Below are 49,962 nucleotides of genomic sequence, written 5' to 3'. Positions count from 1 at the left end.
TAGAAGCTAAATTAGATGGTCAAACCAACTGCTAAATTCTCATTTATGGAAGAATATAAAACATATAAATTAAGTGATTTGGTGGATTTTCAAAATGGTTTTGCATTTAAATCTACAGATTTCCTTTGCAATGGAAAATATAAAATCATAAGGATAAAAGAACTAAAGAATGGTTTAGTCAAGTTTTTTGAAGATACAGCTTCTGTTCTTAGTGACCCTGATGAAATAATGTCAAAATTCCTAGTGAACAAAGGGGATGTGATATTTGCGTTAACTGGTGACCCAGTAAATAAGTCAAATCCTAACAGTTGGGTCGGTCGTGTCTCATTATATACACATAATGAAACCGCTTATCTCAATCAACGAACTTGCAAATTAACAAACTACAGGGGTGTTGTTCCTAAATATCTATATTATTTTTTTAGGCATTATGAAAATTTCTATTCTTTAGCATCAAAAGCCACTGGTAGTGCAAATCAAGCGAATATTTCAACAAAAACACTTGGAGAAACCAATGTAGAACTTCCATCACTGAAAGTTCAAAATAAAGTAGTTGATATTATATATTCACTCGACTCCAAAATCGAGCTGAACCGCCGGATAAATGATAATTTAAAATTAATCGCCTAATATTCACTATGCTTTGGATTCGAAAATTTATTAACCAAACACCAAGTTTCAACAACTTTGAAACTCATATTTCAACCATCGAAAAAACAGTTGAAACGAATCCTGCATTATGTATAGAAACCTGTAAAAGCTTAGTTGAAAGTATTTGCAAAACAATACTTACTAATCAAAATATCGAACACGACAACTATGGGCAATTTCAAGCTTTGGTAAAGCAAACAATAAATTGTCTGATAGATACAAATGAATGCTATAAAGATGATTTATGTGAACTCGTCAGGAGAATAGCGTCAGTCTCCCAAAAACTAGCGGAAATAAGAAATATTTCCGGATTTGCGTCTCACGGTCAAGACATTAACCATGTCTCAATGAGTACAACAATGTCCTTACTGGCATACAAAATAACAGATGTGTTAGGTGGGTTTATTATACATTATTATATAAATCATGCAAGTAAAAGAGACTCACGCATACATTATGAAGACTGCCAAGAATTTAACGAACTGTTTGACGAAGAAAATCCTCTAGAATTAGGTGGAGTTATTTTATCTGCTTCCGAAGCATTATATAAACAAGACTATCAAGCATACAAAGAAATATATTTTTCATATTTAGATAACTTAGAAAAAGAACGAAAATATGTCATTTACAGAAGGTAGTTATGAAAAAGCATTGATAGCTCTCTTCGAGAACTTAGGCTATCAGCATCAATATGGCCCCAATATTGAACGGGACTATTATGTACCTTTTTATGAAGAACAATTAATTGAAAGCTTAACCACTATCAATTATGGAAAACCTCGCCTTGCAATTGACGAAGCCATATCTAAACTAAAAGATATCGAAATAGGTAGCCTGCCACAGAGGAATGAGCTTTTCATGGACTATCTTCAACATGGAATCGAGGTCTCTTTTTTCGACGGAAAAGAACAACGTAACGATATCATCTACCTGATAGATTACAATGACAAAAACATTAAGCGTAATGACTTTAAAGTTATTAATCAATGGACGTTCGTTGAAAATTCAGAAAAGCGTGCTGATATAATTCTATTTGTCAACGGTTTGCCTCTCGTTGTAATTGAGTTAAAATCTCCATCAAGAGAAGAAACAAATGTATCTGAAGCCTATCTTCAGTTACGTAATTACATGAAAGAAATTCCCTCACTTTTCGTATATAATGTCTTTTGTGTAATGAGTGACATGGCTTGCTCAAAAGCGGGAACGATCACCAGCAATGAAGACCGTTATATGGAATGGAAAACCAAAGACGGGAAATATGAAAGTTCCCAGTTTATTGATTATGATACCTTTTTTGAAGGAATATTCATAAAAGAACGTTTCATTGACATTATCAAGAATTTCATTTGTTTTTCTAAAGAAGAATCAGGTGCTGCAAAGATTTTAGCCGCCTATCACCAATATTTTGCTGTGAAGAAAGCAGTAGAACGAACTAAAAAGGCAACACAAGGTGACGGAAAAATCGGAGTATTCTGGCATACGCAAGGAAGCGGAAAATCACTATCAATGGTATTTTACGCTCATCTTCTTCAGGATGAATTAAGTCAACCAACTATAGTAGTTATTACCGACCGGAATGATTTGGACGATCAACTCTATACTCAATTCTCCAAATGCCAACAATTCTTGCGCCAAATCCCCATACAAGCAAAAAGCCGGGAAGATTTAAAATCACTATTAGCCGGACGAGAAGCCAACGGAATAATATTCACTACAATGCAGAAGTTTGAAGAATCTGACGAACCTCTTTCTCTAAGACGAAATATTGTAGTCATGACCGATGAAGCACATCGAGGACAATATGGATTTGAAGAAAAAGTAAACGAAGAAACTGGAAAAATATCAATCGGTACTGCAAGAATTATACATAATTCATTACCCAATGCGTCCTTTATAGGTTTCACAGGAACACCCATTTCTACTAAAGATCGAGATACAACAGAAGTGTTCGGCGACTATATCGACATCTACGATATGACACAAGCAGTATCCGATGGTGCAACTTGTCCTGTGTACTATGAATCTCGTGTCATCAACCTGAATCTTGACAAAGATACATTGAAAGCAATAGATGACGAATATGAAATACTTGCGTCGGAAGGTGCTACTGAAGAACAGATAGAAAAGAGTAAAAAACAAATGTCGCACCTTGAAGAGATACTTGGCGCACCTGCTACCATAGATTCACTGTGCAAAGATATTATAAATCATTACGAAGAAAACAGGCAATTTGAATTAACAGGAAAAGCAATGATCGTCGCTTATTCCCGCCCTATCGCAATGAGTATCTATCATAGAATCTTAGAACTTCGCCCCAACTGGACTGATAAAGTGAAGGTGGTAATGACAGGCAGCAATAAAGATCCGGAAGAGTGGCATGACATTATTGGCAACAAACAATACAAGAAAGAACTTGCCAAGAAATTCAAAGACAACAATGACCCTATGAAAATAGCCATAGTCGTAGATATGTGGCTTACAGGCTTTGACGTACCATCTCTAGCGACAATGTATGTCTATAAGCCAATGAGTGGGCACAATCTCATGCAAGCAATAGCTCGTGTGAACCGCGTCTTTAATGATAAAGCTGGTGGTCTTGTTGTCGACTATATCGGGATAGCCAAAGCATTGAAACAAGCAATGCACGATTATACAGTACGAGATCAAAAAAGATTCGGCAATCCCGATATCAAAAAAACTGCTCTTATTAAGTTTCAAGAGAAATTGGAAGTTTGCCGAGATATTTTCCACGGTTTTGATTATAGCAACTTCCAATCCGGCACAGATAACGATCGTGCACAAATTATCAAAGGTGGAGTCAACTTCCTCATGGACAGTAATAAGAATGATAAAATGCAACTATTCCAAAAGGAATCGTCCCTATTACATAGTTCAATCACATTATGCCGTAGCCTGCTTAATGAGCAACAACGCTATGAAGCAGCTTTTTTTGAGACAGTACGAATATTACTATCCAGAATGACAGGCAAAGGTAAAGTTTCCAAAAAAGAAATAAACGCCCGTATTGGCGAACTTATCAAACAAAGTGTAAAAAGTGAAGGTGTAATCAATTTATTCTCGGATGTAAAAGCCGAATTCTCCATTTTTGACGCAGCATTCTTGGAAGAAATATCCAAAATGAAAGAGAAAAATATAGCAATAGAGCTATTAAAGAAACTTTTGGCGGAAAGAGTTACCATATATCAAAAAACTAATTTAGTTCAAGCGGAAAAGTTTTCTGATTTATTAAACAGAGCATTATCTAACTATTTGAAAGGATTACTTACTAATGAAGAAGTCATTCAAGAGTTATTAAAGCTTGCTGCAGAAATCTCGGAATCAGAAAATCAAGGCAATGAATTAGGACTTACTGCAGAAGAAAAATCATTTTACGATGCTTTGACCAAACCGAGAGCAGTACAAGATATATATACGAACGAACAACTAATTGCGATGACAAAGGAGTTAACAGACGCCCTACGCAAAAATCGTACAATTGACTGGCAGAAGAAAGAATCCGCCAGAGCAGGGATGCGTCGTATGATAAAAAGACTTCTGAAAAAATACAAATATCCACCAGAAGAAGCTGAAAATGCACTGGAAACAGTTATTCATCAATGTGAACAATGGACTGATAATGATTCTGATAATTACAACTCATTACTCAACGAAACTAGAAAATATGATTTTCATAACGAAACATATCCTCCAATGGCGGCAGATGAAAGAATTGAATATTATACCCCAAAGAACAACAATAAAAATACCCTATTATGAATATAGACATAAATAAGTTAGAGAAGGAAATAAAAGATTATAAGGCAAATTTCTTCTCCTCTTGGAATGATGAAAAGTATAAATGGGAAGCAGTAAGCTGGTTTCAATCCCATTGGGATATCAAGTCCCCAGATTTCACACAAATGCTTAAAACTTCTCTTTCGAAAACTCAAAATCTTCTAGGAGCACAACATTATTTTCCTAGACGCATGATAAAGAATTTCGCAATGGTTGCCCCTGAAGATGTAAGGAAGATGTTTATTGATTTATATAATGAACATATTCCCCTTTCCGATCGAATTTATAAATTTATTAAAGAATCAGACTTTATACTTGAGAAATACAAAAGCACTTGGAGAAATCACTTTCAAGATTATAGAACAATAAGCACCTATTTATGGCTTAGATATCCAGAACGATATTACATATTTAAACCAAGGGAATTCTCGCGAGTATCTCAAATTTTAAATACTAGTTACACCTTCAAAAAAGGTGCTACTCCCAATACTGTATTGCAAGCATACGAATTATATAATGAAATCAAATGGATTTTACAACAAGATACAGAACTGAAAGCAATGCTTTCTGATGTCCTCACTCGCACTCCGAATTGTGATCCAGATCTCGAATTAACAACTACTACTGTAGATTTTCTATACTTTTTAGATAAGAATAATCAGAAAAGTCAAAAAACATTTCAGATAGCAGGAAAAAAACAAGAAAAAAACATTCCTCCTTTAACTTCCCCTACTTCCAAACTTCACTACTGGTGGCTAAATGCTAATCCTCAAATGTGGAGTTTGTCCAATTGGAGCATAGGAGAAATTCAGTCTTACACTTTATATAATGACAATGGAAACAAACGTCGTGTATTCCAGAATTTCTTAGATGCAGAAGCTGGTGATATAGCAATCTGTTATGAAGCAACTCCTACCAAACAAGTAGTTGCACTTGCTAAGATTTACAAAAAGAATGATGGAAAACATATCTATTTCCAAAAAACAGAATCGCTTACTTATCCTATTGATTATTCGATTTTAAAAAACTGCGAGGAACTCAATAATATGGAGTTCTTTGCTAATCCTAATGGCAGTTTATTCAAACTTACCCAAAATGAATATGATTTCATTATGGATATAATTCGAGATACAAATCCTATTAAACGAACAAATGAAAATATCAGCCGATACACAGATGAAGATTTTCTAAATGACGTATTTCTTGATGAACAAGAACTCAAAACTCTAAAAAGTATACTCAAATACAAAAAAAATATCATATTGCAGGGAGCCCCGGGAGTAGGTAAAACATACTCTGCCAAACGACTGGCCTATACAATAATGGGAGAAAAAGATGATTCAAGAATCTCAATAGTCCAATTCCATCAAAATTATTCATACGAAGATTTTGTTATGGGTTATAAACCTCAAGAAGAAAAATTCGAACTAAAGAAGGGAATATTTTACAAATCTTGTATTACTGCCGGAAATGATCCAGAACACGATTATTTTTTCATAATTGATGAAATCAATCGTGGTAATATGAGTAAAATATTCGGAGAATTATTAATGCTAATTGAAAAAGATTACCGTAATGTTAAAATAGCATTAGCACACAATGGAGAACTTTTCTCTGTGCCAAACAATCTCCACATCATAGGTATGATGAACACCGCAGATCGCAGCTTGGCTATGATTGATTATGCATTGAGAAGAAGATTCTGTTTCTACAACATGAAACCTGGATTTGATTCAATCGGCTTCCAAAAGTACCAAAATGAATTACATAATACCACTTTCGACAAATTAATTGAAACGATCAAGAGATTAAATGATGAAATATCCAGAGATGAATCACTCGGTGACGGATTCCAAATAGGACACAGTTATTTATGTGGATTAGAATCTTGTGATAAAGTAAAAGAAATTATATTCTATGACATTATTCCTATGTTACATGAATATTGGTTTGATGATAAACAAAAAGTTGATTTTTGGGAAAATGAACTAAAGAGCTTATTCTAATGACAAATGACAAAAATATATTAATCAAAAATATTTATTACATGCTAGCTTATGCCTTTCAGGTACTTAAGCGTAACAACTATGCAAATATAGCTTCTGAAAAATTCGAGCATATAGAAGACTTGTTTGCAGAAATCCTATCGCGAGGTATTTCGTATCAATTAAAACAAGGATTATATCGTGAATATGTACCAAAAACGGAATCACTACCTACAATGAGAGGGAAAATTGATATAACAAAAACTATTAAACATAGAATACAATGTCAGCAGCTCCTATCATGTGAATTTGATGAACTATCAGAAAATAATATATTTAACCAAATATTAAAAACTACAATCAGTATTCTTCTCCAAGAAAAGATAGTAGCCAAAGAACGAAAAAACAAATTAAAGAAAGTTCTACCATTCTTCGCCAACATTAATACCATTGAACCATCCATCGTAAAGTGGAACACACTCTATTTTCAACGTAATAATCAGACCTATAAGATGCTGATGAATATTTGTTATTTTGTTTTGGAAGGTTTACTACAGACAACTGAAGACGGTAAATATCACATGGCAACTTTCTCTGATGAATATATGCATCGGCTTTATGAGAAATTTGTATTAGAATATTACAAAACAGAACATCCTGAATTAAAGACCAGTACTTCCCGAATAAAATGGAATATTGACTATCAATCCGATAACAAAGCACTAGAATTACTTCCATGTATGCAATCAGATATCATGCTAGAATACAATGGAAGAACGCTTATTATTGACACCAAATATTATTCGCAAACAATGCAAAAACAATATAACAAACAAACCCTTCATTCTAACAACTTATACCAAATTTTCACCTATGTAAAAAACTATGATATACAAAATTCAAGCAATGTTGCAGGTATGCTTTTATATGCAAAAACTAATGAAGAAATTACTCCTGATTTAGAAACCAGTATATGTGGAAATAGAATCTATGTCAAAACTCTCGACTTATATACAGATTTCAAAAATATTGCTTCCCAATTAGATGAAATAATAAGCTATATAAAGATACATTAAACACATATAGACTCATTGTGTATTTTAAGCATCATTCGATGAATCCCATATTTATAAGATTATAAACAAATATTTATTTCGTTCCTCCCCAAATTACATAACCTTAAACATACTACTAACAGAAATCAGCAACAAATTCCATTAAGTAAATAACCAAAACTACAGAAACAAAAACATACACTAAAAAATAAAGCATACTTTCATTTGAATTAAACTGTTTCTTGTTATCTTTGCCTAGACGTATTCATTTAAAGAACAATAATATGGATGTTGAAATAAAAGAGAAAGAAAACCGGAGACATGTCGGACGCAATTTACAAAGGATTCGTGTATATTTAGGCATGAAACAGGAAGCACTGGCCGCCGATCTTGGTGTAAATCAGCAGGTCATTTCAAAGATTGAGAAACAAGAGGAAATAGAAGAAGGCTTTCTAAAAAGAATTGCTGAAGTGTTGGGAATATCCGAAGAAGTCATTAAAGACTTTGATGTTGAAAAGACGATTTTCAATATTAATCATCATAATTATAAGGATGCAAATATCTCTGAAGGTGCTACTACATACGCCATCGTTCAACAAATAAATCCACTTGAAAAAATAGTTGAGTTATATGAGCGTTTGTTGAAAAGTGAGCAAGATAAAATTGAGATCCTGAAAAAATATATGAAATAATCACTGCTAGATTCAGCAATCTAATATATAGAAGAATGGAAACAATAGAAAATATAAAAGCAAATCACTATCACCTTGGGAAAAAGATAGAACGTGTACGCAGACTTCGCGGTATGACTCAAACGGAGCTAGGCCAATTATTAGGAATAACCAAGCAAGCTGTTTCAAAAATGGAACAAACCGAGAAAATTGATGATGAACGATTAGAAAAAATCGCCTCTGCATTAGGAGTTACTACCGACGGATTGAAAGAGTATAACGAAGAAACTGTTTTATATAACACAAATAATTTTTACGAGAATTGCGGTGTAAAAAATGCAATTGGTAATAACCAAACATTCAATAATTTTCCCATAGAACAAACGATTGAACTCTTTGAGAAACTGTTAGAGAAACAGAAAGAACAATTTGAGAGCTTAAAAAAAGAGAAATAGATGACCTTTATAAAATACTCAACTTCGTTTATAACAATTATTTCCCTAAGGGAGTTGTAGATGAATTAATTTCCTCAAAGAACAAAGAAATTGATTGGCTAAAAATAGAGATAAAGAACCTTAAACAAGAAAGAGAAACCTTGCTGCAAATAATTAGGGATATGTATTGAATATCCCTAATTATCAAATGTTGATAAGAAATCCCCATTACATACAAATAAAACAATCCCAACGCTTCCCATTCCCAAAATAAAGTCCTACTTTTGTGAAGAATTCTGTTTGCTATATTTACAACAGTATTTCACAAATAAAATAAGCCCAACAAGATGAAAGAAGAACCTGACAGTTTGTCTGTCCCTTACAATTTTGCCCGTTGCCTCAACGCTCAATGTCCACAAGCCTCAAAATGCCTGCGCCACATAACTACACAACTTGATACAACCGACAACCTATATATCACTATCATTAATCCGGCACGTTATCCTGCGGATGGAAACCAATGCGAATGTTTCAAGACTGCTGTCAAAGTTCATGTGGCGTGGGGACTAAAACGGTTGCTCGACAGAATCCCTTATGAGGATGCAGTCAGTATCAGAATACAAATGGTCGGACACTATGGAAAAACGGGATATTATCGGTTCTATCGTGGAGAACGGGGGCTTATGCCTAAAGACCAAGCCTACATCAGACAACTATTCCGCAATAAAGGGATAAAAGAAGAACCAACTTACCAACGTTACACAGAAGAATATATTTGGTAAGTTGCTGTCATCTGTCACAGTTTAGGAGTTAATAGTTTAGTAATGAACCGATAAGACTGTGACAGCAAGAGGTGACGGCAGGGTGATGGCATTTTTGCCGTCACCTGGTTATTAGTCTTACAACATGATAGAGTGTACCGCTACGCGTATGTTTGGAAGGTATTTCTTGCTTTTTCAGTATTCTTCCGAAGGAATTAACCCTCTTGACAGACATCGGGATTGAACTGCCTTTTTGAATATCTTCCATAATCTCCGCTGGAGACAACCATTCCCCTTCTTCAGGCTGTGCGGCACGAAAATAACGGAAGAAAAGTTGCTCTTCCGGCGGGACTTGTTCAAATTCACGGTTGTTTTCCACCATGATCTTTTCTTCCTCCTGGTCGAACCAGTAACGTTCGCCATGCTCCAGTTCGTACATAGCTTGTGCGTAAAGCTGCTCATAGTCTATCGGACGGTTGGTGTCAATCACTCCGGTCACTTCAATACAAATAAAACGACGGCTGCCGGAAGGGTCGGTCAACAAGTCTTTCTGGTTACTTGTAGCTATGAATGAGGCGTACCGACGCATTTCAAGCACGGCACTGCCATGAGGTTTCTTCACATTCAGTACAGGCTTTTGCAGAATATGTTTCAGAAAGCCTTGTTGTGTCGAACTCACCTGGTCAAATTCATCGATATTGATAAGCGCAAAACGATTGAGGTAAAGTTCGGCATCTTTCTTTCGGGAGAAATCAATGCTGTCAGTATAGTAGGAACGCTCGGAAGGGGGCATTATGCTCCGGCAAAAGGTGGATTTACGTGTCCCTTGCGGTCCGACAAGTAAGGGCGAAACACTGTTTGCATACTTTTTATTGCTTCCTTTCCAATGAGAAACCATATTGAGGAACCAACGGTGGAACAAATCCATCCAATACGGATTCTTACAAGGGACGGTGGCTGCCAATGCACGAATACGGTCTTTACCGTCCCATGCGGGAAGCCGGTAGAGGAAATCTTCCAACGGGTTGAATACAGGGACGCGGTTGGAGTAAATATAACGACTAATATCCCTATCCCACAACGGGATACCTTCCATCTGTGCATCCAAAGCAATGCTGTTCAGCGCACGTTTATCGAGAGGATTGAAACGGAAACGAAAAGAAAGCCTTTCACGATATTCTACCTCACCAATTTGGGTATTATGACGGAATTCATAGCGGCGTTTCATAAATTCTTCAGTCTGCAAGGCGAGTTGCTGCTCTTTAGTCAGGCTGATATTCTTGCCGAAACCTTTGCACTCGGTATATATATTGCCAATCATTTGCCGGATAAGCTCTTCCTGTCTATACATATAGAAGTGGAAAACAGTACGTTTCACAACTTCTTCTTGTGGAAGTCCCGAAGCAAAACAGTTTTTAGCCAGTTGGACAACTAAAGGATGCCATGTGTCTTTGCTCAATTCGAGCCCCGCTTCCCGGAGATCGGCATAAGCTTTCCGAAAAGCGGCTTCGAAAAGCATCAGGAAGGCATTTTCCGCATCATATCCCGGTACGGCACGGGTTAATGGAGATTTCTCCGCCTGAACCGCTTCACGGAAAGTGGTTTCTTCGGGCATTGATGATGGTTGAGAGAGATAAAATTGGACTGAATTCGGACGATATATGATGTCCGGATCGTGGGATAATCGCGAATATTGTTCCAGAGTCGGTTCTTTGGGAAGTATATCGAACGGGATTTGGGGCTGATAACATTTCACAGCCAGTCGATAAGCATGGGCATGGAATAGTTCCGCTTCTTCCCGTGTTTTGGGAAGGGAGTTGTCCGGTCGGGTGAAGGTAGTCCATATTTTCACCGTTTTACCACTTGAACCCATAAAAACACAACGGGTTTGTGGTTGCTCACAGGCTTTTTGTTTCACTAAAGCGATTTCCGACTTATTGGATAAAGGACCGATGGTCAGTTCTACAATACCGTTGTAGTTTTTCATTTGTTTCTGACCGTTTACTTTTCGAAATTCGGCAGCAGGAATTATCTTGGGCAGTTTATCGGCAAACATACACCGTTCATCGGAAAGGGTATATCGCAGATGTTCTCTGAATGTAGAAACAGGACGGGATTTTATTTCTGTCTTTATCTTATTTACCAGTATATCAAGATCCATTACGCTAAGCGCTATCGTATCTTCGTTCTTACGAAATTGAGTAATTTTCATTAATTTGATAATAATTTGTTTTGTCAGCGTCTTTGCGATCGTTGAGACTGCTAAATTAGTCATAATATCCGAAACCGGCAAAGAAAACAAGTTTTTAATACAGAAAATTATTGATATATCAAGCATCTCTTTAACCGAAAGAAACGGGATTGCCACCACTCTATTACGGGGCAAATTAGTTTTCTCTGCTTGAAACTATAGTTCCAGCTAAGAGAAACTATAGTTTCATCGGTAAGAAACCAATGGTTTCAAGTAATTGGAACTAGAGTTTCAAGCCTATGAAACTAAAGTTTCAAACCGCAGAACCAACAGTTTCACGCCTTGAAACTGTTAGTTTAAAGGCAGGACACAACTCATAAGTACGAGGATAATAAATTGAACTACTAATCCATTGATGGCTGATACTATTTATTTTCGAGCAGCGTCTTTATTTTGTCTTTGTTTTCTAGGTGACAGCATTATTGCCATCACACTGCTGTCACACTGTGCTGTCACACTATTAAGTACTTATACTCTGTAAGTTAGATTATAATCTGTGACAGATGACAGATATATTTTGTTTTTTATTTCATAGAGATGCTGATATAACTAATCTAATACTTTATATATCCTTCTTGTTCATACGCTTTCCCATATTTATGAATCATTGCTACCAATGGTCTTAAACGTTCGTCAGAAACCAACATAGCCCTATAACGCAAATACTGATTATCATAAAGCTGCCGGTTTCCGTCCTTGAGGCGTTTCTTCACATCCGCAGGAATGAAAAATTCCGCACGGTTGCCCAATTTGACATAGAATTCATTTAAAAAGATAGAAATGCCAGCCAAATCTATATCTCCGAAATGAATATAGCGATTGGGAATTATCTTTAGCCAGTTACACAAATCCTTCGATTGCGGATAACGGGACACGAAAAGAACTTTCATTCCTTCAAACAAGTACTTTTGGGCACGGATATGCTGGAAATTCTCTCCATTCTCTATACCCACTACTACAACATCTTCAGGAATACGGAAATATTCGTAATCCTGCATGAAAATAGAAGTGCCTTGCAAGGGAGAAAGAACACATGGTTCGCCATGAAAAGTAGCTTCTATAGGCGTATAACAATTGAGGAGAAAACCTTTGAACGTACGGGTATATCTCAATTTAGAGTCCCCCGCCTTCGCCACTTGCTCCGAACGCGACACTTCATCCGGACAGTTCTTCATCTCAATCCAATCTTCCAGCTCCATGCCGGAAGTATAATTCTGGGAGATGTAGATACGGCATCCTTCCGGGTCAATCATACGAAAACTACGCTTACTCCCTCGGGGAACAATAGTGATGATTCCCTCATCCATTAATCTATTTGCTATCAGTCCATCAAACTTTGTGTAAGGTATGAGCTCGCCGCCCAGCATTTTCATAACCAGCCTCGCCATTGCCAATGTAAATAAACTGCCACTCATTTTTCTATCTTATTATAGGTTAACAATGGGACAACCTGAGTATTTGACCGCCCGTCTTTACTCAATAAATAGGTATAACGATAGTCTTCCACATTGTAAGTAGTGGGAGAACTGTTTACCAACAAAATATTCCGGCAATTGGCAAAGTCCAAAATACCTTTCACATTGTTGGGGTGTAACTTGCCTATTTCATCCATCATACAATGGATTTTAAAGTCACCAAACTTACGTGACGCCTTTTCTTTGAACACATTAATCAGCATGATATTGACCATGGCTTTTACCAGAATATCCGTACCGTCAGAACCTACATTGGCAATCTTCTCCACCCATCCCGTGTCATTATCATTCTCTTTCACGCGGAACTCCAGTTTGAATGTATCGGCAAGCGCCAACCGCCTGCGTCCCGGCTCGTCGAGCAGGAATTTCATAAACGACAACAAATGCCGGACAGCCACCGCATTGACATCTTCACGGGAATCCTGCGAGAACAAATCAACCTTTCCCATATTATATTGGTTCTCATCGCTAAACCTTTTAATCTCCAGCAATAACTGCATCAGTTTATCGCTGCTCTGAAGCGGGCGAAGAGCTATTTCCTTTATTACTCCGGCAAAATTCCGCTTGACAAAATCGTCGTTGATATCCTTTATTGTTCTGTGTATCTCGCTTTCATTACGGGTCAGTTCTCCCACTTCCTGCGAAATCCGGCGGATTATATCCGTATACCGTTCACTGATATGTTTCTGATAATCGGAAATCTTATCATTATCCACAAACTCGCACAGATTGGAAGCGAAATCATAGTAATCCTGTTCTCCAACCAGTTCCGTACGGAAATGAAACGTGTTTTTTGACGAGAAGTTTCCATTGAACTGCGTCACCGCTTTCTTGAATTCTTCTGTTTTTCTGATAGTGGATACGATGAGCGACTTCAACTCTTCCACAATAACATCGCAATTTTTCCGAGTAGGCTTCTCTCCTATTTCTGTCACAGAAGGCGGACAGAAAGTTTCATCTTTCCGGAACATATCCACTTTATTCAATCCATCCTCCAATAAGTGTAATTCCTTGTTAATCCGGTCGAGGTGCTCGTCCGCCCCTTTTTTCTGAACCTGCAACTTCTCCTTTTTCAGAGCGAAACGTTCGTCCAATGCAACTAGCTTCGCATCCTGTTCTTTCTTCCGGCTTCGCGTAGCAGGTTCTTTATCAAACAGTTCCTCCTTGTCTCTTTCATAATAAAGAACTTGCGGGCGGGATTTACCTATATAATCTAATTCTTTATTTATTTCGGCAAGCCTGTTATCATACTTGCGGATAGTGACCGTATCAGCACCCTTTCCATTCAATTCATTCTCCTGCGCCTGCTTCAATTCCTTTTTCCGCTCCGCAGTTTGCTGTTTCATCCGCTCTATCTCTTGCTGAATGCCGGCAACAAACTCCTCCAGTTCCTTGCGGAGTTCCGTCCTGCTGTCATTATACACTTTCCGGCAGGCTTTCAACAGTTTTTCCCGTTCCGCCAAATGCTTCTCCTTCTCTCCTTCCGCCACATAAAGACGATGTCCGATTTCATTCAGTTGCGCCTGCAATTCTTCGGTACATCCTCTTTTCCATTCCTCTTCCTTCGTCTTCCATGAGGCGTAATCAGCCTGCAGGTTCTTCAATTTTGCAGGAATCTGCATTCGCTCGGCTTCCATCAGATGTTGTTCTTCCAAAATACTATGTATTTGCTTCGAATACTTCTTCTCCAAAGAAGAAACAGCTTCCCCCTCTTCTTCCGTCAGTCGGGTGAGACGGTCGGTACAGAGTTGCCGGGCTGCTTGTTGCCTGTCGCGCTCCTGCTTCATTTCCTCGGGAGTGCGGACAGAACGCTCGATTGCTGTCAGATTGAGTGAAACGCCGAACAAAGTAGCTTCCTTATTCACTAATTGAGGTTGCAGTTCATTGTTGTACAACACCAGTTCCTCATCCGCCACCTTGCCTATCGTCTCCTGCCAATCCGGTTTGTTCTTCTCCAGCCATTCACACAAAGAACCTTTTCGTTTCTCAATCAAGGCGTCCAATGTTTGCAACTGTTCTTCAATCGCGCTCCGTTCTTTACGAACGGTCTCCATCTTTGTCTGAAATTCCCATTTCAATTCTTTCACTTTCCATTCACACTCCTGTCTCAACTGCTTTATTTCTCCTTGCTGCTGACGGATGCCAAGTTCCAGTTCCTTGTCCTTTTTGCGCAGTTCGTTAATCCCATCTTCACAATCGGACATTTCCTTTTGATGGGGATGTTCGTATTTCACCTTTTGAAGTTTCAGGTTACACTGTGCCTGTTCGTCGCGCAACTGCCGGATACGATTATCCACAGTCTGCACTTTCTCTTCTTGCGTTACCCTTACTTTTTCTTCTTCCACACGAAGCTGTTGCATCAATTCCTCCTGCTTGCCGGCAATCTCCGCATTCCGAGCATTTATCCGTGCTCGCTGGCTATTCTCAAAAGTACGGAAATCAGCTTCCAGTTTCTCAAACAGCAATCGGTACTTGCTCAAGACATCCTCATAAGCCCTTGTCAGTTCTGATTTCATATTCCGGACTTGTTCAAGTTCCTGAATCAGTAATTCTTCGCAAGATACCCGTTTGATGATTTCTTCAATCTGCATCTGCTCGTAATGCAGACGTTTCTCACGTATCTTTTTGAGCAAATCGTTTATTATACCTATATCCCTAATCAAGCCATCACGCTCATTGGTGTACTTTTGTTGCAGTTCACCCATAAGCCGCAGCAACCGTTCACGTTCCGTCTCGGCTTTAGCCTGTTCTTCCTTCACTAACGGAATCTCATGCAAAGCCTGTTTCTCCGCAAAGTTAAGCTCCGCACGCCCTTCACCAATCTGCTTTTGAGTATAAATCAAGTCACGATAGGCGTTCATTACTTTCTCCGCCATCTTCCGGACAGGCACTTCTCCATTCTTGTTCTTTGTAAACCAAAGCATCACGTCCCTGTATTCCTGCTCGAATTCCTTTATCTGGCTACGATAGAAGTCCAAATCGACAGAGATATCCTCATCACTCATCGAACGGATAATGGTATCTTTTATAAAGTCAGCATCCAGTTTGGAATTTAAAAAGACGTTCTGTATCGTACGGGGAATATTCTGATATTTTGCACTTTCCACAATGGCAAACTTGCGGTAGGGTATCATTTCATGCTTGCGGTTATTACCGAAAACAATGTCCCGATACATTTCATAGCTAGTCACTTGTGCAGTAATCTGAATCTTCGAACCGATATGTTCGCGGATGCGTCCCCACTCGGAATGTACCACATTGTGTTCGTCAATGAACCAGTCCTGTTGGAATGGCGCATCAATAAAACGGAAAAACACCCGTCCCTGGGATTTGGCAGCTACCACACAATACGCCCCATTCTCCCGCATCACCTCATAGATAATGTAAGAATTGGCGTATGGAAAGTAAAAAGCATCGAAGCTTTTCTTCTCCTTCGGAATGCCTAGTCTTAGTTTGTCAGCATTATAAAAGAATAGGATGGCACGGAGCAGCGTACTCTTACCGACACCTTGCGTACCTATAAAATGTACGTTCCCATCCAACTTCACTTCCGCATACGGAATATGGGCACTGTTCAGAAAAATAATCTTATTCAGGTATCTCATCTTGCACCTCCTCTGAAATTGTGATACAATCAACCAAGTCCTCCATATAATGGAAAGCCGACAATACTTTATATGTCCCGTCAAGTTCGTTTTCTTTCTCTATCAGTCCTATACTCTCCAGTTCTTTCAGCAGTTTGCCGACAACTTCATCATATTTCTTCTTATCCGAGAACAGTTTGGTTGCCTTTTCTTTCAGTTCGATATCGCATCCTATCTGAATCTCAATATCAGCAGCACGAAACAGAAAGCCCGGGCCGAATGCCGAATGATAGGTTTTCAGGAAACTCAAGTAATCAATCCACTTCTGAATTGCTTCCAGTTTACGTTCCAAATCGACTTTCGATTCCTTGCGGGTAAAGTAGTAATAACCATCACCACCTTCCAGATAAAAACCGATGCCTTTGTAGTAATCATAATAATCGGGCAAATCTTCCTCAATGGCATCATACAAGCGTTTCACTTGGGTAGAGACACTATTGGAAGAAATGAATCCCCCTTTGCTAAGTATATTAAATATCTCTTCAGTATATTTCATAGTCATCTGTTTTTAGCATTCAGCATACATCATTTGGCATATATTAAAGGGTATTCCACTTCATCGGAGATTTCATAAGTATCCGTAAAGCGAAGTTCGTCGGCATACTGTGACGCCAATTGGCAGAAAAAGATTAATTTCTCTCCACGTGTCACCTCTTTCCGGTAGCGATAGTTCATCACAAAAGAGAACAGGTGGGTGCTGGACGCCATAAATGAATTATGCACTTCCTGCAAGTTTACGGTATCTATCATTTGCGACTGCCCATCCAGGTATCCTTCCGGAATGGCATCTGCCAGTTGTTTCATTCCTTTCGGAGAATTTTTCTGCCGCGCGACAAGTTTCTTCAAAATCTGAAAAGCCTCATCGGAAGTCCGTAGATTATCAATGGAAAGCTTGATGCGATAACCGACCTGCGGCTCCATCCAGACAGGATTTTTTTGTGCGGCAACAGAACGGATACTTGTATGTTCTTCCAACAAGAACTGGTCTTTCAAGTACTTCAACTTCTTTACTTTCTCAAAGATACGGTTCTGATAATCTATCAGATTCAGATAATGGATGATTTGTTTCTGGATTTCAATTAGGTTATGGTACGAGTCATTTAGCTGAAGTTTCACGTCACTAACTACATTCCGCATTTGTACGTCCATCGCCACCCGGAAGAAAACAGGCTGTCCGTAGTCTATCAATTCCTCACTTTTACGGATCAGCAGAGCAATATTATTCCGTTTCTCATCGAGGCGGACAAGTTTGGTTTTCTTTATCTTATAATTCGGTTCGTTCTTATAAGTATTATCCATGTTCCTTTTCAAGTCCATCACATTGCGGACTGTAGTCAGAGCGATGTTTTTCAGGCAGCGTTTCACTTCACGCTGGTAGTTGTATTTACGTTGTTCGTTATTCTCTTTCAAGTAATAGTCAATGTTTTCATTCAGTCGTGTCAGGTAATCCTGCACGAAAGATACATTGATTTCTTCATTTACTTCGAGTACATCTTCAAAGAATTTCAGATAAATATCCTCCATTTCAAGGAAGTCGCCAGTGTCCCGGATAACTCCATAGTCTATCAGATAGCGGATACGCTCTTCTTTGTACTCTGTCATTTCAAGCGCATAATCATAACGGAACGAAAGAGATTTCCGTTTAGCAAACATTTCTTTCAAGAGTTCTTTCTCTCGGTCGAGACTCTTGACCAGTTCTTCTATGGAACGAAAAGTACTCATCTAATTCACTGTTCTTCCAAATTCATAATATGTCTCATTGCAGGATATTCTTCCACAATCGTCCTTTTCTTAATTATTTCTTCCACAACACTTTTTATACTTCTTCCCGCTTCCACAGGGACAAGGATCGTTCCTTCCGACCGTGTGTCCGGAAGGCATGCCACGAAACAGATTGTCTATCCTTGCCTGCATTTCCGGAGTAATGTCCATACCGGCAGCTTCCATATTGGGACCTGCAACAATGCGGGGAGGATTCTTTTTTAATTTGTCTTTTTCAAATAAAACGAATGCTTCATCCGAAGAATAACCTTTCAAGAACCAACGGGGACAATGATTCACATAATCCATAAATAGTTCAATGGCCTCTTGCAGTTCCTGCATGGAAGAAAGTTTGTGGCTAATCATTGAAGTAATAATAGACATTGAATTTTCTTCCGTTTGAGCAGTAAACCACAAATATGCCAAACTGCTATTCGCTTTTTCCTCCGTATATCCCAGTTTCTTCATCATATACTCCTTCAATTCATCCCAACACGGATTAGGAATGATACTCAATGGCATCATGCCCGCTGAAAAGGCTTCCTCTTTAGAAAACTTCTTCCTGTCCGGTATATCACGGCGCAGATACAATTGCTCCTCCAAAGATTCAAAATCATCCAAAAAAGGAGACTCTATGTAAAGGTTTGTATTATAACCATCTTCCACTTCAAAGGTTAGTCGCTGTATCAATGCCGAATTAGCCAAACTGTCAGCTATTTCTTCTTTTGTCACTGAATGCTGCAAATAGCCTACCAGTATATACAATAAGTCCGAATAAGAGAGAAAACCATATAAATTTACGATTCCACAGGCATACTGTTCTATCATAAAACGAACAGATTGCTTTTGGGAAGTCAACAGTTCATTCAGATAAGGAGCTACTGCCTCACGCAATTCATCGCAGATCATATAACGGACTTTACTCTCATCCATGTGACTACAGTCCGTTGCTATGAAAGAAAGAGTTTCCAAAGTAGTCACCAAAAAAGAATTTGTACATTCTACGTAACTACCAGATCCCGCTTTCACTAACTTATCAAGTAATGCCAGTTCATAATGCGTCAACCGGGAAAGCCACATTTCAGGACAGGTCAAAACAGCTTCTGCAAAATAAGTTACATACTCATCCTTGTGCAACTTGGTAGGAACAGGTAAAAGCAAAATTTTCGCCATCCTCTTTAATTCCTCTTTTGTATTCATCTTCAAGCCATCCACCAATTTCAATGACGGCTGAAACAATTCCGACTGACATTTTAACATAATATCTATTCACTTATTGATTAATTCACAAAAGTAGGAATTTCTTATCCGACATCACTATTTTTGAATGAGAATTTGCAAAGGCAATTACTATTTATACCTTTGTGACTTCAATAGAGAATGTGATTTCAATAGAGAATTAGTAACCCGTTAAAAGAGGAAATTGATTATGCGTTCATTCATAGTGCTTCTTTGTTTAGTACCCACCCTCCTGCTTGCCCAACAAAGCAAACTTGAAACACAGTTGAAACAGGCAATCAAAGATAAGAAAGCTGAAATAGGGATTGCCGTTATTATTAACGGAAAAGATACAGTAACTGTCAATAATGACATTCACTACCCGTTGATGAGCGTATTCAAGTTTCATCAGGCGTTGGCATTGGCCGATTATATGGGAAAGAAAAAACAATCACTGGACACCCGGTTGCCAATCAAAAAATCAGATTTAAAGCCAGATACTTACAGTCCGCTGCGAGATAAATATCCGCAAGGGGGAATTGAAATGAGCATTGCCGACCTGTTAAGATACACACTTCAGCAGAGCGATAACAATGCTTGCGATATTCTTTTCAACTATCAAGGTGGTCCGGAAGCTGTGAATAGGTATATCCATTCATTAGGAGTTCGGGAATGTGCCATCGTTGGAACAGAAACGGCGATGCACAAAGACTTGAATCTATGTTATCAAAACTGGACCACTCCGTTAGCTGCTGCCGAATTATTGGAGATATTCCACAAGAAACCTTTGTTTGCAAAAGTGTACAAAGACTTTATATATCAGACAATGGTGGAATGTCAAACCGGGCAAGACCGTTTGGTTGCTCCGTTGCTTGATAAAAAAGTAACCGTAGGTCACAAAACCGGAACGGGAGACCGGAATGCGAAAGGACAACAGATTGGTTGTAACGACATCGGTTTCGTTCTTTTACCCGATGGACGTATTTATAGCATAGCTGTCTTCGTGAAGGATTCTGAAGAAAACAGTCAGGCGAACAGTAAGATTATCGCCGATATTTCCCGCATCGTTTACGAATACGTAATACAGCATTAAGAGCGACACAAAACACGTTCGGTGCGAATCAGGATTGAAACAAAGTAAAAAGTAATAGGAATAAAAAAACATTTATATGAAACTGCATCATATTGCCATTTGGACCTTCCGGCTGGAAGAATTAAAAGAATTTTATGTCCGCTTCTTCGGAGGAAAAAGCAACGAGAAATACATTAATCCCAAAAAAGGATTTGAGTCATACTTTATTTCTTTCGGAGAGGGAACTGACTTGGAACTCATGAGTCGTACAGACGTACAAAACACACCCATTGAAGAAAACAGGGTCGGACTAACACACTTTGCTTTCACCTTTCCCAGCCAGAAAGAAGTATTACGTTTCACCGAACAGATGCGTTCGGAAGGATATACCATCGCCGGTGAACCGCGTACTTCGGGAGACGGATACTTTGAAAGTGTTGTGCTCGATCCTGATGGAAATCGGATTGAATGTGTATATCAGGAAATAACAGGAGGAGGAGAAGGAAAAGGGGAAGGAAAAACAGAAACAGCAATCGGAACTGAAACTGAAGTTGGACCGGAAGCTGAAGCTAGACCAAACACTGAAACAGAAAGTATTCATTCCGTAACGCTCGATACAGAACGCTTGCTTCTCCGCCCTTTTGAAGAAGAAGACGCAGAAGCATTTTTCGCCTGTTGCCAAAACCCGAATTTGGGGAACAATGCCGGATGGCCGCCCCACCGGACATTGGAAGAGTCCCGCCGTATACTCCATTCCACATTTATTAATCAGGAGGGTATATGGGCAATGATACTAAAAGAAACGCAACAACTGATCGGTTCCGTAGGAATCATCCCCGATCCCAAACGGGAAAACCCACAAGTGAGAATGTTGGGTTATTGGCTCGACGAGACTTATTGGGGCAAAGGATATATGACTGAAGCAGTGCAAGGCGTTCTCAAATACGGTTTTGAAAAGTTGAAACTAAGCCTCATCACTGCCACTTGTTATCCACATAATAAACGTTCGCAGAAAGTCCTGAAAAAGAACGGTTTCATCTATGAAGGAACCCTCCATCAGGCAGAACTGACTTACAACGGAAATATCTACGACCACCAGTGTTATTATCTCCCCGGCATCTCCCAACCTACTCCGGAAGATTATGAAGAAATCCTCCATGTATGGGAAACGTCCGTCCGTCACACGCATGATTTCCTGACGGAAGAAGATATCCAGTTTTACAAACCACTGATGCGGGAACATTATCTACCAGTCGTTGAACTTTTTGTTATCCGCAATGCCAACGGAAAGATTGTCGCTTTCATGGGACTAAGCGACGAACTGATCGAAATGTTGTTTGTACACCCTGACGAGCAGGGAAAAGGATACGGCAAACGATTAATAGAATACGCAAGAGACAAAAAACAGATGGATAAAGTAGATGTCAACGAACAGAATGAAAAGGCACTCCAATTCTATCTCCATCTGGGATTCCAGATCATTGGCAGAGATGAAACGGACAGCATGGGTAAACCTTTCCCCATTCTTCATTTACAACTGCCGGAAGCCAATCCCGGTAACAGAAATTAATCTCAAACAAACATCAGTTGAGTAAGTGCCCCCAAGCAATTGTTGAGCTAATTTAATGATAAAAGAAAAGAAACATGAACCTACGTGCCAGATTATCCGAACGTGTACACATTGAAGATATCAGAGAAGTACTTCATTTCATACAGGACGACGAGCGTCTTAGAGAAGAAATCTACCAACTGATATTCGACGAAGATCACATTGTTTCCTATCAGGCACTGTGGGTATGTACCCATTTCTCCAAAGCAGATGTAGAATGGTTGAGCCAACGACAGGACGAGTTGATTGATGCCGCCATGACCTGTCCACATTCGGGAAAGCGGAGAATGATCCTGAACCTGATATGCCAGCAACCTGCCGCCGACCCGCCACGAGTGGATTTCCTCGATTTCTGCATGGAACACATGATATCACGTGAAGAACCAGCCGGTGTGCAATCTCTCTGCATGAAACTGGCTTATCAACTGACGCGCTCCATCCCGGAACTGCAACAGGAATTACGTACCATGCTGGAAATCATGGAACCGGACTTACTAGTTCCTGCCATCCGCTCTGTACGAAGAAACACCCTAAAGGCTATGAGAGCAAAGAAAAATTGATTGTTTTATCACTTTCATTTCAATAAGTACAAATACGTATTTAGCTGTCAAATAAGAATATACCTATCAATCAGAGTATATTCAGATGGAATATTTGAGATATACCCGTCACTGAAATCTGAATACCGATACAGAAAGTAAAAAAGGCTACGAGCTTATTAATGATTTGATTTCCCACAGGTCCCAATTTCTGAATGAACCTCTGTCCTTGCGAAAGAAACACATAGAAGATAGCCGCCATACAGATAATGACAAGCGCAATGACCAAATAATTAATTCCGGTTTGCAATAGTTTGCCTTTGACACTGGCGGACGCCATCAAAGTAAAGATGACCGATATGCTACCCGGTCCGATACTGATAGGAAACGTGATGGGATAAAAAATCTTCTGTTCGATATTCTTCCATCTGAAACCATCTACATTCTGACTGGCTTCTCCTTTATCAGTAGAACCCGAATCGCCCAACAACTCCATTGCCGTCTTACAGATCAGTATTCCACCTCCCAACTGAATAACGGGAATAGCCAAACCGAAAATCAATAGAAACAGATGCCCTATCACCAACGTCCCTACACCAATCATTATAAAATTGAACGTCAGTTTCTGAATAGCCGCTTTCCGCTGTTGAGGATCGAGATCTGTAAAAAATCCATTGACAACAAAACCGTTTCCCAGAGGATTTATCACCGGAAAAAGCGCCATAAACGATGACGAAAATATAATGAGAAGATTACTTAATGACATAATACCTGTTTTTTTGATACTTTATTAATATCTGATACTTATCTAAAACATAAATGGAACGTTATTGTTTTGAGAATATGTTTTTGCGGAATGAATTCGCATCCGTTGGATTCCCTGTAAAAGCAGCTTATAATAAACCTTTAACTAGAAATTAAAATTATGTGTACAAGAGTCGTTTATTCGGGAAAGAATGGAATGGTGGCAACCGGCCGGTCTATGGATTGGAAAACAGAAATGCACAGTAATCTTTGGGTATTTCCCAAAGGTATGGAAAGAAATGGAGAAACGGGAAGCAACTCTTTGAAATGGACTTCCAAGTATGGCAGTGTGGTAACTTCGGCTTTCGAGATTGCCAGCACAGACGGGATGAATGAGAAAGGTTTGGTAGCCAATCTATTATGGTTGCCCGAAGCAGAATATCCGATCAGGGATCAAAGCAAACCGGGACTTGCCATTACTGCATGGGTGCAATATATGCTGGATAACTTCGCCACCGTAGACGAGGCCGTGGCCGCCATTGATGAAAATACTTTTCAAGTAGTATCGGATATGATGCCGGATGGCTCCCGCCTGGCAACCCTACACTTATCCATTTCTGATGCAACAGGTGATTGTGCGATATTCGAATATATCGGTGGAAAGCTGACTGTCTACCACAGCAAGGAATACAAAGTGATGACCAACTCCCCAACCTACAACAAGCAACTGGCACTGAACGAGTACTGGAAATCAATAGGCGGATTGAGTTTCCTGCCCGGAACCAACCGTCCATCCGACCGTTTTGCAAGAGCCAGTTTTTATATCAATGCCCTGCCCCAAACAGATGATGTGAGAATAGCCATAGCAAGCGTATTCAGCGTTATCCGAAACACTTCTGTTCCTTATGGCATCTCTACTCCCGAATTTCCGGAGATTTCCACCACACAATGGAGAACGGTATCGGATAGTAAAGATCTGCTCTATTTCTTCGAATCGAGCCTGACTCCCAATACGTTCTGGGTAAATCTTCGGGAAATCGACTTGTCAGAAGGGGCTCCGGTACTCAAATTATCTATCGCCAATGGTGAAACTTATCACGGAAATGCAACCAAAGACTTTAAACCGGCACAGCCGTTCAGATTCATGGGAGTAAAGGGGTAAACGGGAATGTACATAAACTTATCCTTACTGATAGCCCAAATAAAAATCGTTGTAGGTATTCACGAGAAGTCAACGTCAGCCCCCTGATTGACGTGGAGAAAATTAATACAGAAAAGACTGATATATAAGAGATTGATGCTGAAAAGAAATAGTGACGGTATCCGCTTGCGATAGTGACGGTATCGTTGTCATATACCGTCACTATCCTTATCGGATACCGTCACTATCACAAGTAGATAGAATCTGTGTCTTTTTCAGCTTATTATTAATTGAAATAATAAAGGAACACAGCAATTCCTTCCAGCGCCTTCTTTGGTTGGTCTTTTATTTCGATAGCAAACTTGATTTCCGCTTTTGCCACACCACGCAGATTAGTCAGCGAGTGCAAAGTAGTCACCAGACGGATGCTCTGTCCTGACAATACAGCCTGACCGAATTTCATTTTGTCCATACCGTAATTAATCATCATTTTTAGGTTATTCACCTGGATAATCTGATTCCACAAATAAGGAAGCATGGATAATGTCAGGTAGCCGTGAGCAATCGTGCTATGATAAGGGCTGTCTACTTTAGCACGTTCCGTATCTACATGAATCCATTGATGATCCAGCGTTGCATCAGCAAAAAGATTGATACGTTCCTGCGAGAGTTCCACATAATCGGAAACACCTATCTGTTGGCCTACTAGTTTTTCGAATTCTTCGTACGAATTGATAATTACTTTTTCCATAAGTCTTATCGTTTTTATGGGGGTTATTTACTATTAAATTGGGGACAAAAATAGGAAAAATAAACTGATATGCCACCAAATTTATAAATAAAAGCAAGGAATGAAGTATTTAGGTATGTTTTACAAACCGGAAACCTGTTTCAGTGCTTCTGTCAGAATACTGTACCCCTTACCATTCAAATGTAAATCGTCGAGAGTCAACTCCGGATTCAGCCTGCCATCCTGCAATAAACGATTGAATACGTCCAGATAGACAATATCCGTTCCCTGCAATTTTTCGTGTATCTTCCGGTTAAGGATCTGGATAAATTTATTCACAGCCGTACTGTAATCATCATAATCATTACGCGGAAAAATACAGAAAAGATATGTTTTCAGTGAAGGAACGGCAAGAACCGCTTTTACATAACGCTCTACATATTCATCTATATTTTCATCGTTCAACTGATAAATATCATTGGTTCCGAATTGAACAACGACCTGGCAATCGGAAGTGTCTACCGCAAAAGACTCCACATAGGCCAGCCCTTCACCGGGAGCACCATAGTTCAGACATTCCCATTGTGGGAAATAGATATCCAGTGCCCAAAAAGCCATGTGACTGTTGCCAAGAAAGGCAAATTTTGGTTTTTCTTCTATCCTATCCATACAAATTCATTCAAACGTCCACGTTATCTCACTCAAACTCTCAAACAAATATAGAATAAAATTCGCGGATTTACGTTACTTTTGCAAAGGTAATCACATTCATTCATATATATAAACCGATGATACATTTTTTCAAGAAACCCGTTTCTCACCTTGCGTTGCCGGAGAAATTCACTTATCCTTTCCATTATACCCCTCATCCATTGTGTGTGTTGGCTGCGGAAGAAGTGAAAGCATATATTGCAAGCCGGAAAGAATGGCAAGAGGAATTAGCTTCCGGAAAGATGTTTGGAGTGTTGATTGTGCAAACGGACAACGGAATAACAAACAACGAAGAAAATCAGATTGGTTATCTTGCAGCTTTCTCCGGCAATCTGGACGGAAAGAATCTGCATCCTTATTTCGTTCCTCCTGTTTATGACCTATTACAACCGGAGGGATTCTTCAAAATCGAAGAAGAACAGATTTCTGCCATTAATATCCGTATTCGTGAATTGGAAAACAGTAGTTCTTATCTCGATTCAAAAGAGAAATGGAAGATAGAAACGGAACAGGCTAAAGCTGTTTTGAATCAAGCAAAAGCGGAGCTTAAAATGGCAAAGGAGGCGAGAAAGATTCGCCGCCAGTCATCTCCCGAGCTTTCCGGAGAAGAACAAACCTCCCTGATTCGGGAAAGCCAATACCAAAAGGCGGAATACAAACGACTGGAAAAGGAATGGAAGAAACGATTGGAAGAGCTCGAAACGGAAGTCAGGCACTTCGATATTGAAATAGAGCGATTGAAAACCGAACGAAAAGAACGTTCGGCAGCTTTACAAAGAAAATTATTCGAGCAGTTCCGGATGCTAAACGCCCAAGGAGAGGTGAAAGACTTATATACTATTTTTGAGCAAACGGTTCAGAAAGTTCCTCCTGCCGGTGCGGGTGAATGTGCTTTGCCTAAGTTATTGCAATATGCGTATCTTCATCAATTAAAGCCATTAGCTATGGCTGAATTCTGGTGGGGCGACTCTCCTAAAAACGAAATCCGGCATCACGGATATTATTATCCTTCCTGCAAAGGAAAGTGCGAACCGATTCTGCAACACATGTTGCAAGGATTGGAGGTAGACGAAAATCCACTGCTGAATCCTGTTCATGAAGAGGAAGAACTAGAAATCGTGTTTGAAGATGAATGGTTGCTGGTAGTCAATAAACCGGCAGGGATGTTGTCCGTTCCAGGAAAAGCAGAGGACAGAGATTCAGTCTATCATCGTTTGAAGAAGAAATATCCCGAGGCTACCGGCCCCATGATTGTACATCGGCTCGATATGGCTACTTCAGGATTATTACTCGTTGCCAAAACAAAAGAGGTACATCAGGATTTACAGGCACAATTTGCAAATAGAAGTATCAAGAAACGCTATATGGCTGTGCTGGATGGGACGATAATAAAAACAGAGAAGGAGACAAAGCCAATAGCAGAGAAAGCTATATTACTAGCAAAGGAAACTGTATCAACGAAAAAAACAGCAAAAGCAGAAAGAACAGGAAATACAGGAAGAATCGAACTCCCTCTTTGTCTGAATCCTCTCGACCGTCCTCGGCAAATGGTCAGTAGAGAACACGGGAAAGAGGCGATTACAGAATATCAGATCATCAGTGAGTCTGAAAGAATTACCAGTGAATCTGAAAACACTTTCAACGAATCAAACAGGATTGAATCAGAAAGGAGTATCAATGAGTCAAGAAAATACACCCGGATTGTCTTCTATCCATTGACCGGACGAACACATCAGTTACGAGTACACGCAGCTCATCCGGAAGGCTTGGGATGCCCCATACTTGGAGACGAACTCTACGGAAAGAAAGCAGACAGACTATACCTCCATGCCGAATATATAGAGTTCCGCCATCCCATATACGGAGACATTCTCTGCATACAGAAAGAGGCCGATTTCCATAAAAAATATGATTAAGCCATGAACCAAATTCTTTTTGAAATGTATATAGGGGTAATTACTAATTTTCAAAAAGAACCTGACTATGGACATCAAATTCCGCATTACAAAGTATTTAGCCGTATCTGCTTTAGCAATGCTGCTACTGGGAGCCTGCTCCAAAAACAATATCTACATCAACTATCCTGACGAAGAAAACAACGGAGGTTCATCCGGCTCCGGCAATGATGATAACAACGGTAACCCGGCCAAAGAGAATGCGCTGATTACTTTCAGTGCTTCCGTAGAAGGACGAAACATCACACGAGCCATGTCCCCCATGGGAAAAGGACTTCAAAGCTGGTTGTGTGCCTATACAGCCAACACATCGAACAATATCACAGGCGCTCCCGTTGCTCAAGGCAACTATGTCACCTCCTCCCCCGGTGTGCTGACAGGAAATCTAGGATATAAAATGTATTTGAGCAATGCTATCTATAGCTTTTATGCCGTATCATGCAATTCCACCAGCCCGGCGCCTACTTTCACCAACGGACTATCCGAACCTTTATCCAACGGAGTAGATTATCTTTGGTGGCACGCGGTTCATCAGGACATCGCCAGTTCACAGGTAAACATCCCCATAACCTACCAACACGCAGCCACGCAAGTAGTTGTAGCGATCGCCGGAGGAGAAAATATCACTTTAAACAAGATACTTTCCGCTACCATCACCCCGCCGAAACCGGGCGCAATCATGGACTTGTCAACAGGTATCATCACTTCGGAAGTCAGCTATGACAAAGCAGCCGATATGGGAATCAACGACTTCACCGTACAATATATCATGCTACCCGTAAAGAGCTCCTCTCCCATGACCTTGACACTGGAGCTGATGGTAAACGGAGAAAGCTTTTCACGTACCTACACCACTCCGCTCACTCCACCCAACAACCTCCTGTCAGCCGGAAATTCATACCTTTTCCGGGCAGTTATCAATGAAAACTCCATCTCATTCGCCAATGTCAGTGTGAAAGAATGGACAGAGGTAGACGAAAGCGGAAACCCGCTATACCCTGTACAAGATTAAAATATCCGAAATAAAATCAAAGCAAACCAGGTTACGCAAGCCACAAACCGGGTTATGCAAACTGCAAACCGGGTTATGTAAACTGCAAGTCGGGTTACGCAAGCCACAAACCAGCAATCATGCCACCGTTTGCGTAACCTGACTATTCGTAAATACCTGCTTCTTCAACCTGCGATAAACGTAGATAAAGGCCGGCACGAGGAATAAGTCTGCCGCTATCCAAGCCATCGGATCACCGTAGCAGACAGCAATAAAACCGAATACCGGTACGGCATAGAGACTGACAAGAATACGAGCAATCATCTCCGCCACTCCAGAGAACATGGCAAGATTGGTAAAGCCTACTCCCTGAATGGTATAACGCAAGATGCACAACAAACCAAGCATTGGGAAGAACATACAGGAGACATGCAGGAACAACTCCGTATCCAGCAGAATTTCCGTTTCCGACGGGTCTACGAAGATCAACGCGAAATATTTAGCCCCTATCATCAGAAGAAGGAACGTGAAAGCCGCATAAATAATCATCATCAGAGCACTAGCCTTGATTCCCAACCAAATACGTTCCGGTTTACCCGCTCCGTAATTCTGTCCGCTATATGTAGCCATCGCAATGCCCAAACTCTCGAACGTACAGATAAAGAACATCTTGATGCGCATAGCAGACGTAAAGGCTGCCACACACGCCGTTCCCAAGGCATTATTCGCACTCTGAAGCATGATGCTGCCGATAGCCGTGATAGAAAACTGCAATCCCATAGGCACACCGATGTAGAGCAGCGTCTTAGCCAGTTTCGACTGGAACCGGCGCTCTTTCGGAGTACCCTGCAATATTTCAAACTTCCGGTACATATAAATGTAGCAGAGAACAGCCGACAATCCTTGCGAAAAGACAGTAGCAATAGCAGCTCCCGCCACTCCCCAGTCAAGTACCAGAATACAGAACAAGTCGAGAATGATATTCAGAACAGCCGCAAACAACAGAAACCAGAAAGGCGTCTTACTGTCTCCCAACGCACGGATAATGCTCGAAAGAAGATTATAGAAAAACGTACACGGCACACCGATGAAAGTGACAAGCAAGTAAGCATAAGCTCCTTCAAAAATATTCTCCGGCGTACGCATGATCCGAAGAATATCCTCACATAAAATACAGGTGAGAAGTGCAATTACCACCGACATTCCCGCAGCCAGTTTCAGACTGACAGCCACATAACTGCGCATCGTACTGTAATCCCGCGCCCCAAACTTCTGCGCAACGGGTATTCCGAACCCTCCGCAACATCCATTGCAGAACCCGAGAATGAGAAATACCACTGACGTGCTGGCTCCAACAGAAGCTAACGCGTTTATTCCCAAGAACTTTCCTACAATTGCAGCATCAACAAGCGAATACGTTTGTTGCAACAGATTGCCAAGTAAAAGCGGCAGTGTAAACTTTAAAATGAGAGGTAATGCCGGCCCTGCCGTCATTTCTTTAGAAGTTGCCATACGTCTATGTTCTAAAATTGGGCGCAAAGATACGGAATATTCAACGAATTAATCCTTGTTTCCCGTCCCTCTTTTAGTTGACATAAATCAAAAAATTGTGATTAAACACTAAACAGTTAATCATTTAACAAGTCGTTTAGGCGAACCATGCCACGAACAACCCAGACAGAAAACCTCTGTCAAGTCGAACCCTTCCATCGAATCTTCCGGATATTTGGGAACGACTTCACCATTTTCGAGCACATAAACCAACAGCCTTTCACCCTGTTCATTCTTCACATACATGGCTGCAATCTTGCATTGCGGACATAATAACTTTTTCATGCCGCAAAGATACAGATTGTTTCCGTCATCCACAAGCTCTTCAGAAGATGTTTCAAAAAGCCTGTTCATGATTTACCATCAGAAAAGAAAATACCCACCAGAAAGATACATTTTAACAAAATACGCCTGTGATTCTGCATAATCTTCGCTATCTTTGTCAATCCAAAGTGTAAAGAAGAAAGAGATGAAGGTATCACGCATCGCACACGAAAAGAAAACAGTAGAGTTAATGATCCGCCTCTATTGTCGGAAAAAAGAAAAAAACAAGATTCTTTGTACCGACTGTGAAGAGTTGCTTCGCTATGCACATGCCCGTCTCGACCGTTGTCCGTTTGGAGAGAAAAAGGGTGCATGCAAAGAGTGCACGGTACATTGTTACAAGCCTGTCCTGCGCGAACGAATGCGACAGGTAATGCGTTTTTCCGGACCGAGAATGTTGTTCTATGCACCCTGGCAAACCATACGACATTTATTGAACCTATAACTTACTAAAAAAAATCAGTAATGAAAAAAGCCATTATCATAGGGGCCACCTCCGGTATCGGACAAGAAGTTGCAAAATGCCTGTTACTGGAAGGCTGGAAAATAGGAGTAGCCGGCAGACGGCAATCTTCTCTCGAAAACCTGCAACGGGCAGCACCGGATCAAATTCAAATCCAAGCATTAGACGTAACCCAAGAGGATGCAAGCGAAAAGCTGAATCTGCTCATCGACAAACTAGGCGGCATGGATTTGTTTCTTCTTAGTTCCGGCATCGGTTTCCAGAATATGGACCTGAACATGGAAGTAGAATTGAACACAGCACACACCAATGTAGCAGGCTTTATCCGGATGGTAGATACCGCTTTCATGTACTTCAAGAAAAACGGAGGCGGACACCTCGCCGTTATCAGTTCCATTGCCGGAACGAAAGGGCTCGGAGTTGCTCCTGCCTATTCCGCCACCAAACGTTTTCAAAACACTTATATAGATGCGCTCGAACAACTGTCACACCTGCAAAAGCTACATATCCGTTTTACCGATATTCGTCCCGGATTTGTAGCCACCGATTTACTGAATGACGGAAAGCATTATCCACTGCTGATGGATGCCGCCGAAGTGGGCCGACATATCTCCTGGTCGCTGAAGCGCAAACAACGGGTAGCAGTAATCGACTGGCGTTACCGGATTCTGGTGTTTTTCTGGAAAATGATTCCCCGCTGGATGTGGAAACGCCTGCCGGTAAAAACAAATTAACCCCAAAAGTGAACAAGCCGGGAAATGAACAGGTAATTAGCAAGATCAGATAACTCCTATTCCAATAATTCTACCTATATTTGTCCTGTAACATAAACTTATAATCTAACAAAAAAAGATGGAACAAAAAATTTGTCAGAGTTGCGGTATGCCGATAGACGACTCAACTTTTGGAAAAGAAGCAGACGGTAGCAAGAATCAGGATTATTGCCACTATTGCTATGCGGACGGACATTTCACGAAAGAGTGTACGATGGACGAAATGATCGAACTCAACCTGAATTACCTCGATGAGTTTAATAAAGACTCGGAAGTGAAATACACGGTGGAAGAAGCACGTAAAACGATGAAAGAGTTCTTCCCCCAGTTGAAGAGATGGAAATAATCAATCATGAATATAGAAATGTGTCGAAAATAACCTAAAACCATATCTCGACACATTTTTACATTCTAAAGCTTTTTCACTGAAATCAATCACTATTGCCATTCAGTTCCGGATGGCGTTCCAACCACTTCACTGCGTAAGAACAGGTGGCTTTCGGTTTCATTCCGTTGGCTATTGCGTAGTCGTACGCAGCTTTCACCAATGCAGCGGCTATTCCGCGACCTTCTATCGGGCGGGGCACGATGGTATGAATGATGTCGAGAGAATCACCTAAGAGGCGATATTGCACAAAGGCGGTACGACCGTCTACTTCTGTCTTAAACAAATGCTGTTCGGGCTGATGAATAATTTCGTAATCCATAATCTATATTGTTTTAAAGTTCATTATTGTTTTAAGTACTCTTGCCTAATAATTATCTATTATCAGGCACGGATTTTACGTTTTTTTTCAAAATGACGCATAGATAAAGCAACAGTGTTCATCAGCGTAATTCGTGCCTAGATTTATTATATAAACTAATTATGAAAGCATATTTATAATCAAAATTGTTCTATCCATTGCAACCGGTTGGTATCGTAACCGCGGCGTTCGGCAGCGGTGACGAGTTTCTTTTTGATTTCCTCGGGCAGTTGCGGCGCGCGGCTTAGTATCCAAAGATATTTATCGGTGCTGCTGCCTACAAGGGCATAGTTGTAATTCTCTTCATCCAGCTCCAATATGTAATAATCAGAGTAGAAATTAAGGAAGAAAGAGACTTTCAGTTTACCCGGTTGCGCGGGATCGGGTATCTTGGCGTGTCCGTTGGCAGTCTTGCAGATATCATAAGGAGAATTGCGCTTGCACCCCCGGTTCTCCACACGAATCGTACCGTCGGGACGAAGCGTGTAAGTGGCCGTGACATCTACCAGCCCGTGTTCAAAACGGTTCTCGTAGCGGGCTATTTCGTACCAAAGTCCCATATATCGATTCAGGTCGAGAGAGGGGACCGTGGTGTGATCCGTACCTTTAAAAAGACGTTCGACAGTAGGGATGGAAAAACGGAACCCGGCTTCCGTCAGACGTGTCGGGCGGACTTTCTGACCGGCTGTAAGGAAAGAAGCCGCTTCACCGTAAAATATACGGAAAGCCCGCTGCGGAGCAACAATCGTTGTCCATGCCTGATAAGCTTTTCCCATCTCACGGGTAAAAGAATATTGCGAAATCTGTTGCGGAGCGACCAGATTATACACACCCCGCGTTTCTTCATGGGCAATAAAAAACTCCATGGCACGGCAAAGGTCGTGCATGGCTATCCACGGGAAAGACTGGGTGCCGGGACCGATGGCGGTAGCTACCTTCGTGGCTTGCAAAGGACGAAGCATCTGCTGCATCGCTCCCCCATCCGGAGAAAGCACTACGCCAAAGCGTGTAATGACGAGCCGGGTAGGTTGGGGACAGTGTTTGGCTTCTTTCTCCCATGCATAACAGAGATCGGAAAGAAAACCGTCGCCGCGGGTACGGGTATATTCGTCCGCTTCCACTTCCGGAGGATAATAGCCCACGGCAGAAGCTGAAATCATCAGTTTCGGTTTTGTCTTGACGGCATTTAACGCACGGATAATACGGTGCGTTACCACAATGCGGCTGTTGAACAATTCCTGTTTGTACTCCGGTGTCCAACGCTTATTGATGGGTGCGCCAGCCAGGTTGATGATTACGTCGCAATGCGTCAATGTCTGAATCAAATGTCCGGACATACCTTCGCGGAACATCGATCTTCCCAAGGGAATAATCCGGTGTCCGCCCTTTTCTGTGAGATAATTGGAAAGATGTTTACCTATATATCCGGTAGCTCCGGTCATTGCTATATTCATCTTGATTCATTATTTATTTTAACTCTACTAGAAAAACGTATAAAATGCAAGAAAAGTTCTTTGAAAAAAACAAAATGGGGCTATCTTTGCAAGGCAGACTTTAATACTGAAAGAAAAAAATCTCTGAACAGACTGACAAAGAGAGAGAAAATTTGTTCTATCAAATAAAGGAGACGATGAACGGCATCTACAAACAGGGCGGACGGAATACAGAAAGCGATCTGTTTGGAGAGAATGGCAAGTATGTGAACAGTCCGACAAAGTCTGAACAAGAAACTGAATGGTATTAACTGAAATAATGAAATAAATAAATGAAGAAACAAACTAAAATCAACTATATTCTTACGCTCATATTAGTATTTTGCATCGGCGCATCCATTCCTGTATTGACAGGCAGCAGCCAGGTGACCGAACAACATTCCGCCAAATCGGAAGTTCCTTATTGCGTCACCTCGCCCACCGTTCCCGCCCAGGTTACTTTTGACGGAGAAACCATTGACCTCCGCCGCTATGACCGCCGCGAACGGATGGATCGTGAGATGATGGCTTTCACCTATATGCATTCCACCACCATGCTACTGATAAAACGTGCCAACCGATACTTCCCCATCATAGAACCGATACTGAAAGCCAACGGCATCCCCGACGACTTCAAATACCTGATGGTAATCGAAAGTAACCTGAACAACATCGCCCGCTCTCCGGCAGGAGCAGCAGGACTGTGGCAGTTTATGCCCGCCACCGGACGGGAATTCGGACTGGAAGTGAACGACAACGTAGACGAACGCTACCACATTGAAAAAGCAACCGTAGCCGCCTGCAAATATTTCAAACAAGCGTATGCCAAATATGGAGACTGGATGGCTGTCTCCGCCGCCTACAATGCCGGGCAGGGACGTATCTCCTCCCAACTCGACAAACAACTGGCAAGTCATGCCATGGACTTATGGCTGGTAGAAGAAACTTCCCGCTATATGTTCCGCATATTGGCAGCCAAAGAGATATTCAACAACCCGCAACGTTACGGTTTTCTGTTGAAGCGGGAACATCTGTATCCGCCCATTCCCTACAAAAAGGTGACCGTCTCCACTAGCATCAATGATTTGAATGATTATGCCAAATCACAAGGTATCACATACGCACAACTCCGTGATGCCAACCCCTGGCTGCGCGACACCTCATTAAGGAACAAGACCGGAAAGACATACACCCTCTATATTCCCACACAAGAAGGTATGTATTACGATCCGAAAAAAACAGAGGCTTATAATAAACAATGGGTCATTGACTGAAAATCCTCTCCCCTAACCTCTTTCTACAAGAAGATGCCGGAGGAACGTCCAAATAGCATTTAGTATGAACTGTTAGTATGAAACTGAAAGAAAGAATCCATCGTTTTTTACATGACGAAAAACTGAAACGAAAGTTGTACGTCATCATCTTCGAATCGGACACTCCCGCCGGGAAACTGTTCGACGTGATTCTGATCGGCTGTATTCTAGTCAGCGTACTGCTTGTCATCATCGAAAGCCTGAAAGGACTTCCCAGCTTTCTGACGACTCCGTTCGTCATTATGGAGTACCTTTTCACCGCTTTCTTCACTTTCGAGTACCTGACGAGAATCTACTGCTCGCCCCGTCCCCGGAAATACATATTCAGCTTCTTCGGAATCGTAGACTTGCTAGCCACCCTTCCGCTCTACATCGGCCTGCTCTTCCCCGGTGCACGCTATCTGCTCATCATCCGTGCTTTCCGCCTGATACGGGTATTCCGTGTCTTCAAGCTCTTCAACTTTCTGAATGAAGGCGAACGACTACTCACCGCCTTACGCGAAAGCAGCAAGAAGATTGCGGTATTCTTCTTATTTGTCGTCATCCTGGTGACTTCCATCGGCACGCTGATGTATATGATTGAAGGAACACAACCCAACTCACAGTTCAACAACATCCCGAACAGCATTTACTGGGCTATCGTCACCATGACTACCGTAGGCTATGGAGACATCACCCCCGTCACCGGTCTCGGTAAGTTCCTTTCCGCCTGTGTCATGCTAATCGGTTACACAATTATTGCCGTACCGACAGGGATCGTATCTGCCTCCATGATGAAAGACTACAAACGCAGAAGAGACAAAGAATGTCCCAACTGCCATCGCTCCGGACACGAAGACAATGCCGAGTTTTGCAAATATTGCGGACATCATCTGAATCCGTCCGAAACAGACGTGGAAAAGAAATAAATTTTACAACTTATGCTGAAAGAAACGCTCGAATAAAACAATAAACACACAGCCTACCGCATAACAAGCTATGTCCGCCCAATCGAACGTAGAGCCCAGAATGATTCTGGCTGCACGGTTCGTAATCCCCAATGTTTCCACCAACCGGAAGTATTGCAGCACTTCCACAAAACAGGCAAAAAGAAAGACATAAAACGGCATCCGCGGAATTCCTGTCGGGAGAAATATCCTCGCAAAACTATACACCAGCACTACCACCAGCATATCTCCGACATAAGGACGTATGAAATTGTCACGCACATATAAAGCTATCAATACCTCGATGCAAAAGATCAGCAGAAAACTGATTATATAAAAAAATCTTTTCTTCATTATTCACTCAATCACAGGGTTAAACATTCATTTGAGTCTGCGAATATACGATAAAATAGATCGAATACGTTCAAATATTACTAAATGATTGATCCATAAAAGAGAAATAATTGTATATTTATAGTTCCAAGTATTTTTCCACAAACAATAAAAAAACAGAAAGGAGATTGAACACATGATGTTGAACATAGATTTCGTCATTCGTTTATTGGTCGCCGGCATACTGGGGGCGATCATCGGACTGGATCGTGAATACCGTGCCAAAGAAGCCGGATACCGTACTCATTTCCTCGTATCACTAGGCAGTGCCCTGATTATGATTGTTTCCCAATACGGATTTCAGGAGATTATAAAAGAAAGCAGTGTCACGCTCGACCCCAGTCGTGTGGCAGCTCAAGTCGTCAGTGGCATCGGATTTATCGGTGCGGGAACCATCATCTTTCAAAAGCAGATTGTACGCGGACTGACTACCGCCGCAGGAATCTGGGCAACTGCCGGTATCGGACTGGCAGTAGGCGCAGGAATGTACACCATCGGCATTGCTGCCATGGTATTGACCCTCATCGGACTGGAATTACTTAGTTACCTGTTTAAAAGCATCGGAATGAAAAGCTCGATGGTTTCTTTCTCTACTTCCAACAAAGACACTCTGAAACAGATAGCGGACAGATTCAACTCTAAAGACTACCTGATAGTCTCTTACGAGATGGAAACGTTGCATAAGGGCGAAGCAGAGTTTTATCAAGTGAGTATGGTCATCAAGTCGAAACGAAATAACGATGAAGGACATTTGCTTTCATTGATACAGGAGTTTCCGGAGGTAACAGTGCAGCGAATTGAATAAGTCCCTTTACAAAAAACAATAGAGACAAGAAAAGCAGAAGAAACAAGGAGGAGTATTTTAATTCTAAAATATAAAGAAATGAAACCCTATTTCTGCTTTTCCGTCAGATACTTCCAATAACGTACAGGCATATCCTGCCTGTGCTTTCTCGGATTCATACGTTCTTTGATACAAATGGCCTTGAAATAAGTTTTCCAGAGTTGTTGGAAAAGTTTCTCATCCTTGTCCATCAGACTTTCATCCAGCATCCCCGTAATCAGATGGGATTCACGGCTGTCATCATCAAACGAGACGGTTGTCACCTCCTGCAAGTCATAATAAAAACCATAACGGCGTTTCATGTCGTAGATAATCCACTTCTGATCGGCAAAACGGTCTTTGAAATGGTGAACGGTAAGAGGAAGCGCATTATACTGCGGTTCGAAAGCCGCAAAGAATGTACCATCCGCAGCTTTCTGAAAACGGACAAACTGCATCAGGTGCACACGTTCGCCATCCACTTTCTTCCATATTTGCGCCAATCGCAAAACATCCGGATCGCCAAAATTGGTTTCGATGGAACGGGGTGAGTCGATCGCTTTACGGATATAACGAAAAATGAGCATCCCTACCTCCGGAAGCTCCGACAGCCAACTTTGTGTGAGGCAGCCCAAAGCAGATACAGAGACTTTCTTCTGCAATCCCCGCCACACACGCCCTGCCTTTTCTTCATCAGTAACTACGGTATGCAACTCATCATAAAATAAGGGCAAAGCATCTCCTTCCGACAACAAATCATCGGGAAAGGTCTTGCGAAAATAGGCGTCGAACACAGCAGTCAGCAGACCATCAAAGCTTTTATCGTAAACGAAAATTTTCAAGATTTATGATTTATGATTTATGATTTATGGGTTATGAATTATGATTTATGATTTATGATTTCTGGGTTATGATTTATTTTTAGGCACGGATTACAGGGATTAATGCGGATTCTTTGCAGCAATGACAACACCAAAAACCGTGTAATCCGTGTAATCTGTACCTAATTATTATATAAGCTAATCAACATACTTAGTAATTCGTTTAATCAGAATTCATAAATCATAAATCAGAAATCAAATCGTAACTGGCGTTCATCCACTTTCTTTTTTGGTTTCGGGAGCAATAAGCTGCGTACCCGTTGCGGCGAAAGTTCGTTCACAGTCAGCATTTGGAGAGGCAGTTCTTTGCAGGTAATGAAATATTGCGCCTTCTTCATCACCACTCCTATCTTCTTCAGTTCATAAAAACCCAGTCGCGAAAAACGGCGGGAGGCGACAATCAGCTTCGCCGACTTCACTCCCACTCCCGGCACACGGAGCAACATTTCGTAGTCCGCTTTGTTGATGTCGACAGGAAACTGTTCGGGATGGCGCAAAGCCCACGAGAGTTTCGGGTCTATCTCGAGGTCGAGATCCGGATAGGCATCATCCACAATTTCGTCCACCTTGAATTGGTAAAAGCGCAATAACCAGTCAGCCTGATAGAGCCGGTTTTCACGTACCAAGGGCGGTTGCTTCAATGCCGGAAGACGTTTATCGTATGTATTCACAGAAACGTAGCCCGAATAGTAGACACGCTTCATGGTAGGCCGTCCGTAAAGAGCCGACGAAAGGAAAAGAATATCTTTATCCGACTCGGAGGTAGCGCCTACAATCACTTGGGTACTTTGTCCCGCAGGCGCGAAACGGGGTGCATGGCGAAACTTCTGCCGTTCTTCCTTACTCTCCAACACACCTTGCTGAATGTATTTCATCGGAGCAAATACACTTTTATGATCTTTCTCCGGTGCAAGGAGTTTCAGGTTTTCTTCTTTGGGAATTTCGACGTTGACACTCAAACGGTCGGCATACAGCCCGGCCTCATTCACCAATTCACGACTGGCACCGGGAATACTCTTGAGATGAATATAACCGTTAAACCGGTACACTTGCCGCAAATCTTTGGCTACACGCACCAGTCTCTCCATCGTATAGTCCGGATTGCGGACCACTCCGGAACTAAGAAACAACCCTTCAATGTAGTTACGACGATAGAATTCCATCGTCAGTTCCACCAATTCCGAAACGGAAAATGTGGCGCGGGGAAGATCGTTGCTACGCCGGTTGATACAGTAGGCACAATCGTAGATACAATAATTGGTAAGCATGATTTTCAATAGCGAGATACACCGCCCGTCCTCGGCAAAGCTGTGGCAGATCCCCCATCCTCCGACAGTGTTTCCCAGCGTGCCCGGCTTATTGGAGCGCACCGTACCACTGGAAGAACAGGAAACATCGTACTTGGCAGATTCCGCAAGTATCTTCAGTTTAGCTAAGACGTTTTCGTTCATAATTCCCAATCTTGATTCTTTTCGCAAATATACGATTTAATTTGAGACGCGTATAGAAGAAAAAAAGTTTAGCAAATATATCAATACAAAACAAGTCAAATTTTATGATACAAAAAGCTACGCTTACAAAATGAGTTTACCATATACAATATTTTATTACATAGATCAAATAATAGAACAAAATAAATTAATTATTTTATCATAACAAATATATTTTCATTAACTTTGCAAAGTCAACACATGAAGTGTTGCATTAATAAACAATTTAATTTTACACAAATGGAGAATCCAAACGAAAACGAAGAAGAAATGGAAGAACGAGAATGGGTTATCAATGGTTTTAAAACCTTCTCTGCCATAGCGCAGGAGTATTTTCCCGAATATTCTAACGCTGACACAGCCAGCAAAAGAATGAGAAACGAAATAGAACTCGACAAACAGCTCTTCGATGAATTAAAAGCCGCACATTACGTACACGAAACAACGCGTCTAAGTCCGAAACAACAGCAGATCCTTTTCATGACTTGGGGACCGGAAAAAATAATCCTACGTTAGCGCATCACCCATAAGTAAAGATTTACTGCATCCTGACACCTCCGAAAACACAGAAAAAACGTGTTGAACGAACTATATTATATAGATTATTATATTTTAGTATTTATATATGTTCGGTTGGTGGTTCGCCTACTTTTTTTCGAGCGTTGCAAACGCATGACAGACAAGCAGTTGAGTCACCTCCAGGGGGTGTTCGTTTGGCTGTTCGATTTTTTGTCAAAAAAAATACTAAAAAGAAAGCCGCATGTCCCCGAATAGAGCCTCTATTTACGGCAAACAGAGGTTCTATTTCTAATAAACAGAGGCTCTGTTTCATCCCAACAGAACCTCTGTTTTTCTATTCATTCCCCCAATCTCATCTTTTACACCCGCGCGGTGTCACACAGAACAACATTATTTCCGTCCTACAGCCCCCAATACAGCCCAAATACCACCATACCGTTCAAAACACCTTCATTCCAGCCAAAAAAGATTTGCACGAACAGCCATTCATACACTACCTTCGCAGCCGCATCCGACAATGTATGCACATGGGAATAACCCCAAACAACAAGTAAATAAAAATACGCCTCAATGAAACAACTTCCAGAAAACCTCCTGCACGAAGGCTACATCCTGATTCCCAAAGCACTGTTAAAACGCCAGATAAACGATAAAGCTCCGGGAGAATTGGAAGCGCTCCTCCAAGTCCTGATACACGCCAACTACTCGGAAACCACGTACAAGATTCAGCAGATCGACATCGTATGCCAACGCGGAGAATCCGTCATCAGCCAGCAACACTGGAGCCAACTCTTCCAATGGAGCCGATCCAAAACCCTCCGCTTCTTTCAAAAAATCCAGGAAGAGGGCATTATCAAGATCATCCCGCACCAGAAAGGAATCTTCCACATTCATATCAACAACTATGATTTCTGGACCGGCTGCATCTCTCCGGAAGCCCGCGAAGAAAAAAAGAAAGAAAAATCCGAAGCGTTCGACGTTTTCTGGGATAAATATCATGAAACGATGCAAAAACCCAAACAGTACGTCGCCCGTGCCCGCCGCGAATGGGACAAGCTCACCAAAGAGGAACAACGGACAGCCATCGACCACATCGAGGAAGTCTACTACCACACCAACGACACACGTTTCATCCCCCTCGCCGCCACCTACCTGAAAGACAAGGCTTTCTTAAACGAATATATAGACTAAAAAAACATCGAAAAGAAATGCAACCACACGCCAGCGAACTCGAAGAAGCCATCATTGGAGCCTGCCTGATAGAACAGGAGGCCCTGCCACTCGTAGCCGACAAGCTACGTCCCGAAATGTTCTACGACGATCATCATCAGCTGATCTTCGCCGCCTTGATAGCTATGTATCAGGCAAACAAAAAGATAGATATTCTCACCGTCAAAGAAGAGCTCACCCGTCGCGGAGTGCTCGAAAAGATAGGCGGGCCGTATACCATCGTACAACTAAGCAGCCGGGTAGCCTCCTCCGCCCACATCGAGTATCACGCGCAAATCGTCCACCAGAAATATCTGGCACGCGAAGCCGTAGTCGGCTTCAACAAACTCCTCACCTGCGCCATGGATGAGACAATCGACATCGACGACACCCTCATCGACGCGCACAACCTGCTCGACCGTCTCGAAGGCGAATCCGGCCACCACGACCACATGCGCTGCATGGACACCCTAATGACCGACACACTGAAAGAAGCTGAATTGCGTATTGCCAAAAGCGTGAACGGCGTCACCGGCATCCCCACCGGACTGACCGAACTCGACCAGAAAACAGGCGGTTTGCAGGATAGCGATCTGATAGTGATAGCCGCACGGCCTTCCGTAGGTAAAACGGCTTTTGCCCTGCACCTGGCACGCAGCGCGGCAATGGCGGGCAATGCGGTGGCCGTCTACAGCCTTGAGATGCAAGGGGAACGCCTTGCCGACCGATGGCTGGCAGCAGCAAGCAACATTAATCCTTACCGGTGGAGGAACGGAATACCTACCTCACAAGAGATGGAAAATGCCCACACCGCAGCTTCAGAACTGTCGGGACTCCCCATCTACGTGGACGACAGCACTTCTGTCAGCATGGATCACATTCGCTCAAGTGCCCGGCTACTGAAGAGCCGCAATCAGTGTGACGCAATTATTATCGACTACCTGCAACTCTGCGACATGACTACCAAGCAGGCCAACCGCAACCGCGAGCAGGAAGTGGCACAAGCCACCCGGAAAGCCAAGTTGCTAGCCAAGGAGCTGCATATTCCCGTCGTATTGCTTAGTCAACTGAACCGCGAGTCGGAGAATCGTCCCGGAGGACGTCCGGAACTGGCACACCTGCGCGAGAGCGGAGCTATCGAACAGGATGCGGACGTCGTTATGTTGCTTTACCGACCGGTGATGCAACGCGTCGTCACCGACCGGGAAAGCGGTTACCCGACAGAAGGACTGGGGGTGGTTATCGTTGCCAAGCAGCGTAATGGAGAGACTGGGAATGTATATTTCGGGCATAATCCGTCGATGACAAAAATATATGACTATGTTCCGCCATTGGAATATTTGGAAAAACATGCTAAATAAAACGATCTATTGTATAAATAATCAAGACAATTTATCGAAATAGTATTGATACATATCCGGTATAAAACTTTTTATATTATCAGAGAAAATAAAACCATATTTACTTGACTTTGCCTCTCTGATTTTGTATATTTGTAGTATCAAAAAGAAAACATATAATTATTCACTTAAACCTTAACTTTTCAAATTTATGGATGTATTAGTAGAACGCTATCAGCGCAGAAAGTATGTAAATCAGGAGGATGCTCCGTTACTGTATTACATACGTCAGAAATCGGGCAATGTAAGAGTGATGGACGTTGATACGATGGCTACCGCCATCGAAAGTAAATCGTCACTGACTGCCGGAGATGTGAAACACACCATCGAGGCATTTGTGGAACAGTTGCGTCTGTCGCTCACCCAGGGCGACAAGGTGAAGATTGACGGATTGGGTACGTTCCACATCACGCTGACTAGTGACGGTACGGAGAGTATGAAAGATTGTACGGTGCGCAGCATCCGCCGTGTCAATGTCCGCTTCGTTGCCGACAAAGCGTTGAAGCTGATGAATTCGAGCCATACGAGTACACGAAGCGAAAACAACGTGGACTTCGTTCTGGGCGGAAAGGGAGATGGAAGCGATTCCGGAAACGGTGATTCGGACGATGGTTCCGGCAGCGGTTCGGGGGGCAATAAACCGGGCGGTGGAGAAGCACCGGATCCAGCAGCGTAAATAGGCTGCCCGCACTACCTTCTTTGGCAGAATGAAACTTCATCCTTAGAAAAAACAGTATCACATGGTTTCAGGAACTGATCCATGTATGGTTCCTTGCCATGTGGTTGCTGTTTTTCTGTTTTTCTCTTTCCCGCATTTTCTCATGTTCTTTATTTCTCCATTTTCTTTCATTCTCGTGTTTTTTTGTTTTCCTATTTTTAGTTTTTCTATTTTTAGTTTCTCTTATTTTTTAATTCTCAATCTTTAATTTTTAATCTTTAATTCAAGAAAGATGTTAGACAAAATCATTGATATTATTACAGCCATCCTCCCTTTTTTCGGAGGTCGCAAAAAACGTCAGCAAATGATGCAGGACGTCAAAGAGTTCAGCGAACTAGTAAAAGAGCAGTATGGCTTCCTTATGAAGCAGCTCGAAAAGGTGCTAAAAGACTATTTCGATTTGAGCGACCGTGTGAAGGAAATGCACTCGGAGATTTTTTCATTAAAAGGCAAACTTTCGGAAGCTGTCACTTTACAGTGTGTCAATAAAGAGTGTATTCAGCGCAACAATGGTTCCGAATCCGCATCATCATCCACTTCTTTAATACCTGCCTAACGCATGAGAACTATTAATCTGATTGTCGTTCATTGCTCCGCTACCCGCGAGGATAAATCTTTCACCGAACATGATTTGGACGTTTGTCATCGTCGCCGCGGCTTCAATGGTGTGGGTTATCATTTTTATATTCGTAAGAACGGGGATATTAAGTCTACCCGTCCGTTAGAACGGATCGGTGCGCATAGCCGTGGTTTCAACCGGGAAAATATCGGTATCTGCTATGAAGGCGGACTGGACTGCATGGGACAGCCGAAAGACACGCGCACTTGTTGGCAGAAACACTCGCTACGGGTTCTTATCCTGACTTTATTAAAGGATTTTCCGGGATGCCGTGTCTGCGGACATCGTGATCTTAGTCCCGATCTTGACGGAGACGGTGAGATTGAACCGGAAGAGTGGATCAAGGCTTGCCCCTGTTTTAATGCTGAAATGGATTGGGATAAAGAATAAGTCTCTTTTTTCATTTACATACTCTATTATTAGTTGTTATTGGTTAATTGTTATTGGTTACTAATCAAGAAAACCCGGACTTTCGCAAGCCCGGGTTTTCTGCATCTTGAGAACGTCTCCTTTACCTATAGGGAAATGGGGGACTAGCAATTTGATTCTAGTACAACAAAAAGACGCTCCAAGAGTAAAGATAAAAGGGATGCCAGTGGGAAATGTGGGGAGGCATCCCTTTTCTAAAGAAGAACAAAGATGGAAGGATTGACTTTCACAAGCCATATCCTTCGCTTTGTTTCTTCTCGGCATATTCTTCACACGAGGGTGAAGAAGGGTTTTATTATCTATAAAAGTTATCTATTCAAAAGCTCTCTCTACTAATGAAATAAGAGGGATAGCTTTTAGAAAAGAGTTATTATCATATTTACTCAACCGTTACAGTTATTGTCGTAACATCACCTGTTGAAGGGATTACTCCTCCCCATTTAGACTTAACTGTTACTTCTACAGTTGCCGTCAAGCCGTCTCTAGATGGCATATCCTTACCAGCTTGAGAGTATGACAACTCGCCGGCATCAGTAACTTTAAATTTATCGGCATTGTCTCCGACAACTTTGAAAGCAGGAGCTGTAAGACCGTACATATCAAGAGCATCAACCGAATTAGCAAATCCATTAGAATTATTTCCAGTTACACCAGTTCCAGCTTCCCACATCTTCTGACCTCTATAGTCTTTCCAAACAGAGCCTGTAGCTAAATCAACAGTAGAGGTTTTATCAGATGCTATTTTTTGTGTAAGGTTAGTTGGTGCAGTCCATGCGCCGCTCAACTTAGCATCAGGAACGAGTGTTACAGTATATACCGCATCTTTCTTTTCACCACATTTCACTGTAGCTGTCACTTTTACAGGTGCTGCATAGTCCTTATTAATAATCAGTTTTGGAGCACCTGAGAAATCTACTCCAGTACCTGTTGCTGCAAATTCAATAGTACCACCTGCATCTGTAACTACCTTTTTGTATACATCACTATAGTTAGGGAATAATGTAGAAACATCTCCGACCTCTACAGCAATTTCAGTAGCCTGTGCTGCATCTACACCTGCATCGACCTTTTGAGGAGAAGCTACAGTAGTCAAAGCAACGTCTGCCAAAGACTTAACTGTAACGGCGGCCTTCACTGTAATTGTCTTCACAGAAGATACAGTTATCACTGCTGTAGGATTATAAGTGCCGACTTTTGTAGCACTAGGCACTGTTATTGTCAAGGCGTTCTCATTACCGCGAGCAAAAGTTACACCGTTATCTGCACCAGTTACATCAAAAGCACTAGCTGCCAAAGCTTTATAATCAGCTTCCGTAATAGCTCCTTTGTTATACAAATCAACCATATTGATAGTATATGTCTGCACGCCATTACCTTTCCAAGTACCTTCGAAGCTATATGCTATTTCTTTATTGTCCGTTTTCTGTGTAATAGTCACTTTACCTCCAGTAGTCAAACTTGTGGTGACAGGAGCATCAACACCTGTAATTGCAGTCTTTGCATCAACATCAACAGTCTGACCTACCAATCCTACTTGACCAAAGGCAGTCTCCGCTAATGTCACTTTACCTGTTGTTGCATCAATAGCAAAATATTGCTTGTTAGCACCAGTCAATTCAAAGGTTGTATTGAATACTCCCTTGAGTCCTGCGGGTATATCCGTATAGGTAGTTGAAGCATCAGCATCGGCAGTAGTCTTATCATCATAGAAGACAGCTTGTTCCTTACCATCTTTGCTGAATGTCAGACTTGACTTATTATCATTATATATAATGCTTCTGTCCGTTTCACCAGTTATATACTTAACCTTGTAGCCAGGAGATAAATATTTGGTCGTCATCAACACAGGGAAGTAGTTTGATGTAATCTCTGTCAGTACTTCCTTACTGTTATCCTTCACCATCAGACACAATGCATAGTTTTCAGATGCACTAGTAGTACTCAAAGGAATAGTGATAAGACCTGTAGGTTCACCACCCTCTTTCTCTACTGTCACCTCACCTACTTTGAAGATATTCGTATTCGTAGAACGTGTCTTTTGCGCATCCATAAGAAGGCTATACTTTCCTGTCTCAAAGCCTAGTGCTGCTTTTGCAGGCGAAACGCGGAATGTAACAGTCAAGTCTTCACTGCGTGAGATGATAGAATAGCTTGTAGCACTCGAATTCTTCTTAGCATACAAAGTGGTAAACTCTTCTGTACCGGCTGTATTCTTCGGAACATATACCACGCTCTGTACCATTGCTTTGATAGCTTCGATGTCAATACCATGTTGTTTCACGTCACCAACCAACTGCTCGAAAGTGAAGTCGGTAGTTTTCATAGCTTCATTGATAGCATCTTCTACTTCACTCTTCAAATTGGAAGGAGTAAACATCGTCTCATAGTTTGAACGCAATGTCTCGATCTGGTTCAGCACTGCCGCAAAATCGGCATACTGTCCCGGATTCTTTTCCAAGAAACTGTTTATAGCATCTTGAATATCTTCCAAATCATCCAATCTAGCAAGAATACCTTTGTTTGTTGCATCACCATCCAATGCTTTAGTGAGCTTATCTTGAATTTTAGTTAACGCACCATCTTTTCCTGTAATAGCTGTAATAGCATTGTTCACAGAAGTAAGTTCTGTTGCAATGGCAGTGCTTACGGCATTATTGATATATTCTACAAGATCTTTACCATCAAGTTTCTCTGCGATTGTGCTATTGATAAAAGCAGACAGCAATTCGTCAGTTTTTGCAGCTGCGCTGATTACTTTGTTGTTCTCGTAGTCGGCTACAAAATTCAGCAAAGTCTGAATATCACCTTCGGCACCAGTCAGTTTGTCATAGCTTTCCTTCAATGCTTTGAGAGTTGCATCGTTAGCATCTACTAAAGTCTTCAGTTCATTTTGTTTACTAGACAATTGCGTTGCAAGTTCTTTAGCTGCTGTAGCATCCCCCTGTGCGGCAGCCAGTTTAGCTTTTAAGTCTGCAATTTCAGCCTCCAATGCTTTAATAGAGGCATCCTTGTTCTCCAGAGCTTTGGACAGTTTGTCGATTTCTGTAGCCAACTCCGTTTTTGCAGCTGCAATGGCGGTTTTCATATCCTCAATGCTAACGGGATTTGACGTGTTGATCTTATCAATCTGCTCCTGCAGATTTTTCACATCATCGTCGTAGTCCTTACAACTTGTTATAGTTGTACTTACTGCAAGCGTCAATGCCCCGAAGAGCATCACTTTCACAAATTTTCTTTTCATAACTACTTAAAAATTACATTAATAATATATTATTAAACACTAAGTTTCAATAATAGACTGCCCGTTACTTTGTAGGTAACGGGGAAACCTTTGTGCCTGCTCTTCCAGAGTAGTCAATACTGAAAAATGGTATGATATGCAATGAAACATTTTTACCCCTGCTTCTGAACAGCAGTAGAGGGAGGGAGATCTTTTGCAAAATTTAGAAGTTAACAAAGCCCTAATACAAAGAATCCGCGTGTTTTATTTGGTTAATTCCTATTTTGAGTAGTTTATTAGAAAAAATGTATGATTTCGTTTGGTTGTTTTAAGAAATATGCTCATATTTGCACCGATATTCATTCCCGTTACCTACAAAGTAACAGAATAATTTTCAAGCGATTACGCCTACAACAGAGCGTTTCACGAAGTCAAGAACTTGTTTATTTGCTTCATCAATTTTCTTACTCCGGAAAGGTTTCAAATAAGTCTCCGTCACAGTGATAGACGAATGCCCCATCGCTTCGGAAATAATGCCCGGATGAATTTCACAATAATAAGCTGTCGTAGCCCAGGTATGGCGGGCGGTGTACGAGCTCAACTTATCGGATAATCCCAATAATTCACCTAGCAACATCAACTGTTGGTTAAAGCTGCGCAATGCCAACTGATATTCGCGATACGCCTCTTTAGTTCCTTCACGGCTTTTCAACAATGGAAATAAATAGGGAGAAGAAGGATCACGATTCATATACTTCTTCACCAGGATCATCGCTTCGGGAGTCAATGTCACCGACAATGGTCGTCCTGTCTTACGTCTGCGATACGTTATTACGTTATCACGCAAATCACTCTTACGCAAATAAGCGAGATCGACAAACGGCATACCACGAAGCGAAAACATCAGAATGAATAATTCTTGCGCCTGGCATACAGCAAATGGCACACCGGACGTACGAGACAATTTTGCAAACACCTTCTTCATATCGTCATCACACAACGCACGTTTATGATCGGCACGAGTACCGGTATAAACAGAACGGAACAGATGAGGCACATAAGGAGCTTTCCCAAGATCGACGGCACGATTGTAAACCGCACGAAACGTACGCAGATAAGTGGAAACGGTGTTCCAGCTACAACCACGACTGCGAAGGTAAACTTCGAATCCCTTCAGCCACTCCGAAGTTACTTCACTAAAAAGCAAATCTTCTTCCCCACAATAAGCAATGATGGCATTCAGACTGCTACGATAAACATGCGCAGTACCGAAGTTTCCCTCCACCTGTAGCCCCATGGCTACCTGCTTCATAAATGTTACTACTTTCAACATTTCTCAATTTATTAATTTATTCGACAATAAAGATACAAGTATTCTCGCTATTACCACCCGGATAGTTCCAAAGATATTCTATCATTTATATAACAGCCATCCATCAATATTCATTTTTTATTGTTACTTTTGTGAGAAAATGAAAGAGTTATGAACCAACCAGTAAA

Annotated in this window: 44 protein-coding genes and 1 pseudogene; 27 read left to right on the top strand and 18 right to left on the bottom strand. The window is 41.4% G+C overall.

Annotated features, from left to right (window positions below; all coding sequences use genetic code 11):
* Positions 1 to 45 precede the first annotated feature (45 nt).
* The 8 genes from DW173_RS21610 (at position 46) to DW173_RS21575 (ending at position 9,373) form a co-directional block, all read left to right on the top strand.
* Positions 46 to 630, top strand: coding sequence for a restriction endonuclease subunit S (locus DW173_RS21610; protein ID WP_120145205.1), 585 nt, complete (start codon positions 46 to 48; stop codon positions 628 to 630).
* An 8-nt stretch (positions 631 to 638) separates the two neighbouring features.
* A complete protein-coding gene (locus DW173_RS21605) occupies positions 639 to 1,289 on the top strand; it encodes an abortive infection family protein (protein WP_118194668.1) in 651 nt (216 codons plus the stop codon).
* Positions 1,270 to 4,428, top strand: a complete 3,159-nt coding sequence (locus DW173_RS21600) for a type I restriction endonuclease subunit R (protein ID WP_118194666.1) — start codon at positions 1,270 to 1,272, stop codon at positions 4,426 to 4,428. The genes DW173_RS21605 and DW173_RS21600 overlap by 20 nt, the downstream gene beginning before the upstream one ends.
* Positions 4,425 to 6,452 carry an AAA family ATPase gene (locus DW173_RS21595; protein ID WP_118194664.1) on the top strand — a complete coding sequence of 676 codons (2,028 nt, stop codon included), beginning with the start codon at positions 4,425 to 4,427 and terminating at the stop codon, positions 6,450 to 6,452. The genes DW173_RS21600 and DW173_RS21595 overlap by 4 nt, the downstream gene beginning before the upstream one ends.
* Positions 6,452 to 7,507 carry a 5-methylcytosine-specific restriction endonuclease system specificity protein McrC gene (gene mcrC / locus DW173_RS21590; RefSeq protein ID WP_117611029.1) on the top strand — a complete coding sequence of 352 codons (1,056 nt, stop codon included), beginning with the start codon at positions 6,452 to 6,454 and terminating at the stop codon, positions 7,505 to 7,507. The genes DW173_RS21595 and mcrC overlap by 1 nt, the downstream gene beginning before the upstream one ends.
* A gap of 263 nt (positions 7,508 to 7,770) precedes the next feature.
* Positions 7,771 to 8,178, top strand: coding sequence for a helix-turn-helix domain-containing protein (locus DW173_RS21585; protein WP_004302000.1), 408 nt, complete (start codon positions 7,771 to 7,773; stop codon positions 8,176 to 8,178).
* 35 nt (positions 8,179 to 8,213) lie between these two features.
* Positions 8,214 to 8,612 (top strand): helix-turn-helix domain-containing protein, encoded by a 399-nt coding sequence (locus DW173_RS21580; protein WP_087318907.1) that lies wholly within the window; start codon positions 8,214 to 8,216, stop codon positions 8,610 to 8,612.
* 326 nt (positions 8,613 to 8,938) lie between these two features.
* The gene (locus DW173_RS21575) at positions 8,939 to 9,373 is read left to right on the top strand and encodes a DUF6078 family protein (protein ID WP_120145203.1); all 435 of its coding nucleotides are present in this window, start codon (positions 8,939 to 8,941) and stop codon (positions 9,371 to 9,373) included.
* A 100-nt stretch (positions 9,374 to 9,473) separates the two neighbouring features.
* On the opposite strand, the gene DW173_RS21570 is transcribed toward DW173_RS21575, so the two are convergent.
* The 6 genes and pseudogenes from DW173_RS21570 to DW173_RS24435 form a co-directional block, all read right to left on the bottom strand.
* The gene (locus DW173_RS21570; RefSeq protein WP_120145204.1) at positions 9,474 to 11,564 is read right to left on the bottom strand and encodes a BT4734/BF3469 family protein; all 2,091 of its coding nucleotides are present in this window, start codon (positions 11,562 to 11,564) and stop codon (positions 9,474 to 9,476) included.
* A 593-nt stretch (positions 11,565 to 12,157) separates the two neighbouring features.
* The gene (locus DW173_RS21565) at positions 12,158 to 13,018 is read right to left on the bottom strand and encodes a hypothetical protein (protein WP_008021139.1); all 861 of its coding nucleotides are present in this window, start codon (positions 13,016 to 13,018) and stop codon (positions 12,158 to 12,160) included.
* Complete coding sequence (locus DW173_RS21560; RefSeq protein WP_120145202.1) at positions 13,015 to 16,683, bottom strand: ATP-binding protein; 3,669 nt, start codon at positions 16,681 to 16,683, stop codon at positions 13,015 to 13,017. The genes DW173_RS21565 and DW173_RS21560 overlap by 4 nt, the downstream gene beginning before the upstream one ends.
* On the bottom strand, positions 16,667 to 17,218 hold the full coding sequence (locus tag DW173_RS21555; protein ID WP_004308256.1) for a condensin complex protein MksE: 552 nt from the start codon (positions 17,216 to 17,218) through the stop codon (positions 16,667 to 16,669). Before DW173_RS21555 ends, DW173_RS21560 begins: the two co-directional genes overlap by 17 nt.
* A gap of 29 nt (positions 17,219 to 17,247) precedes the next feature.
* Entirely contained in the window at positions 17,248 to 18,444 is a 1,197-nt protein-coding gene (locus DW173_RS21550; RefSeq protein ID WP_060451129.1) for a hypothetical protein, read from the bottom strand.
* Positions 18,445 to 18,513: 69 nt separating this feature from the next.
* Positions 18,514 to 18,591, bottom strand: a pseudogene (locus tag DW173_RS24435) (SEC-C metal-binding domain-containing protein); the annotation flags it as partial.
* Positions 18,592 to 19,912: 1,321 nt separating this feature from the next.
* Here DW173_RS24435 and bla point away from each other — a divergent pair.
* From bla to DW173_RS21530, 3 genes are all read left to right on the top strand, one after another.
* Entirely contained in the window at positions 19,913 to 20,794 is an 882-nt protein-coding gene (gene bla / locus DW173_RS21540; RefSeq protein WP_117811056.1) for a class A beta-lactamase, subclass A2, read from the top strand.
* A gap of 76 nt (positions 20,795 to 20,870) precedes the next feature.
* Complete coding sequence (locus DW173_RS21535) at positions 20,871 to 22,343, top strand: GNAT family N-acetyltransferase (RefSeq protein WP_120145200.1); 1,473 nt, start codon at positions 20,871 to 20,873, stop codon at positions 22,341 to 22,343.
* Between the two features lie 74 nt (positions 22,344 to 22,417).
* Complete coding sequence (locus DW173_RS21530; protein ID WP_120145199.1) at positions 22,418 to 22,942, top strand: hypothetical protein; 525 nt, start codon at positions 22,418 to 22,420, stop codon at positions 22,940 to 22,942.
* 70 nt (positions 22,943 to 23,012) lie between these two features.
* Here the strand turns inward: DW173_RS21530 and DW173_RS21525 are convergent, their stop codons facing one another.
* Complete coding sequence (locus tag DW173_RS21525; RefSeq protein WP_049703233.1) at positions 23,013 to 23,687, bottom strand: MarC family protein; 675 nt, start codon at positions 23,685 to 23,687, stop codon at positions 23,013 to 23,015.
* A 159-nt stretch (positions 23,688 to 23,846) separates the two neighbouring features.
* On the opposite strand from DW173_RS21525, the gene DW173_RS21520 reads away from it, so the two are divergent.
* A complete protein-coding gene (locus DW173_RS21520) occupies positions 23,847 to 24,827 on the top strand; it encodes a linear amide C-N hydrolase (protein WP_117684331.1) in 981 nt (326 codons plus the stop codon).
* 265 nt (positions 24,828 to 25,092) lie between these two features.
* Here DW173_RS21520 and DW173_RS21510 read toward each other — a convergent pair whose 3' ends face one another.
* Complete coding sequence (locus DW173_RS21510) at positions 25,093 to 25,557, bottom strand: MaoC family dehydratase (RefSeq protein WP_004308264.1); 465 nt, start codon at positions 25,555 to 25,557, stop codon at positions 25,093 to 25,095.
* A 120-nt stretch (positions 25,558 to 25,677) separates the two neighbouring features.
* Positions 25,678 to 26,205: an SGNH/GDSL hydrolase family protein gene (locus DW173_RS21505; RefSeq protein WP_167509111.1), complete on the bottom strand. Its 528-nt coding sequence runs from the start codon at positions 26,203 to 26,205 to the stop codon at positions 25,678 to 25,680.
* 119 nt (positions 26,206 to 26,324) lie between these two features.
* Between DW173_RS21505 and DW173_RS21500 the strand changes: the two genes are divergently transcribed.
* Positions 26,325 to 28,163 carry an RluA family pseudouridine synthase gene (locus DW173_RS21500; RefSeq protein ID WP_120145197.1) on the top strand — a complete coding sequence of 613 codons (1,839 nt, stop codon included), beginning with the start codon at positions 26,325 to 26,327 and terminating at the stop codon, positions 28,161 to 28,163.
* 67 nt (positions 28,164 to 28,230) lie between these two features.
* On the top strand, positions 28,231 to 29,214 hold the full coding sequence (locus DW173_RS21495) for a fimbrillin family protein (RefSeq protein ID WP_004325099.1): 984 nt from the start codon (positions 28,231 to 28,233) through the stop codon (positions 29,212 to 29,214).
* A gap of 117 nt (positions 29,215 to 29,331) precedes the next feature.
* On the opposite strand, the gene DW173_RS21490 is transcribed toward DW173_RS21495, so the two are convergent.
* Together DW173_RS21490 and DW173_RS21485 are read right to left on the bottom strand one after the other, a co-directional pair.
* A complete protein-coding gene (locus DW173_RS21490; protein WP_009040784.1) occupies positions 29,332 to 30,705 on the bottom strand; it encodes an MATE family efflux transporter in 1,374 nt (457 codons plus the stop codon).
* Positions 30,706 to 30,825: 120 nt separating this feature from the next.
* Positions 30,826 to 31,029, bottom strand: a complete 204-nt coding sequence (locus DW173_RS21485) for a hypothetical protein (RefSeq protein WP_008771178.1) — start codon at positions 31,027 to 31,029, stop codon at positions 30,826 to 30,828.
* 184 nt (positions 31,030 to 31,213) lie between these two features.
* On the opposite strand from DW173_RS21485, the gene DW173_RS21480 reads away from it, so the two are divergent.
* The 3 genes from DW173_RS21480 to DW173_RS21470 all read left to right on the top strand — a co-directional run bounded on the left by DW173_RS21480 (position 31,214) and on the right by DW173_RS21470 (position 32,650).
* Complete coding sequence (locus tag DW173_RS21480; protein WP_008021113.1) at positions 31,214 to 31,513, top strand: nitrous oxide-stimulated promoter family protein; 300 nt, start codon at positions 31,214 to 31,216, stop codon at positions 31,511 to 31,513.
* Positions 31,514 to 31,533: 20 nt separating this feature from the next.
* Positions 31,534 to 32,265 (top strand): SDR family NAD(P)-dependent oxidoreductase, encoded by a 732-nt coding sequence (locus DW173_RS21475; protein WP_008021112.1) that lies wholly within the window; start codon positions 31,534 to 31,536, stop codon positions 32,263 to 32,265.
* A 118-nt stretch (positions 32,266 to 32,383) separates the two neighbouring features.
* Positions 32,384 to 32,650: a zinc ribbon domain-containing protein gene (locus DW173_RS21470; protein WP_004314772.1), complete on the top strand. Its 267-nt coding sequence runs from the start codon at positions 32,384 to 32,386 to the stop codon at positions 32,648 to 32,650.
* Positions 32,651 to 32,735: 85 nt separating this feature from the next.
* Here DW173_RS21470 and DW173_RS21465 read toward each other — a convergent pair whose 3' ends face one another.
* Together DW173_RS21465 and DW173_RS21460 are read right to left on the bottom strand one after the other, a co-directional pair.
* Positions 32,736 to 33,011, bottom strand: coding sequence for a GNAT family N-acetyltransferase (locus tag DW173_RS21465; protein ID WP_004314771.1), 276 nt, complete (start codon positions 33,009 to 33,011; stop codon positions 32,736 to 32,738).
* A 179-nt stretch (positions 33,012 to 33,190) separates the two neighbouring features.
* Positions 33,191 to 34,504, bottom strand: coding sequence for a TIGR01777 family oxidoreductase (locus DW173_RS21460; RefSeq protein WP_120067493.1), 1,314 nt, complete (start codon positions 34,502 to 34,504; stop codon positions 33,191 to 33,193).
* 152 nt (positions 34,505 to 34,656) lie between these two features.
* Here DW173_RS21460 and DW173_RS24025 point away from each other — a divergent pair, with 152 nt between their 5' ends.
* From DW173_RS24025 to DW173_RS21450, 3 genes are all read left to right on the top strand, one after another.
* Entirely contained in the window at positions 34,657 to 34,794 is a 138-nt protein-coding gene (locus DW173_RS24025) for a hypothetical protein (RefSeq protein ID WP_153882624.1), read from the top strand.
* A gap of 21 nt (positions 34,795 to 34,815) precedes the next feature.
* Positions 34,816 to 35,796 (top strand): lytic transglycosylase domain-containing protein, encoded by a 981-nt coding sequence (locus DW173_RS21455; RefSeq protein ID WP_008021109.1) that lies wholly within the window; start codon positions 34,816 to 34,818, stop codon positions 35,794 to 35,796.
* 77 nt (positions 35,797 to 35,873) lie between these two features.
* Positions 35,874 to 36,743: an ion transporter gene (locus DW173_RS21450; RefSeq protein WP_008021108.1), complete on the top strand. Its 870-nt coding sequence runs from the start codon at positions 35,874 to 35,876 to the stop codon at positions 36,741 to 36,743.
* A gap of 3 nt (positions 36,744 to 36,746) precedes the next feature.
* Here DW173_RS21450 and DW173_RS21445 read toward each other — a convergent pair whose 3' ends face one another.
* Entirely contained in the window at positions 36,747 to 37,115 is a 369-nt protein-coding gene (locus DW173_RS21445) for a DUF2809 domain-containing protein (RefSeq protein WP_120145196.1), read from the bottom strand.
* A 175-nt stretch (positions 37,116 to 37,290) separates the two neighbouring features.
* Here DW173_RS21445 and DW173_RS21440 point away from each other — a divergent pair, with 175 nt between their 5' ends.
* Positions 37,291 to 37,959, top strand: a complete 669-nt coding sequence (locus DW173_RS21440; protein WP_004314765.1) for an MgtC/SapB family protein — start codon at positions 37,291 to 37,293, stop codon at positions 37,957 to 37,959.
* An 86-nt stretch (positions 37,960 to 38,045) separates the two neighbouring features.
* On the opposite strand, the gene DW173_RS21435 is transcribed toward DW173_RS21440, so the two are convergent.
* Together DW173_RS21435 and DW173_RS21430 are read right to left on the bottom strand one after the other, a co-directional pair.
* On the bottom strand, positions 38,046 to 38,819 hold the full coding sequence (locus DW173_RS21435; protein ID WP_120145195.1) for a TIGR03915 family putative DNA repair protein: 774 nt from the start codon (positions 38,817 to 38,819) through the stop codon (positions 38,046 to 38,048).
* Between the two features lie 227 nt (positions 38,820 to 39,046).
* Positions 39,047 to 40,309, bottom strand: coding sequence for a putative DNA modification/repair radical SAM protein (locus tag DW173_RS21430; RefSeq protein ID WP_004314762.1), 1,263 nt, complete (start codon positions 40,307 to 40,309; stop codon positions 39,047 to 39,049).
* Between the two features lie 279 nt (positions 40,310 to 40,588).
* Between DW173_RS21430 and DW173_RS21425 the strand changes: the two genes are divergently transcribed.
* From DW173_RS21425 to DW173_RS21400, 6 genes are all read left to right on the top strand, one after another.
* Positions 40,589 to 40,864, top strand: a complete 276-nt coding sequence (locus DW173_RS21425) for a DUF4248 domain-containing protein (protein WP_087318900.1) — start codon at positions 40,589 to 40,591, stop codon at positions 40,862 to 40,864.
* 573 nt (positions 40,865 to 41,437) lie between these two features.
* Positions 41,438 to 42,058: a hypothetical protein gene (locus DW173_RS21420; RefSeq protein WP_120145194.1), complete on the top strand. Its 621-nt coding sequence runs from the start codon at positions 41,438 to 41,440 to the stop codon at positions 42,056 to 42,058.
* Positions 42,059 to 42,075: 17 nt separating this feature from the next.
* The gene (gene dnaB / locus DW173_RS21415; protein ID WP_120145193.1) at positions 42,076 to 43,437 is read left to right on the top strand and encodes a replicative DNA helicase; all 1,362 of its coding nucleotides are present in this window, start codon (positions 42,076 to 42,078) and stop codon (positions 43,435 to 43,437) included.
* 190 nt (positions 43,438 to 43,627) lie between these two features.
* A complete protein-coding gene (locus tag DW173_RS21410) occupies positions 43,628 to 44,152 on the top strand; it encodes an HU family DNA-binding protein (protein ID WP_120145192.1) in 525 nt (174 codons plus the stop codon).
* Positions 44,153 to 44,426: 274 nt separating this feature from the next.
* Complete coding sequence (locus DW173_RS21405) at positions 44,427 to 44,750, top strand: hypothetical protein (RefSeq protein ID WP_004314756.1); 324 nt, start codon at positions 44,427 to 44,429, stop codon at positions 44,748 to 44,750.
* 3 nt (positions 44,751 to 44,753) lie between these two features.
* Positions 44,754 to 45,203: an N-acetylmuramoyl-L-alanine amidase gene (locus DW173_RS21400; protein ID WP_120145191.1), complete on the top strand. Its 450-nt coding sequence runs from the start codon at positions 44,754 to 44,756 to the stop codon at positions 45,201 to 45,203.
* Positions 45,204 to 45,621: 418 nt separating this feature from the next.
* Here the strand turns inward: DW173_RS21400 and DW173_RS21395 are convergent, their stop codons facing one another.
* Together DW173_RS21395 and DW173_RS21390 are read right to left on the bottom strand one after the other, a co-directional pair.
* On the bottom strand, positions 45,622 to 48,483 hold the full coding sequence (locus tag DW173_RS21395; RefSeq protein WP_117684257.1) for a hypothetical protein: 2,862 nt from the start codon (positions 48,481 to 48,483) through the stop codon (positions 45,622 to 45,624).
* A 373-nt stretch (positions 48,484 to 48,856) separates the two neighbouring features.
* Positions 48,857 to 49,795 carry a tyrosine-type recombinase/integrase gene (locus tag DW173_RS21390; protein ID WP_008021086.1) on the bottom strand — a complete coding sequence of 313 codons (939 nt, stop codon included), beginning with the start codon at positions 49,793 to 49,795 and terminating at the stop codon, positions 48,857 to 48,859.
* Positions 49,796 to 49,962 lie beyond the last annotated feature (167 nt).

Source organism: Bacteroides sp. AM16-13 (genome assembly GCF_003602705.1).
In the GTDB taxonomy this organism is placed as follows: domain Bacteria; phylum Bacteroidota; class Bacteroidia; order Bacteroidales; family Bacteroidaceae; genus Bacteroides; species Bacteroides xylanisolvens.
This window is presented reverse-complemented; position numbering and strand designations above follow the sequence as displayed.

Excerpts from the sequence above, each read along its gene's own strand:
- DW173_RS21610 (WP_120145205.1), top strand. The coding sequence starts at position 46 with ATGGAAGAATATAAAACATATAAATTAAGTGATTTGGTGGATTTTCAA.
- DW173_RS21605 (WP_118194668.1), top strand. The coding sequence starts at position 639 with ATGCTTTGGATTCGAAAATTTATTAACCAAACACCAAGTTTCAACAAC.
- DW173_RS21600 (WP_118194666.1), top strand. The coding sequence starts at position 1,270 with ATGTCATTTACAGAAGGTAGTTATGAAAAAGCATTGATAGCTCTCTTC.
- DW173_RS21595 (WP_118194664.1), top strand. The coding sequence starts at position 4,425 with ATGAATATAGACATAAATAAGTTAGAGAAGGAAATAAAAGATTATAAG.
- mcrC (WP_117611029.1), top strand. The coding sequence starts at position 6,452 with ATGACAAATGACAAAAATATATTAATCAAAAATATTTATTACATGCTA.
- DW173_RS21585 (WP_004302000.1), top strand. The coding sequence starts at position 7,771 with ATGGATGTTGAAATAAAAGAGAAAGAAAACCGGAGACATGTCGGACGC.
- DW173_RS21580 (WP_087318907.1), top strand. The coding sequence starts at position 8,214 with ATGGAAACAATAGAAAATATAAAAGCAAATCACTATCACCTTGGGAAA.
- DW173_RS21575 (WP_120145203.1), top strand. The coding sequence starts at position 8,939 with ATGAAAGAAGAACCTGACAGTTTGTCTGTCCCTTACAATTTTGCCCGT.
- DW173_RS21570 (WP_120145204.1), bottom strand. The coding sequence starts at position 11,564 with ATGAAAATTACTCAATTTCGTAAGAACGAAGATACGATAGCGCTTAGC.
- DW173_RS21565 (WP_008021139.1), bottom strand. The coding sequence starts at position 13,018 with ATGAGTGGCAGTTTATTTACATTGGCAATGGCGAGGCTGGTTATGAAA.
- DW173_RS21560 (WP_120145202.1), bottom strand. The coding sequence starts at position 16,683 with ATGAGATACCTGAATAAGATTATTTTTCTGAACAGTGCCCATATTCCG.
- DW173_RS21555 (WP_004308256.1), bottom strand. The coding sequence starts at position 17,218 with ATGAAATATACTGAAGAGATATTTAATATACTTAGCAAAGGGGGATTC.
- DW173_RS21550 (WP_060451129.1), bottom strand. The coding sequence starts at position 18,444 with ATGAGTACTTTTCGTTCCATAGAAGAACTGGTCAAGAGTCTCGACCGA.
- bla (WP_117811056.1), top strand. The coding sequence starts at position 19,913 with ATGCGTTCATTCATAGTGCTTCTTTGTTTAGTACCCACCCTCCTGCTT.
- DW173_RS21535 (WP_120145200.1), top strand. The coding sequence starts at position 20,871 with ATGAAACTGCATCATATTGCCATTTGGACCTTCCGGCTGGAAGAATTA.
- DW173_RS21530 (WP_120145199.1), top strand. The coding sequence starts at position 22,418 with ATGAACCTACGTGCCAGATTATCCGAACGTGTACACATTGAAGATATC.
- DW173_RS21525 (WP_049703233.1), bottom strand. The coding sequence starts at position 23,687 with ATGTCATTAAGTAATCTTCTCATTATATTTTCGTCATCGTTTATGGCG.
- DW173_RS21520 (WP_117684331.1), top strand. The coding sequence starts at position 23,847 with ATGTGTACAAGAGTCGTTTATTCGGGAAAGAATGGAATGGTGGCAACC.
- DW173_RS21510 (WP_004308264.1), bottom strand. The coding sequence starts at position 25,557 with ATGGAAAAAGTAATTATCAATTCGTACGAAGAATTCGAAAAACTAGTA.
- DW173_RS21505 (WP_167509111.1), bottom strand. The coding sequence starts at position 26,205 with ATGGATAGGATAGAAGAAAAACCAAAATTTGCCTTTCTTGGCAACAGT.
- DW173_RS21500 (WP_120145197.1), top strand. The coding sequence starts at position 26,325 with ATGATACATTTTTTCAAGAAACCCGTTTCTCACCTTGCGTTGCCGGAG.
- DW173_RS21495 (WP_004325099.1), top strand. The coding sequence starts at position 28,231 with ATGGACATCAAATTCCGCATTACAAAGTATTTAGCCGTATCTGCTTTA.
- DW173_RS21490 (WP_009040784.1), bottom strand. The coding sequence starts at position 30,705 with ATGGCAACTTCTAAAGAAATGACGGCAGGGCCGGCATTACCTCTCATT.
- DW173_RS21485 (WP_008771178.1), bottom strand. The coding sequence starts at position 31,029 with ATGAAAAAGTTATTATGTCCGCAATGCAAGATTGCAGCCATGTATGTG.
- DW173_RS21480 (WP_008021113.1), top strand. The coding sequence starts at position 31,214 with ATGAAGGTATCACGCATCGCACACGAAAAGAAAACAGTAGAGTTAATG.
- DW173_RS21475 (WP_008021112.1), top strand. The coding sequence starts at position 31,534 with ATGAAAAAAGCCATTATCATAGGGGCCACCTCCGGTATCGGACAAGAA.
- DW173_RS21470 (WP_004314772.1), top strand. The coding sequence starts at position 32,384 with ATGGAACAAAAAATTTGTCAGAGTTGCGGTATGCCGATAGACGACTCA.
- DW173_RS21465 (WP_004314771.1), bottom strand. The coding sequence starts at position 33,011 with ATGGATTACGAAATTATTCATCAGCCCGAACAGCATTTGTTTAAGACA.
- DW173_RS21460 (WP_120067493.1), bottom strand. The coding sequence starts at position 34,504 with ATGAATATAGCAATGACCGGAGCTACCGGATATATAGGTAAACATCTT.
- DW173_RS21455 (WP_008021109.1), top strand. The coding sequence starts at position 34,816 with ATGAAGAAACAAACTAAAATCAACTATATTCTTACGCTCATATTAGTA.
- DW173_RS21450 (WP_008021108.1), top strand. The coding sequence starts at position 35,874 with ATGAAACTGAAAGAAAGAATCCATCGTTTTTTACATGACGAAAAACTG.
- DW173_RS21445 (WP_120145196.1), bottom strand. The coding sequence starts at position 37,115 with ATGAAGAAAAGATTTTTTTATATAATCAGTTTTCTGCTGATCTTTTGC.
- DW173_RS21440 (WP_004314765.1), top strand. The coding sequence starts at position 37,291 with ATGATGTTGAACATAGATTTCGTCATTCGTTTATTGGTCGCCGGCATA.
- DW173_RS21430 (WP_004314762.1), bottom strand. The coding sequence starts at position 40,309 with ATGAACGAAAACGTCTTAGCTAAACTGAAGATACTTGCGGAATCTGCC.
- DW173_RS21425 (WP_087318900.1), top strand. The coding sequence starts at position 40,589 with ATGGAGAATCCAAACGAAAACGAAGAAGAAATGGAAGAACGAGAATGG.
- DW173_RS21420 (WP_120145194.1), top strand. The coding sequence starts at position 41,438 with ATGAAACAACTTCCAGAAAACCTCCTGCACGAAGGCTACATCCTGATT.
- dnaB (WP_120145193.1), top strand. The coding sequence starts at position 42,076 with ATGCAACCACACGCCAGCGAACTCGAAGAAGCCATCATTGGAGCCTGC.
- DW173_RS21410 (WP_120145192.1), top strand. The coding sequence starts at position 43,628 with ATGGATGTATTAGTAGAACGCTATCAGCGCAGAAAGTATGTAAATCAG.
- DW173_RS21405 (WP_004314756.1), top strand. The coding sequence starts at position 44,427 with ATGTTAGACAAAATCATTGATATTATTACAGCCATCCTCCCTTTTTTC.
- DW173_RS21400 (WP_120145191.1), top strand. The coding sequence starts at position 44,754 with ATGAGAACTATTAATCTGATTGTCGTTCATTGCTCCGCTACCCGCGAG.
- DW173_RS21395 (WP_117684257.1), bottom strand. The coding sequence starts at position 48,483 with ATGAAAAGAAAATTTGTGAAAGTGATGCTCTTCGGGGCATTGACGCTT.
- DW173_RS21390 (WP_008021086.1), bottom strand. The coding sequence starts at position 49,795 with ATGTTGAAAGTAGTAACATTTATGAAGCAGGTAGCCATGGGGCTACAG.